The following is a 56,457-nucleotide window of genomic DNA, read 5'->3' as shown; positions in this document are numbered from 1 at the left end:
ACTTGATCCAACTTCAATAGTGGGAAACGGTCGATGTGTTTGGCGATCATGGCTTGGGCGGTTTGCTGAAAGAAGGTGCTCATGGAAAATCTCCTAAATGTCTTGGTGGGAATTTAGGGGATTTGGGGGGATTTTGCAAAGGTCTCAGGCCGTCTGAAAATTTCAGACGGTCTTTTTGCTTTCGAATTCTGTAAGTAATTGTACAATTGAGAGAAATAGAAACTAGAAGACTAAATTATTACTTTATAAATTTAACATAATATAAATTATGCGAATTTGTACTAGTATGATGCAAAAGTCTTTTCTACAAATTATGGCCACAACCAAGCCCATGTGCTTCGGCCTTCGCCTTGCAGTAAAACTAAAGTTCGGCAAGTGGAGGCTGTGTTCATGCATTCAAAGCCGATTCCGTAGGCTGATAAGGCTGCAGCAATTTTGGGATGCAGGAATTTTTGTTTTTCTCCTGTACCGATAATAATGACTTCTGGACGGTTTTCTGCTGTTTCAATTGCTGATATAAAAATTTGTTCGTTTAATTCTTCGATGGTTGTTTGAGGAATGATGCTCACTTTGCCATCTTGCCAGCAAATGGGTTTTGAGTATGTTTGTTCACCGATTTGCAATATGCCTTGTGAGGATGAAAAAAATGATGCGGTTTCATCGATATGGTTTTCTGTGATTTTCATGGCAATTCCTGTTTTTATGGTAGAACGATTTTTCAGACGGCCTTGGGAAACTTGCAAAAAAAGGTGCAAAATCAAGCAATATCAGGTAGGATTCAACGTTTAACCTTGTGCATTGATGCTTTGCTCTGAATTTACGATTGCAAGCGATTATAACAAGCCTTGGTTTTTCGTGATTATTTTAAAGTATCGGCTCAAAAGGAGACACAATGAAGCCAGTAAATATCGGTCTTTTAGGTTTGGGTACAGTCGGTGGCGGTACGGCCACTGTATTGCAGGACAACGCTGCGGAAATCAGCCGCCGCTTGGGACGTGAAGTCCGTATTTCTGCTGTTTGTGATTTGAGCGAAGAAAAAGCCAAACAAATTTGCCCGAATGCTGCTTTTATCAAAGATCCGTTTGAGCTGGTTCAACAGCAAGATGTTGATGTTGTTGTGGAATTGTTTGGCGGTACCGGTATTGCTAAAGATGCGGTATTGAAAGCGATTGAAAACGGCAAACACATTGTTACTGCCAATAAAAAACTGTTGGCTGAATACGGCAATGAAATTTTCCCTTTGGCGGAAGAAAAAAATGTCATGGTACAGTTTGAAGCTGCTGTTGCCGGCGGTATCCCTATTATCAAGGCTTTGCGTGAAGGTTTGGCTGCGAATCAAATCCGCAGTATTGCCGGTATTATTAATGGTACCAGCAACTTCATCCTTACTGAGATGCGTGAAAAAGGCAGCGCGTTTGCAGACGTCTTAAAAGAAGCTCAGGCTTTGGGCTATGCAGAAGCTGACCCTACTTTTGATATCGAAGGTCATGATGCCGGCCATAAAATTACGATTATGAGCGCATTGGCATTCGGTACGCCGATGAACTTTTCTGCCTGCTATTTGGAAGGCATCAGCAAACTTGACAGCCGCGATATCAAATACGCTGAAGAACTTGGCTATCGTATCAAGTTGTTGGGTATTACCCGTAAAACCGACAAAGGCATCGAGTTGCGCGTACACCCTACTCTGATTCCTGAAAGCCGTCTGCTGGCTAACGTTAACGGCGTGATGAATGCTGTCCGCGTCAATGCCGATATGGTTGGTGAAACCTTGTATTATGGTGCAGGCGCCGGTGCATTGCCAACGGCTTCTGCCGTGGTTGCCGATATCATTGATATTGCCCGCCTGATTGAAGCTGAGACTGACCATCGTGTCCCTCACTTGGCATTCCAACCTTCGCAAGTTCAAGCGCAAAATATTCTGCCTATGGATGAAATCACCAGCAGCTACTATTTGCGCGTTCAAGCAACTGACGAACCGGGCACTTTGGGTCAAATTGCCGCACTCTTGGCCAAAGAAAATGTTTCTATCGAGGCTCTGATTCAAAAAGGTGTGATTAATCAAAGTACTGCCGAAATTGTGATTCTGACCCATACCACAGTGGAACACAACGTCAAACGTGCTATCGCAGCGATTGAAGCACTGAGTTGCGTGGATGCTCCGATCACCATGATCCGCATGGAAAGCCTGCATGACTGAGCAACAAACGGAAAGGCCGTCTGAAGAGCAACTGGCAGCCAGAAAAAAAGCCAAGGCAAAAATCCGCACCATCCGCATTTGGGCATGGATTATTTTGTCTTTGCTGGCTCTGACCGCCCTGCTCTCACAATGCGCCATGAACAAGCCGCAGATGAAACAAAATGTGGTGGAGTCTTGCGTGAAAAACATTCCTTTTGCTGAAAAATGGCAAGCTGATTTGAAAGCAAAAGGTTTGGATGCGCAAAACGAGAAATTGGCTCAAGACTATTGTGTCTGCATGTGGGATCAGCCTTTAAGCAAACTCTCTGACGAGCAAATCCGAAACTTCGGTAAAATCAGCCCTATGGAGCAACTCAAGCTCTTGGGTGGCGCGGAAGCTTTTGAGGCACGCGATAAGCAGTGCGTGGCTGATTTAAAGGCTGAGTAAACCAAAATATCGGTTTAAGCCAAAGCTACAAGGCCGTCTGAACAACAGACGGCCTTTCTTATATTGATAAATAGTAATAAGAATTGATTTCATTATATTTTAAGTTTAAGATAGCTTGGTTAATTGCTTTTCTATGGTTGTTGCCATGCGTTACCACTTTCCTATTGCCATTGATATTTATGATTTTTTGTATACCGGCCGGTTTGACTATCTGGAAATCGGACAATCGGCAGAGTCTATTTTGCAGATGTTTCCTGCGCCTGATTGCGTCCCTAAAGGCTTGTTGGTACAAAAAGGCTGGAATATTTGGCTTTATGGCGATATTGAACTGCATTTCTCCGATAATCGGCTGACACAGATTCGTGCTGATTTTCAGCCTAATACTGCATTAAGCGGCGGCCGTTGGGTAAAGTTAAATCTGTGGTTTTTTGCAAATGGCTGCCTTGATGTATATGCCGTCATTCAACGCTTGGTACAACGCAATATCGATTTTATTAAAACGGAAACGCATACCAATTTGATTTTACAGCTGCAAAGCGGGGTTGAATTGATTTTTGAAAAATGTCGGGGTATGCAACTTGCCTCGTTCCGCAAACAAAAAGCCTCCCTGCCCCATTGGGCGCGTGAAACGGCTTCCTAAATAAAACAATGCCGTCTGAAAACATTATTTCAGACGGCATTATCAGTTACAAACCATTCAATAATTGTCGGATTTTCGTCATCGCAATAGAAGTCTGTTCATTACAGCCCTCAGTCCCTACTCCGCTATCAAAGCAATCAATGCTGCTGACGCTGCAAAAGTGGGTATAGGCCATTTTCAACTCCCTGGCCAAAACGGCTTCAGGCATACCGGTCATACCGAGTACATCTACCCCGTCACGGCGATAACGGGCGATTTCAGCGCGGGTTGGACGGCGCGGGCCTTGCAGGCAGCCATAAACAGCGGAATCGTAAATCGGCACATTGTGCGCTTTCGTGATATTCAATAATTCTTGTCGCAATTCATCGCAATAAGGGTTGAAAAAATCGGTATGGACGACAGGGCATTCTTGGCCTTCAAAAAAAGTATCTTTGCGGCCATAGGTATAGTCGATCAAATCGTCCGGCAACACTAAACTGCCATTTTCAAAATCGGGGTTGATACCGACGACTGAAGAAATGGCAATAATGTTTTCAACGCCTAAAGAATGTAACGCCCAAATATTGGCGCGGTAGTTGATTTCATGCGGCGCGATGGTATGGCTGAAGCCGTGTCGGGCAAGAAAAACAATATCCAAGCGCCCCAACCTGCCGAACAAAATAGGGCTGCTGGTTAAGCCGTATGGAGTGCGTATGATTTTTCGTTCGGTAATTTCGAGTTCTGGCAGTTTGGTCAAACCGCTGCCGCCGATAATGGCTAACATATAGACTTCCTTTGTTATCAATGGCCGTCTGAAACTTGGATTTCAGACGGCCTTAATATTATCGATTTATTTATGTTTGTAGAAATGGCTGCCGAAATAGACAGATGCACCTTCACGTAGTAAAACCAGCGTCACGGCGGCAAGCGGCAAGCCGGCAAGCATACCGACAAAACCCATCAGTTGTCCGAAAGCCATCAACGAGAAAATCACCCAGAAAGGCGACAAACCAATGCGGTCGCCGACGATTTTAGGCGTAATGAAAAAGCTTTCCAAGAATTGTCCGACACCGAATACAGCCCAGACCATCAATAAGCCCTGCCATGAGCCATATTGCAAAAGCGCGGCGATTGTCGCCAGCAAAAGGCCGGTAAATGCACCCAAATACGGAATAAATACCAAAATACCGGCAATCATACCGATGGCAAAGCCGGAATCCAAACCGACCAGCATCAAGCCCAATCCATAAACCAAGCCCATAATCATCATAACCATCAGCTGTCCGCGCAGAAATTCGCCCAAGATTTCGTCCATATTGCTGCTGATACGCGTGTAGGTCTCGATAAAACGGCGTGGAACCAATTTGCTGATTCCGGAAGACCAACGTTTCCAGTCCAACAAAAAGTAATACAACAGCAAAGGCAGCAACACCAAATTGCTGACGCCGCTGATTACGTTGCCGCTCTGGCGCATCAAGGTAGGAATCCATGCTTTGAGCGTATTGCTCAACTCATCCGTATGCGACTGCAACCATGCGATGATTGATTCTTGATCAATTTGAATATAATCCCCGCTGACGCTGTTGAGCCACGGCAGCAATTTGTTTTGAACAAAGCCTACGATTTGCGGCAGGCGTTCGGCCAGATTATTAAACTGATTTAACAGCATAGGTATAATAATCAGCATCAACGCCAGTAATATCAGCAAAGCAAGCGCCATAATAATCATAGAGGCCGGTGCACGGCGGATACGCTTCAATTGCAGCCATTCGACCAAGGGATTCAAAACATAGGCTAAAACGGCGGCCACAATAAACGGCGTCAAAACATTGCCTAAGGCATATAAAAGCCAAATAAAGGCCGCGATAACGCAAGCCATAATAATCCACGGTTTTACACTGCGCGCTTTCTTTTGATACATAAAAAGGTATTTCCCAATTGATGTTTAAGGTTTTCAAAATCAATAAGCAGTATAACAGATTCGCAAAGGCCGTCTGAAAGCGCGACGGCTATTAAGATAAAATAAAAATTGTTGACAATAATGCCAAAAAAATTCAGCCTGAACCCTCCAATTTAAGATAAAATACGCTCCGACAATCTACCCATACCCGAATAAGGAAATCCAATGAGCACTTCTTTGAGCTATCGTGACGCAGGCGTGGATATCGACGCAGGCGATCAACTGGTCGAAAACATCAAACCTTTTGCCAAGCGTACTATGCGCCCTGAAGTGTTGGGTGATTTGGGCGGTTTCGGCGCTTTGGTCGAAATCGGCAAAAAATATAAAAATCCGGTATTGGTTTCCGGTACGGACGGCGTCGGCACCAAGCTGAAACTGGCTTTCGACTGGGATAAACACGATACCGTCGGCATCGATTTGGTTGCCATGAGTGTCAACGATATTTTGGTTCAAGGTGCAGAACCTTTGTTCTTCTTGGACTATTTCGCTTGCGGCAAGCTGGATGTTGCCCGCGCGACTGATGTGATTAAAGGTATTGCCCAAGGTTGCGAAGAATCCGGTTGCGCTTTGATTGGCGGTGAAACTGCCGAAATGCCGGGCATGTATCCCGAAGGCGAATACGACTTGGCCGGTTTTGCCGTCGGCGTGGTTGAAAAAGAACGCGTCATCAACGGCCGCAGCATTCAGGCCGGAGACGTTGTTTTGGGTTTGGCTTCCAACGGCGCACACTCCAACGGCTACTCTTTGGTACGCAAAATCATCGAGCGCGACGATCCCGATTTGGATGCGGAATTCGACAACGGCAAAACCTTGCGCGAAGCCATCATCGCCCCTACCCGCCTGTATGTGAAACCTATCCTTGCCGCTTTGGAAAAATTCACCATTAAAGGCATGGCCCATATTACCGGCGGCGGCATTACCGAAAACGTACCTCGCGTTTTGCCTGAAAATACCGTTGCACAAATCGATGCCAAAGCGTGGGAATTGCCTAAACTGTTCCAATGGCTGCAAAAAGCAGGCAATGTGGAAACCCAAGAAATGTACCGTACCTTCAACTGCGGTATCGGTATGGTCGTTATCATTGCTAAAGAAGATGCCGACGCGGTACAAGCATTCTTGAGCAAACAAGGCGAAACCGTTTACCGCTTGGGCGCAGTTCGTGAGCGCAACGGCGATGAACATCAAACCCAAGTGGCTTGATTGAGATGTAATTAAAAAAGTGCGGATGATGAATCCGCACTTTTTATTGTTTATGGTCTAGGAAAATCTTCGCCCTAGCCTACTTCTTCCAAAAAGCCAGCCAACTGCGCCGTATCGTGGGCAATCATCAGCTCTTCATTGGTTGGAACAACCAAAACAGCCGGCATAGAACCTGTCGGGCTGATGATACCGGAGTTGCCGTAGCGTTTGTCCATATTGGCTTTGGTGTCGATGTGCAGACCTAAGAAATCCAAGTAGGAAACAGTTTTAGCGCGGATATTACGCGAGTTTTCGCCGATACCGCCGGTAAACACGAGTGCGTCAACGCCGCCACAAGCCACAGCCATCGAAGCAATGTATTTGGCAAGGCGGTAAGTCATGACTTCCAAAGCCAAGCGTGCGCCTTCATGGCCTTCATCCGCAGCAATTTCCAAAGAACGGCAGTCGTTGGAGAGTTCGGAAATACCGAGCAAACCTGATTTTTTGTTCAGCATTTCATCAACTTGGGCAACATCCAAACCGGCATGTGAAGTCAGATAGCTGTATACGCCCGGGTCGATGTCGCCGCAGCGTGTACCCATTACCAAACCTTCAATCGGCGTGAAGCCCATACTGGTATCAACGGATTTGCCGTTTTTGATGGCGGTAATGGATGCGCCGTTGCCTAAGTGGGCAATAATCATGCGGATGTCTTCCAACGGTTTACCCAAGATGCGTGCGGCTTCAGGGGCAACGTAACGCATACTGGTACCGTGGAAACCGTAGCGGCGGAAAGCGTATTTTTTACGCAATTCGCGCGGAACGGCATAAGTGTAGGCACGCTCTGGCATGGTTTGGTGGAACGAGGTATCCATCACGCCGACATTGGGCAGACCCGGGAAATGCTCTTGTGCGGCCAAAATGCCGTTGATATTGGCAGGATTGTGCAACGGAGCGAGCGGAATGCAGGCATTGAGTTCGTCCATTACTGCTTGGTCGATCAAAACAGACTCGCTGTATTTTTCGCCGCCGTGGGCGATGCGGTGGCCGATGGCTTTAATGCGGTCGTGTAGGCCGTGTTTTTCAAGCTCTTTCAACAGCATACCTACCGCACCGGCATGATCGTTACGGCCGGTCAAGGCTGTTTGGCATTTTTTGCCGTCTTTGCTGAACGTAATGACTGCTTCGGGCGTACCCAAACGTTCGCCGAGACAGCTTAAGAGAACTTTACCGTTTTTACGGTCGATAACGGCACCTTTGAGTGAAGAGCTGCCGCAGTTCAGAACAAGAATGAGTTGGTTGGACATGGTGTTTCTCCTTTGAATTTTTGATTGTTTTTTTGGCTTCAGGCCGTCTGAAAAGAGCAAAAACATTTGAGAGCTTTTCAGATTGCCTTTGGTTTGATGTTTAAGTCAGGCTTCATGCCCAACCCTAATCTCCATTGCAGGTATCGCTACCTGACTAAAATCTGCTTATTTGGTTTTCAGACGGCCTTGTTTAATGCTGCGGCCGTCTGAAAACTTAAAAGCAATCTTCCGGCACTCGGACTTGTCCTTCCATAATCACGCGTGCGCTACGGCTCATGACCGCTTTGGTGGCCGTCCATTGTCCGTCCTGACATTCGGCGGCGGCACCGACACGCAGTGTGCCTGACGGATGGCCGAAGCGGACTTCTTTACGCGCTCCGCCTCCGGCTGCAAGGTTGACCAGCGTACCGGGCACGGCGGCGGCGGTAGCGATGGCAACTGAAGCGGTGCCCATCATGGCGTGGTGCAATTTGCCCATGCTCAGTGCGCGTACCAATAAGTCGATGTCGGCTGCTTTGACGGTTTTGCCGCTTGAAGCGGTGTAATCGGCCGCCGGAGCAACAAAAGCGACTTTCGGAGTATGGGCTCGAGTGGCAGCTTCGGATACGTCGCTGATTAAACTCATTTTCAGCGCACCATACGCGCGGATGGTTTCAAATTTTTCCAGAGCCGCGGCATCGTTGTTGATGTCGTCTTGCAACTCTTTGCCTGTGTAGCCCAAATCTGTGGCATTCAAGAAAATGGTTGGAATACCTGCATTGATAAGCGTGGCTTTCAGACGGCCTATATTCGGTACATCAATTTCATCGACCAAATTGCCGGTTGGGAACATACTGCCTTCGCCGTCGGCTGGATCTAAAAATTCGATTTGTACTTCGGCTGCCGGAAAAGTTACACCGTCAAGCTCAAAATCGCCTGTTTCCAAAACTGCGCCGTTTTGCATCGGCACATGGGCAATAATGGTTTTGCCAATGTTTTTCTGCCAGATTTTGACGGTACACAGGCCGTCTGAAGGGATTTTGGGTTTATCGACCAAGCCTTGCTCGATGGCAAATGCGCCCACGGCGGCGGTCAAATTACCGCAGTTACCGCTCCAATCGACAAAAGGTTTGTCGATGGAAACTTGTCCGAACAAATAATCGACATCATGATCGTCTCGTTCGGATTTGTCCAAAATCACGGCTTTGCTGGTGGACGAACTGGCATTGCCCAAACCGTCAATCTGTTTGCCGTAAGGGTCGGGGCTGCCGAGTACGCGCAAGAGGATTTTGTCGCGTGCCTCGCCTGCTTCCTGCGCTGCGGCCGGCAGATCGGTACGTTTGAAGAAAATGCCTTTAGATGTACCGCCGCGGTAGTAAACGGCTGGAATTTTAATTTGCGGCATTTCGAGTTCTCCTTTGTATTTCTAGTATGGTTTTTTCAGACGGCCTCTTAAACATTCGAGGCCGTCTGAAAACCTTTTTGAGCGTAGCCCGGGCATTTTGACGATACCCGATTTACCTTACGCTGCATTTCCTTCTAAAAAGTCTTGTGCGAAACGTTGCAACACGCCACCGGCTTCATATACCAACACTTCTTCTGCGGTATCGAGGCGGCAGGTCACCGGAACTTCGACGGTTTCGCCGTTTTTACGGTGAATCACGAGGGTCAGGTCGCAACGCGGTGTGCGTTCGCCGACAACGTCGTAGGTTTCCGTACCGTCCAGTTGCAGGGTATGGCGGTTGGTACCCGGTTTGAACTGCAACGGCAACACGCCCATACCGATCAAGTTGGTGCGGTGGATACGCTCAAAGCCTTCGGCAACAATCGCTTCCACACCGGCGAGGCGTACGCCTTTTGCAGCCCAGTCGCGGCTTGAGCCTTGACCGTAGTCCGCGCCGGCAATGATGATGAGCGGCTGTTTGCGGTTCATATAGGTTTCGATGGCTTCCCACATACGCATGGTTTGGCCTTCGGGTTCAACGCGTGCCAGCGAACCTTGGCGTACGCTGCCATCTTCGTTTCTTACCATTTCGTTAAACAGTTTCGGATTGGCGAAGGTTGCGCGTTGGGCGGTCAAGTGGTCGCCGCGGTGGGTTGCGTAAGAGTTGAAGTCTTCTTCAGGCAAACCCATTTTCGCCAAATATTCGCCTGCGGCACTGCTGGCCAAAATCGCATTGGATGGCGAGAGGTGGTCGGTGGTGATGTTGTCGGGCAAAATCGCCAGCGGACGCATACCGCTCAATGTGCGTTCCCCTGCCAGTGCGCCTTCCCAGTAAGGTGGGCGGCGGATATAGGTGGACATTGGACGCCAGTCGTACAGCGGGCTTGGTGCTTTTTGTGCTGTGCCGGTGTCAAACATCGGGATATAAACGTCGCGGAATTGTTGAGGTTTCACATATTCGGCAACGATGGCATCGATTTCTTCATCGGTCGGCCAGATATCTTTCAGGCGGATTTCGCGGCCGTCTGCAACGCCGAGTACATCGTTTTCAATATCAAAACGGATGCTGCCTGCCAGCGCGTAGGCAACGACCAACGGAGGCGAAGCGAGGAAAGCCTGTTTCGCATACGGATGGATGCGGCCGTCGAAGTTGCGGTTGCCTGACAATACGGCGGTAGCGTACAAATCGCGGTCGATGATTTCTTTTTGGATTTTCGGATCCAGCGCGCCGCTCATGCCGTTACAGGTGGTACATGCGAAGGCAACGATACCGAAGCCGAGTTTTTCCATTTCAGGCAGTAGGCCTGCTTCTTTCAAATAGATTTCGGCTACTTTTGAACCCGGGGCAAACGAAGATTTCACCCAAGGTTTGCGTTGCAAGCCGAGGCGGTTTGCATTGCGTGCCAACAACGCGGCGGCAACAACGTTGCGCGGATTGGAAGTATTGGTACAGGAAGTAATCGCGGCAATAATCACTGCACCGTCAGGCATTTGGCCGTCTGAAGGCTCTTCGTAAGGTTTTGCCAAGCCTTTGCTGGCCAAATCAGCGGTCGCAAAACGGGCATGCGGGTTACTTGGGCCTGCCATGTTGCGTGTTACGCTACTCAAATCAAATTTCAATACGCGAGGATAAACGGCGGTTTTCAAGGCATCTGCCCACAAGCCTGCGGTTTTGGCGTAGGTTTCCACCAATTTCACTTGCGCGTCATTGCGGCCGGTCAGTTTCAAATAATCAATGGTTTGCTCATCAATAGCGAACATCGCAGCAGTCGCTCCGAACTCAGGGGTCATATTGGAAATGGTGGCACGGTCGCCGATAGACAGGCTTCTTGCGCCCTCACCGAAAAATTCGACAAATGCGCCAACCACGCGCTCTTTACGCAAAAATTCGGTCAGTGCCAACACGATGTCGGTGGCAGTAATGCCCGGCTGGCGTTTGCCGGTCAGCTCAACACCGACAATATCAGGCAGACGCATCATGGAGGCACGGCCCAACATCACGGTTTCGGCTTCCAAACCGCCCACGCCTACGGAAATCACGCCCAATGAATCGACGTGCGGCGTATGTGAGTCTGTACCGACACAGGTATCAGGGAATGCCACGCCGTTTTTGACTTGGACAACCGGCGACATTTTTTCCAAGTTGATTTGGTGCATAATGCCGTTGCCCGCCGGAATCACGTCCACATTTTCAAATGCGGTTTTTGTCCAGTTGATGAAGTGGAAACGGTCTTCGTTACGTCTGTCTTCGATTTCGCGGTTTTTGCGGAAGGCATCAGGATCGTAACCGCCGCATTCAACGGCCAGAGAGTGGTCGACGATGAGCTGGGTTTGCACCACAGGATTCACTTTGGAAGGATCGCCGCCTTTTTCGGCAATCGCATCGCGCAGGCCCGCCAAATCCACCAACGCTGTCTGACCCAGAATATCGTGACACACCACGCGCGCTGGATACCAAGGAAAGTCGATTTCCTGTTTTCCCTCAATCAGCTGGCCCAGCCAGCTTTGCAGCGTAGGCAGGTCGACTTTGTCTGCGCGGTTGACCAAGTTCTCAGCCAAGATACGGCTTGTATAAGGCAGCTTGTCGTAAGAGCCTGGTTTGATGTCTTCACACGCCTGACGCGCGTCGTAATATTCCAAATCCGTACCGGGTAAAGCTTTGCGGTAACGTTGGTTGGCAGTCATGTCGGTTCTCCTAAATCTATTATTTTTTTGGTTTTGGGTTTCAGACGGCCTGTTGATTCGGACCTTAAGACCGTCTGAAACCATAAATTCTGTTTTATTGCTTGTTGTCTGAAATCTATTCGCGGTATGAAAAAAAATTGCTGCTCCGCTACCATCATTCCCGTATAGACGGAAATCCAAACTTAAATCTTTCAGCACTCTTTACAGCAGAACATTTCAACTTTTGAATTTCTGCCTGTATGGGAATGACGACAGCAGAGCAGCATGTTTTCCAAACGGCCGGCTCTCTCTCTCGCATACTGCACTAGGCCGTCGAAAAACGAAAACATCATTTATTCATTGTTTTCAAACGGCATTTCGAGATAGGGCGGGCAGGCGGTCCACCCTGATGTTACGCGTATTAGCGGTTTTCAATCTCCACGAATGCCAAATCTTCGGGGCCTGTGTAGTTTGCGCTTGGACGGATGATTTTGCCGTCTTTGCGTTGCTCGAGAACGTGTGCCGCCCAGCCGGTTGTACGGGAAATTACGAACAGCGGTGTGAACATAGCGGTCGGTACGCCCAATTTTTGGTAGGAAACGGCAGAGAACCAGTCCAGATTCGGGAACATTTTTTTCTCTTCCCACATCACGCTCTCCAAGCGTTCGGCAATGTCAAAGAGGCGCATATCGCCGGTTTCTTTGCTCAAACCGCGTGCCACTTCTTTAATGACAACGTTGCGAGGGTCGGAAATGGTGTACACCGGATGGCCGAAACCGATCACGATTTCTTTGCGGCCGATGCGTTCGCGGATGTCTGCTTCGGCTTCGTCGGCATTGCGGTAGCGTTTTTGAATATCGTAAGCCACCTCGTTTGCACCGCCGTGTTTCGGACCTTTCAACGCGCCGATTGCACCGGTAATGCTGGAGTACATATCAGAGCCTGTACCGGCAATCACGCGGGCGGTAAAGGTAGAAGCATTGAACTCGTGTTCTGCATACAGAATCAGTGAAACGTGCATGGCTTTGATGTGTGATTCGCTTGGGCGTTTGCCGTGCAACAGGTGCAGGAAATGACCGCCGATGGTCTCTTCGTCGCTTTCAACTTCAATGCGTTTACCGTTGTGCGAATATTGATACCAGTACAGCAGGATGCTGCCGAGGCTGGCGATCAGTTTGTCGGCGATATCGCGCGCTTCACTTTCCGGATGGCTTTCACGTTCAGGATGAACGCAGCCCAGCATGGATACGCCGGTACGCATCACGTCCATCGGATGGGTATGTGCAGGCAGGCTTTCCAAAACTTTGATCACACGGATAGGCAGGCCGCGCATGGATTTGAGCTTGGCTTTATAAGCGGCCAGCTCGAATTTGTTGGGCAGATGACCGTGAATCAGCAGGTGGGCGACTTCTTCAAACTCGCATTTTTGTGCCAAATCCAAGATATCGTAACCGCGATAGCTCAAATCGTTGCCGGTACGGCCAACGGTACACAATTCGGTATTACCGGCCGCAACTCCAGAAAGCGCAACGGATTTTTTAGGTTTGAAAGTCGGGGTTTGAGTAGTTTCAGTCATGGTATTTCTCCTTTGTATTTTTATGGGTTTTATTTTTCAGACGGCCGATGCGGATTTGTTGAAAGGCCGTCTGAAAGCAGTTACTTATTTTTGAAACAATTTATCCAGTTTTTGCTCGAAGGCATGATAATTCAGATGCTCGTACAGCTCGGCACGGGTTTGCATAGTGTCAACCACTGCGGCCTGAGTGCCATCACGCATAATCGCTTCATAAACATTCAGAGCGGCTTTGCTTGCTGCGCGGAACGATGACAGCGGATACAGCACCAGTGACACGCCGTTTTCAGCCAGCTCGCTTTGGGTATAAAGCGGAGTGGAACCAAACTCAGTAATGTTGGCCAATACAGGTACTTTCACTGCATCTGCAAATTGGCGGTACATTTTCAAATCGGTCATGGCTTCAGGGAAAATCATGTCCGCACCGGCTTCGACACAAGCCTGAGCTCGTTCGATAGCGGCATCCAAACCTTCTACCGCCAGCGCATCGGTACGCGCCATAATCACAAAGTTCTCATCAACGCGGGCATCGACGGCAGCTTTGATACGGTCGACCATTTCATCTTTAGATACAATGGCTTTGTTCGGACGGTGGCCGCAGCGTTTCTGCGCTACCTGATCTTCGATGTGAACCGCTGCAACACCAGCGCGTTCAAAGTTGCGAATGGTACGGGCAATATTGAATGCACCACCCCAACCCACATCGATGTCCACCAGCAAAGGCGTATCCACGTTGTCCGTAATGCGTCGTGCGTCAATCAGCACATCTTCCATTGTGGTAATGCCCAAATCAGGGATACCGCAAGAGCAAGCTGCAACGCCGCCGCCAGACAGGTAGATGGCTTTGAAACCGCTTTGGGTGGCCAATCGTGCAAAGTAAGCATTGACGCAACCGACGACGGCTAGTGGATTCGATTCTTTCACGGCTTGACGGAAACGCGCTCCGGCAGAGTGTTGACTCATCATATTTCTCCTTTATAGACTTTTTTCAGTATTAATCGGACGGCTCGGTTTTTTCACAACTTGAAACAAACCGTTTAAAAAGAAACAATCGTTCTAAAAACTGTTTTCAGACGGCCTGTAAAATTTCAATCATCAACCATCTAAAAAATTTAAAATCAATAAATACAAATAGTTATCAAAACCAATAAATACAATAAGGCTGAAGCTAAGGTGTGCGTTTTTTAATTTTTATTAATCAAAATATGAATTCGATTGGAGATACAGATATTTTAAAACCCGAAGCGTTCGTAGGAATGCGGAAACTGGATTCGGGTTGAGAGCCTTCAGACCGTCGGGACTGCCAATAAGCTGGCGGCGACGGGAGCGGCAGAGACGGGAGAAAATCTATAACAAGAGAGAGTGGTTTGATACAGATTCATGATGATGTTCCTTTGTAGTGCGATGTAGTTTTTATTTATGGAAACAAATTTAAAAAATAAAACCGGTCTTGTCAAACACTTTTTTCAAAAAAATTATAAAAAATTCAGTTATTAATAAACGATTTTTTTGCAACAAATGTAAAAAACGGACAGGCTGTACCACATCAAATCCTTATGTGGCCTAGCTTCTGTCCGTTTTGTACTTTTGACTGATAGTCAGAATGATTGTAAACAATCTATCTAAAAATAATTTATAATTGATTCATTTATAAAGAACTTTTAAATATGCCGCCTGAAAAAATTAAAATTTTTGCCTTTAAATTTTCAGACGGCCTTTGCCTGATGACTACTCTGCACTAAATGCCGTCTGAAAAGTCTGTTTGCCAATGGTAATGTCGACAGTGTAATCATGGCGGCCTTCGACGCAAAACGGCAAGCGGACTTGCACAGCCTGCCAACTTTGCGGCGATTGTTGCGTCAGGTTGTAGCGATTGAAGCCCATGTCCATGTTTTTCATACTGAAACTGATACTGACAGCGCCCGTATTCTTCGGCACATTCTCAACCACAATATCGAATGGCTCGTGTATATTGATGGAGGTCGCACGCACTTTTGAACCGTCAGGCAGGACGCAGCCTTGTGTCAGACTACATTCGACTACATTCGCTTTTGACTGTTTCCGCTGCCACCAATCCAGGAGCAGCAGTTTGGCCGCCGCAAACACAATCAGTAAAACAGCGGCAATCAGTAGTTTTTGATTTTTACTCATTTCAGACGGCCTCAATGTCATTATCGGTCAAAACAGCATGCACACCCATGCTCTGCCACTGTTCGCGATAAATGGAAACCATACTTTCTGGAGTAGCCGCAATCAACGGCATAGCCACGCCTTGCGCCAAAATATCGACAACTTGCTTGGCTGCCGCTTCATTTGCTACTTTCCATACGACAGCATCGGCATTTTGCACCTGCTGCCATTGTTCGGCGTTTTCAATGACTGGCCACACGCTGGGCGCTTCTATCGGCTTGCCTTGTTGCCAATCGGCAAAATCCAGCAATACGGCAGAGGCGGTTTGATGCTGAGCCGATAGATATGGCACAACATGATATTCGCCCATGCTGTTTCGACCGCTCAAGTCGCTTTTCAGACGGCCTTGAAGCTGGCGCGGAATAGATAGGGAGCGTAATAATGCGCTATTGGCAGGCAACATCGGCGCAACGGTAAAATCCCCTGCCTTTTGCCATGCCCATTTCTGCCCTTCCCTCGATTGGATTTCACCTGCCCATTGGTCGGCTTCCACCCATAAAAAATGCAGGCGTACATGTGCGTGTTCGTAGGAATGGACTTTCGTCAGCCACGGCGTAGCGGCAAGGATACGGATGCCGAGTTCTTCTTCAAACTCGCGTTGCAAGGCTTGAAAATCGCTTTCGCCTGCCTCAACCTTGCCTCCGGCAAATTCCCAATAGCCGGCATACGGTTTGCCCTCTGGGCGGGAACTGAGCAGGTAGCAGCCGTTTTGGTCGAGCAAAATTCCGGCAACCACTTGTACCAATGGACGTGTGTCTTCAGTCATCATGAGATTATTCTTATATACGGCAGGCAGTGACACCTGCCGATTTATGCGTAAAAAAACGATGTCGGGCCTATACGCCCGACCTTCAACAAATACCTAACCCTTCAGGCCGTCTGAAAAGGATGCTCTATTTCAGAATACTTGAATCCTGCCTTATTTTTCCGCAATGACAAAAGCCATGACGGTATCTTCTTCATCGCTCATACTGAGATGGCAGCTTCGGATACCCTGTTCCTCCAGCCATTTAGTCAAAGCCGGTGCAAAAAACAATTCAGGTTTGCCCAATGCGTCATGTCCGACACCAATGTTGCGGAAAGACACCACGCCGCGTATGCCCGTACCGACGGCTTTGGCAAAAGCCTCTTTGGCAGCAAAGCGTTTGGCAAGATAGTTGACCGGTTTGCCTGCCTGCGGAAATTCCAACAGCTCTTCCGGGCTGAGAATGCGTTGCGCAAATGCCAGTCCGAATTTTTTGTTCAGGCGGATAATGCGTTTGAGGGAAACAATGTCTGTACCGATTCCGTAAATCATGGGTCTGCTCCTTGTTTAAATAGTCAGGCCGTCTGAAAGTGTGAATACCGGCCAAAGCAAATCGACTTAGCCGGTATAGCTGATACTGATGCCGTTAAGGCAGCATTCTGGCTCTGAACATGACTTCCTTCATTTGGCGGACTGCTTCTGGCAGGCCGAGGAAGAGTGCTTGGGAAATCAGCGAATGGCCGATGTTCAACTCGCGGATGGCGAGGATTTGAGCAATCGGCGTAACATTGTGAATGGTCAGGCCGTGTCCGGCATTGACGACCAAACCCAAATCGCTGGCGTAATGCGCGCCGTTTTGAATGCGCTCGAATTGTTTCATTTGCTCGGCATGGCTGTGCGCATCGGCATATGCGCCGGTGTGCAATTCAATAACGGGGGCACCGACATCATAAGCGGCTTGGATTTGCGCGTTGTCGGCATCGATAAACAAGGACACGCGGATGCCTGCGTCGGTCAGGATTTTGGTGAATTTGGCCACTTTATCCTGTTGCGCCAATACATCCAAACCGCCTTCAGTGGTCACTTCTTGACGTTTTTCAGGCACGAGGCACACATCTTCAGGCATGACGTTGAGCGCGTTTTCCAACATTTCTTCCGTCAGCGCCATTTCCAAATTCAGGCGCGTGCGGATGGCGTTTTTAACGGCGAACACGTCCGCATCTTTAATATGGCGGCGGTCTTCACGCAAGTGCATGGTAATTAAATCTGCGCCATGGGTTTCCGCAATCAGCGCCGCTTCGACAGGGCTGGGATAAATCGTACCGCGCGCATTGCGGACGGTGGCAATATGGTCGATGTTTACGCCTAACAACATAATAATGTCCTTTCATTAAGGTTTCAGACGGCCTGAGTCATTACCTATCAAAGGCCGTCTGAAAAAAATTCAACTGCCCAAGCCAAACTGCTGCAACTGCTGCAAAACCTGCCGAGACTTGATGCCCTCAGGCAGAAGGTTGTCAATCAAAAGCCGCGTTACTTTCAAAGCCTGCCCCAGACTTTCCTGATGAACGAAACTGCCTTCCCTCAAATCGATTAAAGTCGCGCCCAATACGGCAACGCCTTTATTGAGCGCATGGAAACGGTCGGCCTCTGCCAAGGGCACCACGGCCTCTTCCGGTGTAAGCCAATAAGTTTCTTCGCCGTTGATTTCATTGTCGTTGCCGTCATGGAACAAATCGGGGGCAAAGCCCAAACGTGTCAGCAGCGACCATTCAAAACGGCGCAAAGCGGCAATATGGTTGGCCTCGCAACAAATGGTTTTCATGGTTTCCGCCAAAACATCGTAAAGCTCGGGTAACGGATCTTCGCGGACGGTCAACTTCAGCATCAACTCGTTCACATACAATCCGCTGAACAAAGCCCTGCCCTGCGGCTGAGGCCACCCGCCTATCCATTCGGCGCGATGCAGGGTCTTCAACTCTTGCGAACCATACCAAGACGCGCTCACCGGCACAAACGGCACCAACACGCCGCGCAATTCGCTCTGACGTTTACGCGCACTTCTTGCCAACAAAGCCACCCGTCCATAACGGCGGCTGAAAGCCTCCACCCACAAGCTGCTCTCGCGCCACGGGGCGGAAGCAAGCAGAAAGATAGGTTCGTGGTTGATGCGGTTTGGTTGCGCCATAAAGGTTTGGAAAGATAAAGATTGTGTCGATTATAACGGAAAATCGATGCAAAAAGGCCGTCTGAAAGTCTACCTTCTATAAAGGCCGTCTGAAAACCTTTATAATCCGTTTTGAATGAATAACCGACCTTCCTGTGTTTATGCCGAAATTCCCTTTTAAATCCACCCTTTCCCTGCTCTCCGCAGCCCTATTATCCGCCTGCTCGCTGGTGAAATATCAGCCTCTTGCTGGCATTGATACGGTCGACCTGCAACGTGGCTACCGCTTTGAAACCAGCCAGCTTCAGCGCAACAACGAAGACGATACGCTTATTGTATTGATGTTCTCCGGCGGCGGTACGCGCGCGTCAGCCTTAGGTTATGGCGTGTTGGAGCAGCTTCATAAGCAACAGATTACCATCGGCGGCAAAAAACAATCTTTGATGTCGAATGTCGATGTGGTGGTCGGCGTATCCGGCGGCTCGGTTTTGGCAGCTTATTTTGCACTCAAGGGCGAAGAAACCATTCCTTTGTTTTATAAACGTTTCCTACACCAAAACTTCCAACGCCAAGTCGTCAAACAGGCATTCTCCATGTCCAATCTGCCCCGACTGGCCTCGCCTGAATATAGACGCGGCGATCTGTTGCAGGAGCAGTTTGAAAACTACCTTTTCGGCAAAACCACTTTCCGCGATTTGGAAAAAAATGCCAAGGGCCCGTTTGCAATCATTTCCGCCACCGATATGGGCATAGGCGAGCGTTTCAATTTCACGCAGGAATATTTCGACCCGATGTGTATCGACTTGGGCGACTTGCGACTTGCCCGCGCCGTTGCTGCGTCAAGCTCCGTGCCTATGGTGTTCGCACCGATTACGCTCAATAACAACGGCGGCCATTGCCAATACACGCCGCCGCTGCAACTTGTCTCCGACAGCGAAGCCGGTAAAAGACAGCTGCAAACCCGAAAAGAATTTTTTGAGCGTTTCCAAAAATACAGCAACAGCAAAAACCGCCCCTACATCCACCTGATAGACGGCGGCCTGACCGACAATCTGGGCATGCGCAGCCTTTTGGATATGACGGAAATGTATCCGGAAAAAATTCTGACGCATAAAATCAAACAAAACAAAATCCGCCATATTGTCGTCATCAACGTCAATGCCCAAAACGAAGTCAGCAGCAATTTGGATAAAAGCGCGGCCGTACCCGGCTTCCGCGATGTTGTTTCCGCCATCGTGAATATCCCGATCGACCAACATTCGCAAGAGTCTTTGCGCCGCTTCAGGGCCTTTGTCGATCAATGGAACAAAGACAAGCAGAATGAAAACATCTATTTCTCTTTCGTCAGCCTGAATCTCAAAGACCTTCCGCCATCCCGGCTGAGGGACAAGGTATTGAATATCCCGACCAGTTTCTATCTGCCGCCGGAAGACGTGGACAACCTGCGCACCGCCGCCGCCGAGCTGATGAAACAGTCGCTGGACTATCGCAACCTGCTGGCAGAATTCGGAGCGCACCCCAATCCAGACACCATCTTCGCAGCCCCGCCTCCGGATGCACAAGAGTTCAAACCATTGAACGAAAAGAAAAAGCAGTAGTAAACTGTTCCATTAAAGTGCGGCTCTGTTAAAATATATGCTTCATTTTATATTTCAGACGGCCTCAATACCCAAGGCCGTCTGAAACACTTAACAATAAATAGAATCCAACCATGACCAAATTAAACACTCCCATCGTTACCGACATTGACCGCCCCATCCTCGTTCCGCCCGGAGGCCATAAAAAAGTCCTGCTGCATTCCTGCTGCGCCCCATGTTCCGGCGAAGTGATGGAAGCCATGCTTGCCAGCGGCATCGACTACACCATTTATTTTTACAACCCCAATATCCATCCGCACAAAGAATATATGTTGCGCAAAGAAGAAAACATGCGCTTTGCAGACAAATTCGGCATCCCTTTTGTCGATAAAGACGACGACTACGAAAACGACCGCAAAGAATGGTTCGCCAAAGCCAAAGGCATGGAATTTGAACCCGAACGCGGTATCCGCTGCACCATGTGTTTCGACATGCGTTTTGAAAAAGCGGCGCAATACGCCCATGAAAACGGCTTTCATGTTTTCACCAGCTCACTGGGCATTTCACGCTGGAAAGATATGAAACAGATTAACGGCTGCGGCCATCGCGCTGCCGAGCCGTACGATGACTTGGTTTATTGGGATTTCAACTGGCGCAAAGGCGGAGGCAGCGCACGCATGATAGAAATCAGCAAGCGCGAGCATTTCTACCAACAAGAATACTGCGGTTGCGCCTACTCCCTGCGCGATTCCAATGCTCACCGCAAATCGCAAGGCCGCATCCCCATCAAGCTGGGCGTATTGTATTACGGTGATGAATCTACCCAATACGAGCCTCAAGCCGAAAACAAAATCATTGTTGAGAAATAAATATCAAAGGCCGTCTGAAACATTCAGACGGCCTTTGTTTAAATAAGATGATTAACGGCGGCTGAATTTGCCGTGATCAAAATCATCAAATGCCTGATAAGCAGCTTGGCATTGAATTTTTTGCTCAGCATAAGGCAAACCGCGGAACGCTTTTGCCGCTTTTCGGTTTTCCCTCAATTCAGCCTTGTTACCTTTGTAGCGATACCAAGCGGCACGGCGCTCAAGGTATCTCTTACAAGCAGGATGCAATTTGTTTTTCTTCGCTGGCTGGTGTTTGCTCACATGATGGCCATGCGGTTTGGCCACCACTTCGGCAGAATAAGTACCAAAGCTCAATACGGCAACCACTGCCATTGCAGAACCTAAAGTTTTCAGTGTCAACATGATTCGCTCCCAATTCAGGTTGGATAGTCATCCCATTATATGCCTCGCCTAATAAATCGACAAACTTCTCAATATGTTTCATGATAAATGAGTGTAAGCAATTACAGCACTATCCTTCTTGCTTTGCAAAATTTAACACACTTTCCATGCAGACAGAAGCCGAATATAAATTTCTTTATTTCATAAGCCTCTAGCCAATGTTTGAACAAATGTGATGCAAATGCAAAAAAATATCAAATCGCCACAAAGCCACATAAAATCTGGTTTAGGCCTCCTATCCCCTAATCCACACCCCGAAAAAAGCGCATTGTCAAGTCTAGTTAAACAAAGAAAAATACATTATATTGTGCCGTTCAAAGCAATCACATACCGTATCTTGTGTTTTTTAATGGGAAGACTGAACAATGAATGCAGCAACGAATATTAAAGTAACCAAACGCGACGGACGCTTGGAAAATATCGATTTAGACAAAATCCACCGTGTTGTTACTTGGGCGGCAGAAGGCTTACAAAACGTCTCCGTATCGCAAGTCGAGCTCAAATCTCATATTCAGTTTTACAACGGTATCCGTACCGACGACATCCATGAGACCATCATCAAGGCCGCGGCCGACCTGATCTCACAAGATACGCCCGATTATCAATATCTGGCTGCCCGTCTCGCCATTTTCCATCTGCGCAAAATCGCTTATGGCGAATTCGAACCACCTCACCTCTATGATCACGTTAAAAAACTGACCGAGGCAGGCAAATACGACCGCCACATCATCGCAGATTACAGTCGCGAAGAATTCGACGAGCTGAATGCCTATATCGACCACAGCCGCGATATGACTTTCTCTTATGCTGCCGTAAAACAGCTGGAAGGCAAATATCTGGTGCAGAACCGCGTTACCCGCCAGATTTATGAAACGCCGCAGTTCTTATACATTTTGGTAGCGATGTGCCTCTTCAGCAAATACCCGAAAGAGACCCGTTTGGACTACGTCAAACGTTTTTACGACGCCGTTTCTACGTTTAAAGTATCACTGCCAACCCCGATTATGAGCGGCGTGCGCACGCCTACGCGCCAATTCTCAAGCTGCGTATTGATTGAATGCGACGACAGTCTGGATTCCATCAACGCCACCACCAGCGCGATTGTGAAATACGTTTCCCAACGCGCGGGCATCGGCATCAACGCCGGACGTATCCGCGGCTTGGGCAGCGAAATCCGCGGCGGCGAAGCGCAACATACCGGCTGCATTCCGTTTTTCAAAATGTTCCAAGCGGCCGTTAAATCTTGCTCACAAGGCGGCGTACGCGGCGGCGCGGCAACCTTGTTCTACCCATTGTGGCACATCGAAGCCGAAAGCCTGTTGGTATTGAAAAACAACCGCGGCGTAGAAGACAACCGTATCCGCCAATTGGACTACGGCGTACAAATCAACCGCCTGCTGTACACCCGTTTGATTAAAGGCGGCAACATTACCCTGTTCTCGCCAAATGAAGTTCCGGGTTTGTATGATGCCTTCTTCGCCGATCAAGACGAATTCGAGCGCCTCTACACTCAATACGAGCAAGATCCAAACATCCGCAAACGTACTTTGCCGGCAACAGAATTGTTCTCAACCCTGATGCAAGAACGCGCCGGTACCGGTCGTATCTACATCCAAAACGTTGACCACTGCAACACGCACAGCCCGTTTGATCCGCGCGTTGCGCCTGTTCATCAGTCCAACTTGTGCATGGAAATCGCCCTGCCGACCAAACCGCTGGACAACATCAACGACGCAGAAGGCGAAATTGCCTTGTGTACCCTGTCCGCCTTCAACTTGGGTGCATTGAACAACTTGGACGAACTGGAAGAGCTTGCCGATTTGACCGTACGCGCACTTGATGCCCTGTTGGATTATCAAGACTATCCGGTTGCAGCCGCACGCACCGCAACCATGAACCGCCGCACACTCGGCATCGGCGTCATCAACTACGCCTACTATCTGGCGAAAAACGGCGTACGTTACAGCGACGACTCCGCCCTCGGCCTGACCCACCGCACCTTTGAAGCCATGCAGTATTACCTGCTCAAAGCATCGGTAAACCTTGCCAAAGAATACGGCGCATGCCCGCTGTTCAACCAAACCGTTTATTCGCAAGGCAAACTGCCTATCGACACCTACAAAAAAGACTTGGACGCCGTGTGCAACGAGCCTTTGCACTACGACTGGGAAAGCCTGCGCGCCGACATCGTCAAATACGGTCTGCGCAACTCTACCCTGACCGCACTCATGCCGTCTGAAACCAGCTCGCAAATTGCCAACGCCACCAACGGCATCGAGCCTCCACGCGGATTGGTAACGGTCAAAGCATCGAAAGACGGTATTTTGAAACAAGTCGTACCGGAATTTGAAACCCTGAAAGATGCCTACGAAACCCTGTGGCAGCTTCCCGGCAACGAAGGCTACCTGAAACTCGTCGGCGTAATGCAAAAATTCGTTGATCAATCGATTTCCGCCAATACCGCCTACGACCCGAACAAATTTGAAGGCAGCAAAGTTTCCATGAAACAAATGCTGAAAGACCTGCTGACCGCCTATAAATACGGCGTCAAAACCCTGTACTACCACAATACCCGCGACGGCGCAGATGATACGCAGACTGATATTCAGGATGACGGTTGTGCAGGTGGGGCTTGTAAGATTTAAAACAGGTTGATTTTTGAAATATATCCAAGGCTTCTAGATAGTAGAAGGCTTTAAGGATTTTCTTAAATTAGTACCTACTACTATATGAAGCTAAGTTGTTATTTTCCAGAAAAGGAAAAGTATGGATACCATTGGGTTATTCTTAGCTGAATATAAACTTTATATATTTATTAGTGTTCTTTCAGTCTTCGCTATTTTAGCATGGCGATTTATTGATAAAATTCAACATGTTTCATATGGTGAATTAAAAATTAATAGAAAAGTCGACTAATTTTTAAAAAGAGAGACGTTATGTCCTGCGAACACCTAACTATGTCATACAGCACCTTTTCCAAGACCAAAAACGACGCGTTGAAAGAGCCGATGTTTTTTGGTCAGCCGGTAAATGTCGCTCGTTATGACCAGCAGAAATACGAAGTATTTGAGAAACTGATTGAAAAGCAACTGTCGTTTTTCTGGCGGCCGGAAGAAATCGACGTGTCGCGCGACCGTATTGACTACGCCAATCTGCCTGAACACGAAAAACATATTTTCATCAGCAATCTGAAATACCAAACCCTGCTCGATTCGATCCAAGGCCGCAGCCCGAATGTTGCGTTCTTACCTTTAGTATCGATTCCCGAGCTGGAAACGTGGATTGAAACGTGGAGCTTCAGCGAAACCATCCACTCGCGCAGCTATACCCACATCATCCGCAATATCGTGAATGATCCGTCAGTCGTGTTTGATGATATTGTGCAAAACAAATACATCATCGCCCGTGCGGAAGACATTGCCTGCTATTACGATGATTTGATTGAATACACCCAATATTACAATCTGTTGGGCGAAGGTTCGCACAATATCGGCGGCAAACTTGTTACCGTATCTTTGCGTGAGTTGAAGAAAAAGCTCTATCTCTGCCTGATGTGCGTCAACGTGTTGGAAGCCATCCGCTTCTACGTTTCATTCGCCTGCTCATTTGCCTTTGCTGAGCGCGAATTGATGGAAGGCAACGCTAAAATCATCAAACTGATTGCCCGTGACGAAGCCCTGCACCTGACCAGCACCCAGCATATGCTCAACCTGATGCGCGCTGGTGCCGATGATCCTGAAATGGCTGAAATTGCGAATGAATTGCAGGACGAATGCTTCAACCTCTTCAAAAAAGCAGCCGAGCAGGAAAAAGAATGGGCGGCCTATCTGTTTAAAGACGGTTCGATGATTGGTCTGAACAAGGAAATTCTGGCTCAATACGTTGAATACATTACCAATCTGCGTATGCAGGCGGTTGGCCTTCCAGCCGGATTTGAGGGTGCGACCCAAAACCCGATTCCTTGGATTAACGCATGGCTGTCTTCTGACAATGTACAGGTTGCGCCGCAGGAAGTGGAAATTTCCTCTTACCTGATTGGTCAGATTGATTCGGAAGTCAATGCCGACGATTTAGGCGATTTCGAGCTGTAATCGAACATTCGGTTTTATGATCAAGGCCGTCTGAACGGTGTGGCAGAAATCTTTGATTTTGTCTTTACACCGTTTCAGACGGCCTTTCCAATCCAAACAAATCATATGGCACTCATCAGCACACACGACAAAACCTTCCAACTCCAACAAGGCGAAACCTTATTGGAGGGCTTGGAGCGCACCGGACACGAGGTTGAATACCAATGTCGCAGCGGCTATTGCGGTTCATGCCGGGTCAAAATCTTGGATGGGAAAGTCTCTTATGATAATTTTCCGCTCGCTTTTGTCGCGCCCGGAGAAATTTTGCCGTGCTGCTGTCGGGTTACCGAAGACATCAAGCTTGATTGTCGGGAGCGAATTAAAGAGCCGGATTTATTTGATGTCGATTTATTTGAAGACAAATAAAAAATGCCGTCTGAACATTGCGGTCGAAATCTTTGATTTCATTTCCACCATTCAGACGGCATTTTGTATGGTCAAGCTTATTTACGTTCGCCAATCGGCAAAACAGTACGGCCGAAAGATTCGTTGATGACCTCTGCCGCTGCCAAGTAGAACGCACCAAGTGCAGTTACCAAGCCTAAGCAACCGCCGATATGGACGATGCTATGATTTTCCATACCATCGCCAATACCCAGGGCAAAGAAAGTCAGTGTCAAGAAAAAGAAAATACCGCTCAATACTTTAGGCTTAGTCAAGGTGGCCACAAACATCATCAGCGAAAACATACCCCATGCGCAAAGATACCAGCCGATAAATGCCGGGGCTGTTTCACCTTTAAAAAAGATGGTAAACAAAGCCCATGTCCACCAGAAGGCGCCATAGCTGATAAAAGCGGTAAAGCCAAACGTATTGCCTTTCTTGAATTCAAACATACCGGCAATAACTTGGGCGATACCACCAAAGGCGAGAGCCATGCCCAAAACTAAGCCGACACCCTCTTGAGCAGTAAAAAAGCCGCCGTTAATCAGACTAAGCAGCCAAGTTGTCAATGCAAAGCCGCACAAGCCGACAGGACCGGGGTTCGCCAGATTTTCTTTAGTAGTAGTCATTTTATTTCTCCTCTAGTTATTAGAAATTGGAAACCTATTGTTACCTATTTTATTTAAAATTAAAAGAAATAAATTTAAAAAAATCAGGCCGTCTGAAAAATATTTTTCAGACGGCCTTGAATATTAATAATTAAACTATCCCAAAATTGCCAAGATTTTCCTCAATTCGTTGGCATCAATTTGGCCGGGAGCCGACGTTTTTTGTGCTGCACCAAAGGTAACGGCCGAGCCGAAAGCCGAACCGGCCAAGCGGCTGATGGCTCCGGTTTTACCCATGGACATAGTAATAATCGGGTGGTTGATAATTTGTGAAACATCATATGTTGCCTGCAATAAAGTCAATACATCTTGCGGCGATTGCGGAATGACGGCAATTTTGCAGATATCCGCGCCCCACTCGGCCATTGTTTTCAGACGGCCTGTAATGTCTGCTAAAGACGGCGTGGCTTGGAAATCGTGATTGCAAAGCAAGGCGGCAGCTTGATATTTATGCGCCAAAGCCATGGTTTGTTTTACGCCGCTTTCCTCGGCAAAAAGCTCAATGTCGATAATATCGGCTTGTTTGGAACGGATGATTTTTTCCAATAATTCAAAATAATAGTCGTCAGAACAAGGCGTATTGCCGCCCTCTTGCGCCCTTCTAAACGTAAACAGTAAAGGCTTGTCAAGAAAAGCCTGTCGGACAATGCCTAATTGTTCGGTAATAAAATCGGCATCAAGCGCTTTTTCGAAAAAATCCGCACGAAATTCAATGATGTCAAAAGCCGTCTCTTTCAATACGCGCAAAGCCTGCTCCAATTCCTGCGTATTGGCGGCCACCAGTGGCACGGCAATTTTAGGCAGACCTTTGCCGATCTCGATATTTTTAATGATGACAGGTTTCATATTGTTCCTTTTTGCTCTTCAAGCCAATCAGTGCAGATGCTCGTAAATGGTTTCCGCCAATGCTTTGCTGATGCCTTCAACTTTTTCCAAGTCCTCGCGGCTGGCCGCAATCACGCCGCGCAAACCGCCGAATCGGGTGAGCAATGCTTGGCGGCGTTTGCTGCCGATACCGGGGATTTCGCTGAGTGAGGAAGTAACGCGTGCTTTGTCGCGTTTTTTGCGGTGGCCTGTGATGGCAAAGCGGTGCGACTCATCGCGTACGGTTTGCAATAAATGCAAGGCCGGGCTGTTGGGCGGCAGGCGGAAGACTTCGCCGGTAAAAGGCAGTATGAGTTCTTCCATGCCGGCTTTGCGCTCGGGGCCTTTGGCGATACCGACCAAAGGTATATGCAGCCCAAGTTCTTCCCATACCGATACGGCTACGCCGATTTGCCCTTTGCCGCCGTCAATCAACACGACATCCGGCCATTTGACGACCTCGCCATTGGCTTCGGCTTCCTGCATTTTGCCGTAACGGCGCGTCAGGACTTCGCGCATGGCGGCGTAGTCGTCGCCAGGCTTGGCGGTCGTGATGTTGTAGCGGCGGTATTGCGAAGGCTGGATGTTTTGCTCATCGTACACAACACAAGACGCAATAGTAGCCTCGCCTTGTGTGTGGCTGATATCGAAACATTCAAGGCGGTTGAGGCCGTCTGAATCCATGCCGAGGATTTTGGTCAGTTCATCAATGCGGTGTTGCTGGCTGCTTTGTTGCAGGCGGCGTTGTGCAATCGCCATTTGTGCATTTTGTTCCGCCATTTTCAACCAGACTTTGCGTTCGCCTATGGTTTTGGTGACAAACTGCATCTGCTTGCCGTGTTCGCCCTCCAAAGCCTCTTTCAGCGCATCGGGAACGGGAAAGTTGCTGATAATGATGTCGGGTTTGCTTTTACCCAAATAATGTTGGGCGACAAAGGCTTCGGCGTAATCTTGTCCGTTTGGCTCGGGATCGTTTTTGGTGTCGGGGAAAAAGCTTTTGTCGCCTACATGCCGTCCGCCGCGGATGCTGACCCAGTGTACGCAAACCAGGCCGTCTGAAACCGCCAGCGCGAGCAAATCGATATCGTTGGGATTGTTCGGATTTTTGCTGTCGATAAACTGATTACTCTGCATGATGCCGAGTGCTTGAATTTGATCGCGGTAACGGGCGGCTTCTTCAAATTGCAGATTAGCGGCAGCGGTTTGCATTTTGTGTTGCAAGGTGCGCGTCAGTTCGTCGGTTTTACCATTGAGAAAAGTCGCGGCCTCGCGCACGCTGTCACGATAATCTTCTTCGCTGATGTGGCCGACACAGGGCGCGGTGCAGCGTTTGATTTGGTACAGCAGACAAGGACGGTCGCGATGCTCGAATACGCTGTCTTCACAGGTACGCAGCATAAAGACTTTTTGCAACACTTGAATGCTGTCGCGCACGGCATTGCTGTTGGGATACGGGCCGAAATATTGATTGGGCTTTTTCAGCGTGCCGCGGTAATACGCCATTTGCGGATATTGATGGCCGCTGAGCATCAAATAAGGATAGCTTTTGTCATCGCGGAAAAGGATATTGTATTTCGGCGACAAGGCTTTGATAAAGTTGTTTTCGAGAATCAGCGCTTCGGCTTCGGAACGCGTGATGGTGGTTTCGATATGGTGAACCTGTTTTACCATCAATGCGATGCGCGGCGAATGGTCGTTTTTTTGGAAATAGCTGGAAACGCGCCGCTTGAGATTGACCGCTTTGCCGACATACAAAACATTGTTGTCTTCGTCAAAAAAACGGTACACGCCCGGCAGATTGGGCAGATTTTTCAGAAAAAGAGGTAAATCGAACGGTTCGGTTGCGCTCACGGGGATTTTCTTTTGGAATAAGCAGGCCGTCTGAAAACTTTTCAGACGGCCTTTTTCATTGACGTTTAAGATTCTTGAGACGGAGTATCTTCAGCTTCTACCACTTGGTTTTCAACTGCATCGCTTTCTAAAGCGGCTTCATCTTCAGCCTCTTCGGCCACACGCTCCAAGCTGACTAGAGTTTCACCTTCGTCCAGATTAATCAGGCGGACACCTGCGGCAGCACGGCCGGTCTCGCGAATCTGCTCAACTTTGGTACGAATCAGGACGCCGCCACTGGTAATCAGCATCAGGTCGTCGGTTTCACTGACCAAAGTTGCGGCAACCAAATCGCCGTTGCGCTCGCCGGTATTGATAGCGATATTGCCTTGGCCGCCTTTGTTTTTACGGCTGTAATCGGCAATTGGGGTGCGTTTGCCATAGCCGTTGGCGGTAGCAGTCAATACTTGCAAATCGCTTTGCTCGGCTTCAGGGGCGAAGGTAATCAGGCTGACAATCTTGCCATCGGCCGGCAGGCGCATACCGCGCAAACCGCCGCTACCGCGACCGGACGGACGGACACCGTGTTTGCCGCTTGGCAATGCGTTTTCGGCATTTTCATCATCCAGGCCGTCTGAATCTTCGTTTTCGGTTTCGATATCGGCATCTTCTACTTCATCGTTACCGGATTTTTCCCAAAATTCGTTAAAGCGGATGGCCTTGCCCAAGTTGGAGAACAACATAATGTCGTCCGCACCACCAGTTTGCGCTGCACCGACCAAGTAATCGCCTTCTTTAAGCGCGATGGCTTTAATACCTTGGCTGCGGACGTTTTTAAACGCAGACAGCTGGACTTTTTTCACCATGCCTTGTGCGGTGGCGAAGAAGACGTATTGGTCTTCGGGGAATTCGCGGACGGCCAAGATGGCGCTGACTTTTTCGCCTTCTTCCAATTGGATAACGTTGTTAATCGGACGACCGCGGCTATTACGGCCACCTTCCGGCAGTTTGTACACTTTAATCCAATGGCACTTGCCCAAATTGGTAAAGCACATCAAATAATCATGCGTATTGGCAACAAACAGGGTTTCGATAAAGTCTTCGTCTTTGGTTGCCGCTGCCTGTTTGCCGCGGCCGCCGCGACGCTGCGCCTGATAATCGGTAGTCGGCTGGGTTTTGATGTAGCCGCCATGAGTCAGGGTAACGACCATTTCGCGTTGCGGAATCAGGTCTTCATCGGCGATATCGCCGCCAAACGGATTGATTTCGCTGCGACGCTCATCGCCAAAGTTGGCTTTGATGTCTGCCAATTCTTCGCGGATGATTTGGGTAACGCGCTCAGGTTTGGAAAGAATATCCACGAAATCAATGATTTTGCTCATCAGGTTTTTATATTCGCCGACAATTTCTTCCTGATCGAGACCGGTCAGGTTACGCAAGCTCATGCGCAAAATGGCATCGGCTTGCAATTCGCTCAGATAATAGCCTTGGCTGTGCAGACCCAAATTCTCTGGCAAGCCTTCAGGGCGCATCATATGCAGGTCTAAATCCGTGCGGCTGAGCATGTCTTCAACCAAGCTGCTGCGCCATGGGCGGGACAGCAGTTTTTCTTTGGCTTCCGGCGCATTGGCAGATTCTTTGATCAGACGGATGATTTCGTCGATATTGGACAAAGCAACTGCTTTACCTTCGGCAATATGGCCTTCATGACGCGCTTTTTTCAGGCGGAACAAAGTACGACGGGTAACGACTTCGCGACGGTGGCGCAGGAACTCGGACAGGATTTGTTTCAAGTTCAGCAAACGCGGCTGGCCGTCAACCAAGGCCACCATGTTGATACCGAAGCTGTCTTGCAGCTGGGTCAGTTTGTAGAGTTGGTTCAAAACGACTTCGGCATTTTCATTGCGTTTCAATTCAATCACGACACGCATACCGGATTTATCGGACTCGTCGCGCAAGTCGGATACGCCTTCCAACGTTTTTTCGCGTACCAACTCGCCGATTTTCTCAACCAGCTTGGCTTTGTTTACTTGATATGGGATTTCATCGATAACGATGGCTTCGCGTTCGCCGTTTTTACCGATAGGCTCGATATGGGTTTTACCGCGCATCACTACACGGCCGCGGCCGGTTTTATAGCCTTCGCGCACGCCACTCAAGCCGTAAATAGTTGCGCCAGTTGGGAAATCGGGCGCTTGGATAATGTTGATCAGCTCGTCGATTTCAGTTTCAGGCTCGTCCAACAAACGCAGGCAGGCATTGATGGTATCGCCCAAATTGTGCGGCGGGATATTGGTTGCCATACCGACGGCAATACCGGACGAACCATTGACTAACAGCGCTGGGAAACGGGTCGGCAACACCAGCGGCTCATGTTCGCTGCCGTCATAGTTGGGGCCGAAGTTGACGGTTTCTTCTTCAATATCCGCCAGCATTTCATGGGAAATTTTTTCCATGCGGATTTCGGTATAACGCATGGCTGCTGCAGCCAAGCCGTCGACAGAACCAAAGTTGCCCTGACCGTCAATCAGCACATAACGCATGGAGAAGTCTTGTGCCATGCGGACGATTGTGTCGTAAACGGCTGTATCGCCGTGAGGGTGGTATTTACCGATGACGTCGCCGACGATACGCGCCGATTTTTTATAGGCGGAATTCCAGTTATTTTTCAACTCGTGCATCGCGTACAACACGCGGCGGTGTACCGGCTTGAGACCGTCACGGACATCCGGCAGGGCTCGTCCCACAATCACGCTCATGGCGTAATCGAGGTAGCTCTTGCGCATTTCGTCTTCAAGGCTGACAGGCAGGGTTTCAAGTGCAAATTTATGGTCGTTGCGGATGGTTGCGTCGGTCATGATTATCTGTAATTTCGTATGGCAAAAATCTTGTTGATTCTACCACAAAACAAGCGGTTTATGGCTTTTGCGTGAAGGCCGTCTGAAACAGGATTTCAGACGGCCTTCGTTATTTAATAAATTCAATTTAGTTGCTGCAAGAATCTTCATCGGAAGCCTGCAAGCTCAATGCTTTGCGCTTTTTAGCCTTTTCATAACGGCAACGTTGGCGCGGTGTATTGATTTCCAAAGGTGGCACGGCAACCGGCTTGCCGTCTTCTACGGCAACCATGGTGAAGTAGCAGCTGTTGGTATGGCGCACTTCACCGGTGCGGATGTTTTGCGCTTCTACACGGATGCCAACTTCCATAGAAGTGCGGCCGGTGTAGTTAATGCTGGCGTAAAAGGTTACCAGTTCGCCGACATGGATAGGCTCTTTAAACAAAACTTTATCGACAGACAAGGTAACGCAGTAGTTGCCGCTGTATCGGCTGGCACAGGAATAAGCGACTTGGTCGAGCAAGCGCAATAATTCGCCACCGTGGACGTTGCCGCTGAAGTTTGCCGTATCCGGCATCATCAGCTCGGACATGATGAGTTCGTGAGAAGGAAGTTGGCGTGCTTGTTCCATGGTTTGACCTCTTGAAGTGGTTTGTTTTTAAGGCCGCCTGTTATTTCAGACGGCATGTTTTGTAGGAATTTTGATTCTACCGTTTTTGAGTGGAAAAATTCAATCTGCCACACCTGATCATAACCATTTTCTACGCGAAAAGAAAATCAGCAGTCCGATGATGATGCACAGCATCACACCCAAAACCATGAAATAGCCGTAATGCCAATGCAGCTCGGGCATATTGTCGAAGTTCATGCCGTAGATACCGGTGATGACGGTCAGCGGCATAAAGATGATGGTGATAACCGTCAACACGCGCATTTGCTGGTTCATGCGGTTGGATTGGAAGGAAAGGTAAATGTCCATCATGCTCAACACCATATCACGCGAGGCATCAAGCGATTCGATAAGCTGCATATTGTGGTCGTACACATCGCGCAGATAGACGGTCGATTCGCCTTTGAAAATGGCAAAATCGCCGCGTACGGCCAGTTGGTAGAACACGTCGCGCAATGGCAAAAGCGTGCGCCGCAGACGGACGGCATCGCGCTTGAGGCGGTGAATCTTACTGAGAATATCGCTGTTTTCATTTTTAAACAGGGACTTGTCTATCGCTTCGACACGGTTGTTGTACGACTCCAAAACGATGAAATAGTCGTCCACAATACGGTCAAGCAGACAATACGCCAGAAACGCCGTGTTTTTGTTCAAAATATTGTGCGGATTTTCGTGCATCTGCCGGCGCAGATGACTGAACAAGCCCAACGGTTTTTGTTGGAAAGACAACACAAAATCTTTGCCGATAATCACATACACTTGGTCGGAATGGAGCTTGCCTGTAGTTGTGTAATGGTAAACCTGTGCGGCAGTAAAAACATAGCTGCCGTAGTCTTCAATTTTCGGACGTTGCTTGCGGCTGAGAATATCTTCAATAACCAGCTCATGGATGCCGTAAGGCTCAAGCGCATGTTTGAGCAAGGCAACATCATTGATGCCGACAAAATGCAGCCAGTTGATTTGGCCTTCTTGCGGACGGGTAATATCAGGCAAGTTTTTCCCGGCAAGATAATCATACTGAACAAAGGTATCGGCGGAATACAGGGTTTGATGGATGGCAGAGCGCGGCGCATTGTCGGTATTGCTGCGCTGCATGGCTTGGTCTTGCAGAATGTCGGTTGTCTCAACTGGATTGGCTGGTTTGCTCATAAAAATAAATCATGTTTTTTAGTTAGAATGAATTGTACAGACAGAAAAGGCCGTCTGAAAACAAATTTTCAGACGGCCTGACAATATCGATCAACGCTTTATTAGGCTTGAGGCGCGGTTTTCTCCAACTCCAATGCGGCAGCAAGCAAGGACAGGCGCGCCATTACGCCGTAAACGTAGAGGCGGTTGTGTTCATTGTCCACGTCGCAGTCTTTTTCGGAGCGCGGCATACCGAGCGAATCCCATTGTTCAAATACGCGTTTGCAGGCTTCAGGCGCTTCTTGGGAGTTGTCGCCGTTACCGGTAGGGATGCTGTTGGACAGCGGAACAAACACCATACCGCCGGCATTGAGGTTTTCGTCTGCACCACGGCCTTCGTGTACACGGAAGAAGCCGCCGATAACGAAACGGTCCATCATATAAACGACGGGTTCGCACACGGCGCCGTTCATGGTTTCGTAGGTATAAATACCTTCTTGGACAATGACTTCACTGACTTCCAAACCTTCTTTGACTTTTGCCATTTTATTGCGGTTTTTACGGTTCAATCCGCGCACTTCATCGGCAGATTTAACGCTCATCACGCCCATGCCGTAAGTGCCTGCGTCGGCTTTCACAATAACGAAAGGCTGGTCAGTAATACCCAATTCATCGTATTTGGCTTGAATTTTCGCCAATACGCGTTCTACCGCGCCTGCCAACGCATCTTCGCCTTCACGCTCTTGGAAATCCAAACCGCTGATTTTTTCAAAATAAGGATTGATTTGCCATTCGTCGATGTCAATCAACTTGGCAAAGTCGGCAGCAACTTGGTTGTACGCGCCGAAATGTTCGGTTTTACGGCGAGTCGTCCAGCCGCCGTGCAATGGAGGCAAAACGGTTTGACTGATATCTTTAAGGATTTCAGGAACACCCCCTGACAAGTCATTGTTCAACAAAACAACGCAAGGCGAGAAACCGTCTGCGAGATGTACACGCTCACGGGTACGCAATAAAGGCTCAAGCAAAATTTTGTCGCCCAATGCGGTTTCAAACTCGGTTGGCTCAGTCACTTCTGGATTCAAGCTGCCCAAGCGCACTTCGTATCCTGCCGAACGCAAAATCTCGCTGAGGGCGTAAACATTTTGCAGATAGAATGTGTTACGCGTGTGGTTTTCAGGAATAATCAATACGGATTTGGCCGTTTCACAGGCGCGCTGTACCGCATCCTGCGCGGCAACCGCCGCCAGCGGGATAAAGTTGGGATTCAAATTATTGAAGCCGCCTGGAAACAGGTTCATATCGATAGATGAAATTTTGTAACCGGCATTACGGATGTCAACCGAACCATAAAATGGCGGACGGTGTTCGTTCCAATGCGAACGGAACCATGCTTCGATTTTGGCATGATTGGCAAGGACTTTTTTCTCAAATTCCCGTAATTGAGTCAGATGCTCAGGAGCCATTACCGGTAATTTCATTCTCTATACCTCTTGGTAAGTGTGGATGTTGAGTGAGAATGATAGAACTTTTTAGTGCATTTCGACAAGTATTCTTTCAGATAAGATGCATCTTTTTGTCAACAATTCTACAATTTGTCTAATTTTTGATAAGTTTTTTTGAAACTTTACAACAAATTTTAAAAATTGGACAAATTCCTATTGCGCAGCCCCTATAAAAAGCCTAAAATCCGCCCATAAACGCAAACCATCATTCATACCTACCAATAGCAAAGAATACTCATCATGAGCGCACAAACCCTTTACGATAAACTTTGGAACAGCCACGTCGTCCGCGAAGAAGAAGACGGCACTGTCCTGCTTTACATCGACCGCCACCTGGTTCACGAAGTAACCAGCCCGCAAGCATTTGAAGGCTTGAAAATGGCCGGCCGCAAACTCTGGCGTATCGACAGCGTAGTCTCCACAGCCGACCACAACACCCCGACCGGCGACTGGCACAAAGGTATTCAAGACCCGATTTCCAAACTGCAAGTCGATACTTTGGACAAAAACATTAAAGAGTTTGGCGCACTCGCCTACTTCCCGTTTATGGATAAAGGCCAAGGCATTGTGCACGTTATGGGCCCGGAACAAGGAGCCACCCTGCCCGGCATGACCGTCGTCTGCGGCGACTCACACACTTCTACCCACGGCGCATTCGGCGCATTGGCGCACGGTATCGGCACTTCCGAAGTCGAACACACCATGGCGACCCAGTGCATTACCGCAAAAAAATCCAAATCCATGCTGATTTCCGTTGAAGGCTGTCTGAAACCCGGTGTTACCGCCAAAGACGTAGCACTTTATATCATCGGTCAAATCGGTACGGCCGGCGGTACAGGCTACGCCATCGAATTTGGCGGCGAAGCCATCCGCAGCCTTTCCATGGAAGGCCGCATGACCTTGTGCAATATGGCGATTGAAGCCGGTGCGCGCTCAGGCATGGTTGCCGTTGACCAAACCACCATCGACTATGTAAAAGGCAAACCTTTCGCACCTAAAGGCGAAGCATGGGACAAAGCCGTTGAATACTGGCGTACGCTGGTGTCTGACGAAGGCGCAGTATTCGATAAAGAATACCACTTCAAAGCCGAAGACATCGAGCCTCAAGTGACTTGGGGCACATCGCCTGAAATGGTTTTAGACATCAGTGGCAAAGTGCCTAATCCTGCCGAAGAAGCCGATCCAGTCAAACGCAGCGGCATGGAACGCGCCCTTGAATACATGGGCTTGGAAGCCGGTACGCCATTAAACGAAATCCCTGTCGATATCGTCTTTATCGGTTCTTGCACCAACAGCCGTATCGAAGACTTGCGCGAAGCCGCCGCTATCGCCAAAGGCCGCAAAAAAGCGGACAATGTACAACGCGTATTGATTGTTCCCGGCTCCGGTTTGGTTAAAGAACAGGCAGAAAAAGAAGGCTTGCACGAAGTATTTATCGAAGCCGGTTTTGAATGGCGTGAACCGGGCTGCTCTATGTGCCTCGCCATGAATGCCGACCGCCTGACCCCGGGACAACGTTGCGCCTCCACCTCCAACCGTAACTTTGAAGGCCGTCAAGGCAACGGCGGACGCACTCACCTCGTCAGCCCTGCCATGGCAGCCGCAGCCGCAGTGACCGGCTACTTTACAGACATCCGCACTATGGCTTAAAGTATTTTCAGACGGCCTTTATTGATCAGGCCGTCTGAAACAATACCTTGCCCAAGTAAATTTTCCTATTGCGCAAAACGTCCGAAAACCTTCTCAATCATTGATAACTTGAAAGGAATCTAGTATGAAAAAACTGTTTGCATTGGCTGCCGCAGCCCTTATCCTGTCAGCTTGTTCCAGCACTTGGTCCGGCGCAAAAAACGATGCCAACCGCAATTGGGACAAAACCAAAGAGACTGCCGAGCGCGTAGCCGATAAAACCAAAGAAACCGCAGAACACGTTGCCGACAAAACCGGCGAAGCCGTTAAAAAAGGCGGCAATGCAGTAGGCCGTGGCATGAGCCATGTTGGTAACAAAATTGAAGCCGCTACCGAATAATTCGGTAAATCAGGCCGTCTGAAGCTCCTGACTCCGTTTCAGACGGCCTGATACATTATTAATTTTTCAGACATTTTCACGATTCCAAGCAAAGGAAGAAACAATGAGTAATCCGTCAAGCTGGTTTGGTATTCACGCTCATGATTTGGATCGCGCCAAAGCATTTTACGAATCCGTATTCGACAAGCCCCTGCAAGACGTTGGCGGCAACGGATTCCGTTTCATCATTTTCCCAGCCGATTACACCCAACACGGTACGGCCGGCATGATTTGGCACGACAGCAACGCCCAGCCCGGCCACGGCGGTACAACCATTTTCTTTAATTGCCCGGATTGTGCCGAAACAGCAGAAAAAGCCGTTGCAGCAGGCGGCAAACTATTACAAGAGAAATTCCGCATTGCCAACGGCTTTGCAGCCTTTATCGAAGATACAGAAGGCAACCGAATCGGTTTGCACAGCACATGCTAACCCGAATAGCCATAAAATAATTTCCCATTATTACTATAAGAATCTGACATGAAAGCCTTTACCAAAATTACCGCCATCGTTGCCCCGCTCGACCGCAGCAACGTCGACACCGATGCCATCATCCCCAAACAATTTCTGAAATCCATCAAACGCAGCGGCTTCGGCCCCAATGCCTTTGATGAATGGCGTTACCTCGACCACGGCGAACCTGGCATGGACAACAGCAAACGTCCGTTAAACCCGGATTTCTCCCTGAACCAGCCACGCTATCAAGGCGCACAAATCCTGTTGACGCGTAAAAACTTCGGTTGCGGCTCTTCACGCGAACACGCCCCTTGGGCATTGGACGACTACGGCTTCCGCGCCGTCATCGCCCCCAGCTTTGCCGACATCTTCTTCAACAACTGCTACAAAAACGGCCTTTTGCCTATCGTTTTGACAGAAGAACAGGTTGACCAGCTTTTCAAAGAAGTTGAAGCCAACGAAGGCTATCAGCTCTCCATCGACCTTGCCGAGCAAACCCTGACCACTCCTAGCGGCGAAACATTCACATTCGACATTACCGAACACCGCAAACACTGCCTCTTAAACGGCTTGGACGAAATCGGCCTGACCCTGCAACACGCTGACGAAATTCACGCCTTTGAAGAAAAACGCCGCCAAAGCCAGCCTTGGCTGTTTAACGGTTGATATACAAAAGGCCGTCTGAAAAATTTAAGTGTTTCAGACGGCCTTTAATCTACAAAAATATACCATGATTACCGACACCATAAGCAATGCCACCCGCTACGCCGCCTTGCATCCCGACTTTGCCGAAGCCTTCCATCTGTTGCAGACCTTGGATTTTACCAAGCTGCCGGACGGTCAAGTGCCATGCGAGAATCCCAATATCCGTATTTTTATCGGCAGCGAGCCGATGAGGACTAAAGGCAAAGCCCAGCCAGAAGCGCACTCAAAACATATTGATATTCAAACACCGATTGATGGCAGCGAAACGTATGGCTGGATAGACAGAGGCCGTCTGAAAAACGGTTTAGGCTACAACGAAAAGCGCGATATCGAATTTTTCGACTGTGAACCGGAAACATGGCTGACCTTGGAGCCCGGCGAATTTGCGCTATTTTTCCCGAATGATGCGCATGCCCCATTGATCGGCGACAGGGCGAACATACGCAAAGTTGTTTTTAAAATCCGTGTTTAAACCGAACGTCTATAATTTTTCAGACGGCCTTATCCCCTTATTCAGGACACAATATGTCTTTTTTCAGCAGGTTGTTCCGCTCCAAACCTAAATTAATGACTTGGCAGGAATTTGTCGAATACTTTGCCCGTCGCATCCAAGAAGAATTGGATCTTGAGGCGAAAATCGACTGGGGTGAAAATATTGCTTCTTCGCCCATCATTGTCCAGTTTTCCGAAGACGATGAAGCATCGTTCAGCACATATTTGAGCAACCATTACACAAGTTATCTGCAAAATCCCGAGGCCTTGGAAGCTATTGTTGCAGCTAATTTAGCAGTTATCGATAAGATTCAGGACGCTGATGCCAGTGTTTCAGCACAACAAATTCTTCCGACGATTAAAAATACGATTTATCTGGAAAATGCCAGACTGATTACAAATACGGACGAAGCCGAACCTGACGATTACCTGGTATACAAACCGATTGCCGGCGATATCATGTTGCTTTATATGGTGGATACGGAAGAATCCATGCATACGCTCAATCGTGAGCATATGAAAGAGGCCGGTATTGAAGATGAGGACGCCTTGTATCGTACCGCCATGGATAATCTGCGCCAACGAATGAATGGACGTGTTCAAATTCATCATGCCGAAGGTTGGTCATTGGCTCAAATCCATTTGGACAACGACTATGATGCTTCCCTGATTTTGCTTTTGGACGAAGTACTTAAAGACGATCCTATGCTGCCGGCCAACCCCGTTTTTGCAGTCCCGGCACGCAACGCCCTGCTCGTTTGCAGCCCGTCCGATGAAGAGGCTTTGCAGGCGATGGCAAATATTGCCCTGCAGGCATTTGAAGACTCTGCCTACGCGATTTCTACCCAGCTTTACCAGTACCATAATGGTACAATCAGCGTTTTCAGAGCAAATTGATTTAAGGCCGTCTGAAAAACAGACGACCTGCCCTTTACCTAAAACCTTCCCATAAGGAAACCCGAAATGACCAAACATATCGCTATCTTGCGCGGCGACGGCATCGGCCCTGAAATCGTTGCAGAAACCGTCCGCGTACTCGACAAACTTATCGAACAAGGTTTGGATGTCAGCTACGAATACGCGCCTTTGGGCGGCGAAGCCTATGACGAATACGGCCATCCTTATCCAGAATTCACGCAAAACCTTTGCCGTAAAGCCGATGCGGTACTGCTTGGTGCAGTCGGTTCTCCTCAATACGACAATCTCGACCGTCCATTGCGCCCTGAGCGCGGATTGTTGGCCATCCGTAAAGACTTGAATCTGTTTGCTAATTTGCGCCCTGCCATTTTGTATAAAGAGCTGGCCAATGCTTCCACTCTGAAACCGGAAATCGTAGCCGGCCTCGACATCCTTATCGTACGCGAACTGACCGGCGATATTTACTTTGGCGAGCCGCGCGGCATCCGTGTTTTGGAAAACGGCGAACGCGAAGGCTACAACACCATGAAATACAGCGAAAGCGAAATCCGCCGTATTGCCCACGTTGCCTTCCAATCCGCCCAAAAACGCAGCAAAAAAGTCTGCTCCGTAGGCAAAGCCAACGTTTTGGAAACCACCGAACTGTGGCGCGAAATCTTTGAAGAAATCGGCAAAGAATACCCTGATGTCGAGCTTTCCCATATGTACGTCGACAACGCCGCCATGCAGTTGGTACGCGCGCCCAAACAATTTGACGTGATTGCTACCGGCAACATCTTCGGCGATATCCTCTCTGACGAAGCCTCCATGCTGACCGGCTCCATCGGTATGCTGCCTTCCGCTTCTTTGGACGAAAACGGCAAAGGCCTGTACGAACCGTCTCACGGCTCTGCTCCTGACATTGCCGGTCAAAACAAAGCCAATCCGCTGGCAACCGTTTTGTCCCTCGCTATGTTGTTGCGCTACAGCCTGAACGACGAAGCACGCGCGCAACAAGTCGAAAACGCCGTACAAAAAGTACTGCAACAAGGCTTGCGTACCGGCGATATTTACGAAGAAGGTACCAAACTGGTTTCCTGCTCAGAAATGGGCGATGCCGTATTGGCTGCTTTGTAAGAGGCCGTCTGAAAAAGCGTGGGATCAATCCCGCGCTTTTTTATATGCGAAACTTGAAACCATAAAAAAGGGCGTGTTTTCACACGCCCTTATGTTTTTTCAGACGGCCTTAAGATTGAAAAAATTAACCTCTTTTATGTTTGCCGCCAAAGCTGTCGTTAGACTTGCGCTTGCCTTTAAAGCCTTCGCCGCCTTTTTTGAAACCGTCAGACTTCTTGAAACCGTCTTTCTTAAAGCCATCTTTCTTGAAACCGTCTTTTTTATGGCCTTCGCCGTGAGCTTTACCGCCGAAACCTTCTTTAGCCGGTTTCTTATCACCACGCCAGCCGCCGGATTTACGATCGCCCCAGCCGCCTTTACCTTTCGGTTTGCCACCGGCAGATTTGCGTTTACGTGTCGGCTCCATGCCTTCGATGGTCAGCTCAGGTAATTTGCGGCCGATGTATTTTTCAATTTTGTGTACTTTGACGTATTCGTTCACTTCGGCAAAAGTAATCGCAATACCGGTACGGCCAGCGCGGCCGGTACGGCCGATGCGGTGAACGTAGTCTTCAGCCTGTTTCGGCAAGTCGTAGTTGATAACGTGGGTAATGGTTGGTACGTCGATACCACGTGCGGCTACATCGGTGGCAACCAAAATTTTGCAGCGGCCTTTGCGCAAGTCCATCAGCGTACGGTTACGCCAGCCTTGCGGCATATCGCCGTGCAGGCAGTTGGCGGAAAAACCTTTTTCATACAATTCATCCGCGATGACTTCGGTCATGGCTTTGGTGGACGTGAAAATCACACATTGATCGATATTGGCATCGCGCAAGATGTGGTCGAGCAGGCGGTTTTTGTGGCGCATATCGTCGCAGTACAGCAGCTGCTCTTCGATTTTGCCTTGATCATCCACACGCTCAACTTCGATGGTTTCAGGGTCTTTGGTCAGTTTGCGCGCCAGTTTGCCCACTGCGCCGTCCCAAGTGGCAGAGAACAACAAAGTCTGACGGTCGCTCGGCGTTGCTTCAACGATGGTTTCGATGTCGTCGATAAAGCCCATGTCCAACATACGGTCGGCTTCGTCCAGAATCAGCACTTCCAAACGTTCAAAATCAACTTTGCCGCTCTGCATCAAGTCCATCAGACGACCCGGAGTAGCGACAATCAGGTCAACCGGTTTGCTCAAAGCACGGGTTTGGTAGCCGAAAGATGCGCCGCCTACAATGCTGACAGTACGGAACCAACGCATATTTTTAGCATACGCCAACGCGTTTTTTTCCACCTGAGCCGCTAGTTCGCGGGTCGGAGTCAACACCAAAGCGCGTGGGCCTTTGCCCGGTTTTTCGCTGCGCTTGGTCAGTTTTTGCAAAGTCGGCAGCAGGAAGGCTGCGGTTTTGCCTGAACCGGTTTGTGCCGAAGCCATAATGTCGCGGCCGTCCAAAGCAAACGGAATCGCTTGCGCCTGAATCGGGGTCGGGCTTTCATAACCCTCGCTGCTTACGGCAGACAAAATGTTTTTATCAAGGTTCAAATCGGCAAATTTAATAGACATATCTATCCTAAGAGACAACAACGCGCACGCCTGAACAATTTCAGACGACCTGAAGCAAAGGAAAGTAACGATACGGGAAATGTGAAGTTACAGGGTTGTCGCAAGCATCTTGCTTGTGGTTAACATCGACGACAACCTGCACAGAAAAGGCTTTGCAAATATGCAAGCAATAAAAGAAACGCGCCCGAAACGGCGGTTTAGGTTGGATGACGATGGCTTCGTATCAAAAGGCGAATGGCGGATAATATAGATTTTATGGATAACAGTCAAGCAAAAAGGCATCAAGTGCGTTAAAATCCAACCCCTTCCCAATACTTATTCAGGCCGTCTGAAACCATGACCGACATTACCCCCTTTGCCAACCGCTTAGGTAAAAACATCAAACATCTTATGAAATGGGCCAAACGCAACAATATCGAAGCCTGGCGCATTTACGACCGCGATATTCCCCAATTTCCCTTTGCCGTCGATGTTTACGGCGACCAAATCCATCTTCAGGAATACGATACCGGCTGGCTGATGCAGCCCGAAGAATACGAAGCATGGCTTGCCGATGTATTGGAAGCCATCGGTTTTGTGACCGGTTTTGCGCCCGAACAAATCCACCTCAAACGCCGAGAACGTCAAAAAGGTTTACAACAATACGAGAAAACCGGCAAAACCGGCGACGATTTCGTCATCACTGAAAACGGCCGCAAGTTTTGGGTCAACCTCGACAAATACCTCGATACCGGCCTTTTCCTCGACCACCGCAACACGCGCAAAAAAGTCGGCGAAACCGCAGCGGGTAAACGCTTCCTCAACCTGTTTTCCTACACAGGCAGCTTTACCGTCTATGCCGCAACCGGGGGCGCGGTATCCAGCGAAACCGTCGATTTATCCAACACTTATCTCGAGTGGGCAAAACGCAATTTCGAACTTAACGGCATCGACTCCGAACAACACAAAATCGTCCGCGCCGACGTGTTCCAATACCTGCAAAACGCCACCGCCGAAGGCAAACAGTTCGACCTTATCGTCATGGATCCGCCCAGCTTCTCCAACAGCAAAAAGATGCTCGACATCCTCGACATCCAGCGCGACCACAAAAAGTTGATTGACGGCGCGATGAACCTGCTCGCTTCAGACGGTCTTTTGTACTTCTCCAACAACTTGCGCAGCTTCGTCTTGGACGATTCGGTATCGGAACAATACGCCGTCAAAGACATTTCCAAACAATCCGTTCCCGACGATTTCCGCAACAAGAAAATCCATCAGTGTTGGGAAATCAAGCATAAATAAACATCAGGCCGTCTGAAAGCCAGTTTTCAGACGGCCTGATTGCCATATTGAATCTCTCAATCAATAAGCGCATAATTGAAGAAATTGTTGACAATATTAAAAGGAAAAGAACATGCAAAACTACCTGACGCCCAATTTCTCATTCGCCCCCATGATTCCGGAACGCGCGATCGGCAGCCGGGTTTGGGATACCGAAGGACGAGAGTACATTGACCTGTCAGGCGGTATTGCTGTGAACGCGCTGGGTCATTGCCATCCCGATTTGGTCGCAACCTTGGCCGAGCAGTCGCAAAAACTCTGGCACATTTCTAATATCTACACCACCCAACCGGCGCAAGAATTGGCCCAAAAACTGGTCGAAAACACCTTTGCCGACAAAGTATTTTTCTGTAACTCCGGTGCGGAAGCCAATGAAGCCGCGCTGAAACTGGCGCGCAAATACGGCCGCGATCATTTTGGCGAACACAAAACCGAAATCATCTCCTGCCTCAACAGCTTCCACGGTCGCACCCTGTTTACCGTATCCGTCGGCGGCCAGCCCAAATACAGCAAAGACTACGCGCCGCTGCCGGCCGGCATTACCCACGTTCCATTTAACGATATTGCCGCATTGGAAGCAGCCATCGGCGACAAAACCTGCGCCGTGATTATCGAGCCGATTCAGGGCGAAAGCGGCATCCTGCCTGCTACCCAAGAATATCTGCAAGCCGCACGCCGTTTATGCGACAAACAAGGCGCATTGCTGATTTTGGACGAAGTGCAAACCGGCATGGGTCATACGGGCAAACTGTTTGCCTACGAGCATTACGGCGTAACACCCGATATCCTCAGCTCCGCCAAAGCCTTGGGCGGCGGCTTCCCGATTGGCGCGATTCTGACAACCGATAAAATCGCCCCAACCTTCGGCCCCGGAACACATGGCTCGACCTTCGGCGGCAACCCAATGGCGTGTGCCGTCGGCAGTTGCGCATTCGACATCATCAATGCCCCCGAAACATTGGCACACGTTAAACAACAAGGCCAAAAACTTCAGACGGCATTGCGTGAATTGGGCGAAAAAACCGGCGTATTTAAAGAAGTCCGCGGCATGGGCTTGCTGCTCGGCTGCGTGTTGGCAGACAAATACGAAGGCAAGGCATCGGAAATCACTGCCGCCGCTTTAAAACACGGCCTGATGGTACTGGTTGCCGGTGCCAATGTGGTGCGCTTTGCTCCCAGCCTGCTGCTGAACGATGAAGACATGGCCGAAGGCTTGAAACGTTTTGAAGCGGCCTTAGCCGAATGGTTGGCCTGATTTTTAAAACCCAATATTCAAATCAGCCGACAGCTTTTGGTTCTATTAATTCCATATAGTAAAGACCGTCTGAAAGACTATTTGAGTTTTTCAGACGGCCTTTTTTCAATATTGAAAACAACATCCGCCTACATGCTTTGTCATTTGATGTTTGTTAAAAATCGTACCGCCTCTTCGTGTTACGCTTGGCAAACAATTTGATTTTGCGAAGAAAAGGAGCAGGAGATGGTATCGTTGAAAACCCAAATCGCCGGTTTTTCTTTTGACAACTGCCTGATGAACGCGGCCGGTGTGTCATGCATGACTGTTGAGGAATTAGAAGCAGTCAGACAGTCTTCGGCAGGCACTTTCATTACCAAGACCGCAACGCTTACCCCTCGTCAAGGCAACCCCGAGCCGCGTTATCGGGACGTCCCTCTCGGCAGCATCAATTCGATGGGCTTGCCGAATCAAGGCATCGATTACTATCTGGATTACCTGCTTACCCTTCAAGAGTCTCAGCCGGAACGGACATTTTTCCTATCACTGGTCGGCCTGTCGCCCGGCGAAACACATATCCTGTTGGAAAAGGTGCAAAATAGCGGGTTTAACGGTATTACCGAACTCAACCTATCCTGCCCAAACGTCGCCGGCAAACCGCAAATTGCCTACGACTTTGAAACCACCGAGATGATTTTGGATAATGCCTTTACCTACTTCGACAAGCCCTTGGGCATCAAATTGCCGCCGTATTTCGATATTGCCCATTTCGATCAAGCGGCGAAAGTGTTCAACCGCTATCCCCTAAAATTCGTCAACTGTGTCAACTCCATCGGCAACGGCATGTATATCGAAGACGAATCCGTCGTGATCCGCCCGAAAAACGGCTTCGGCGGCATAGGCGGCCAATACATTAAACCGACCGCGCTCGCCAATGTCCACGCGTTCTATCAAAGACTGGATCCATCTATCCAAATTATCGGCACAGGCGGCGTTTACAGCGGCCGGGATGCTTTTGAACACATCTTGTGCGGCGCAAGCATGGTGCAGATCGGCACGGCACTACACCAGCAAGGTGTGGACATTTTTGAACGGGTTTCCCTTGAATTAAAAGCCATCATGGCGCAAAAAGGCTACGAAAAACTGGAAGACTTCAAAGGCAAATTGAAATATTTTTCATAAGGTTTACTCTAAAAAACGCCCAAGGCCGTCTGAAAATTTCAGACGGCCTTGTTGTATAATTGCTCCCCACATTACCCGTCTTCCCCTTCAATGAAACTCAACCCCCAACAGCAAGCCGCAGTCAAATATCTAGGCGGCCCCCTACTCGTGCTTGCCGGCGCTGGCAGCGGTAAAACCGGCGTGATTACGCAAAAAATCAAACATTTGATTGTCAATGTCGGCTATCTGCCGCATACCGTTGCCGCGATTACCTTCACCAATAAAGCCGCCACGGAAATGCAGGAGCGCGTCGCCAAAATGCTGCCCAAATCGCAAACGCGCGGGCTGACGATTTGCACGTTCCACTCTTTGGGCATGAAGATTTTGCGTGAAGAGGCGAACCATATCGGTTACAAAAAAAACTTCTCCATCCTCGATTCCACCGACAGCGCAAAAATCATCGGCGAACTTTTGGGCGGTACGGGAAAAGAAGCCTTATTCAAAGCGCAGCATCAGATTTCCCTGTGGAAAAACGATTTGAAAACGCCCGAAGACGTGCTTCAGACGGCCTCTAATGTGTGGGAAGAGCAAACAGCACGCGTCTATGCGAGCTATCAGGAAACCCTGCAAAGCTATCAGGCGGTGGACTTCGACGACTTAATCCGTCTGCCCGCCGTGCTGTTGCAGCAAAACAGCGAAGTGCGCAACAAATGGCAGCGGCGGCTGCGTTATCTGTTGGTTGACGAATGTCAGGACACCAACACCTGCCAATTTACGCTGATGAAGCTGCTGACCGGCGCGGAAGGTATGTTTACTGCCGTCGGCGACGACGACCAGTCCATCTACGCATGGCGCGGCGCGAACATGGAAAACCTGCGCAAAATGCAGGAAGACTATCCACAGATGAAGGTTATCAAATTGGAGCAAAACTACCGCTCCACCACGCGGATTCTCAAAATCGCCAACAAAGTCATCGAAAACAACCCCAAGCTGTTCACGAAAAAACTTTGGTCGCAGTTCGGCGAAGGCGAAATCGTCAAAGTCGTTGCCTGCCAAAACGAGCAACACGAAGCCGACTGGGTCGTCAGCCAAATCGTCAAACAGAAGCTGGTCGGTGGCGACAAAACCCAATACGCCGATTTCGCCGTGTTATACCGCGGCAACCATCAGGCGCGGATTTTTGAAGAAGCCTTGCGCAGCGCGCGCGTTCCTTACCAACTCTCCGGCGGGCAGAGTTTTTTCGACAAAGCCGAAATCAAAGACGTGTTGTCCTATTTGCGCCTGCTTGCCAATCCCAACGACGATCCCGCCTTCCTTCGCGCTGTAACCACGCCCAAACGCGGCATCGGCGATGTAACGCTGGGCAAACTCAATACCTACGCGCACGAACACGAATGCAGCCTGTATGAAGCCGCGCAAACCGAAGAAGCGCTTGCCCTGTTGAACCATACCAACCGCCAACACCTGCAAGCCTTCATGGATATGATTGAAAGCTACCGCGCCAAAGCCGAAACCAGCGAAGCAGGCGAGCTTATTCATAACTTGCTGAAAGAAATCGACTACGAAAACCACCTGTTGGCCAACGAAGAAGGTAAAGCAGGCGAAATCAAATGGCGCAACGTTACCGACCTGACCGGCTGGCTGGAACGCAAAGGCGAGCAAGACGGTAAAAACATCATCGAGCTTGCCCAAACCATCGCCCTGATGACGCTTTTGGAAGGCAAAAGCGAAGAAGAAGTCGATGCCGTCAAACTCTCTACCCTGCACGCCTCCAAAGGCTTGGAATATCCCTACGTTTTCCTTGTCGGTTGCGAAGAAGGCATCTTGCCGCATAATGACAGTATAGAAGAAGACAATGTCGAAGAAGAACGCCGCCTGATGTACGTCGGCATTACCCGTGCCAAACGCCAACTTACGCTGACCCACTGCCTCAAACGTAAAAAGCAAGGCACATGGCAGTTCCCCGAGCCGAGCCGCTTTATAGACGAAATGCCGCAGGAAGACATCAAAATCCTAGGCCGCAAAGGCGGCGAGCCGATTGTGAGCAAGGAAGAAGGAAAAAGTAATCTGGCGTGTTTACTGGATATGCTGGGAAATAAAAGAAAAGGATAAAGCAAGGCCGTCTGAAAACAGGATTTCAGACGGCCTTATTGTCAGCAAAATGTCAAAGTCAACAATCAAATAATTTTTACTTTATACCTTTGTGCCCATCTATTCCCATTCCTCCCGATTCTTCAAAAATAAACAAAAATAATCGAATAATCAGGTACAAAATAAAAAATCAAGTGACACGATTGCTCCATTCCTCTTCAATTTACAAGCAAAAATTGTCAACACTTGAAGTATAAATTCACAAGCAAAATTGCATTTTTCAGGTATAATAATGGATTCCCCAACTGCATTTTGTGAGCTGAATCCATGTCTGTTGTTCTGCCCTTGCGCGGTGTAACCGCCCTTTCCGATTTCCGTGTTGAAAAACTCTTTCAAAAAGCAGCCGCACTCGGCCTGCCCGAAGTCAAATTAAGCAGCGAATTTTGGTATTTTGTCGGTAGCGAAAAAACACTTGATGCCGCGACAGTCGAAAAACTGCAAGCCTTACTGGCAGCGCAAAGCGTTGAACAAACGCCCAAAGCGCGCGAGGGCTTGCATTTATTTTTGGTAACGCCCCGTTTGGGCACCATTTCTCCTTGGGCTTCCAAAGCAACCAATATCGCGGAAAACTGCGGTTTGGAAGGCATTGAACGTATCGAACGCGGCATGGCCGTATGGTTGGAAGGTGCGCTTACCGACGGGCAAAAACAACAATGGGCAGCCCTGTTGCACGACCGCATGACCGAAAGCGTGTTGACCGACATCGATGCAGCGGCGCAACTGTTCCACCACATCCAATCGGAAACCTTCTCCAGCGTAGATGTATTGGGCGGCGGTAAAGAAGCATTGGTCAAAGCCAATACCGAAATGGGCTTGGCGCTTTCGGCCGATGAAATCGATTATCTGGTTGAAAACTATCAGGCTTTAAACCGCAATCCGTCCGATGTTGAATTAATGATGTTCGCTCAGGCAAACAGCGAACACTGCCGCCACAAAATCTTCAACGCCGACTTCATCCTTAACGGCGAAAAACAACCGAAATCCCTCTTCGGCATGATTCGCGATACGCACAATGCGCATCCTGAAGGCACAGTCGTTGCCTATAAAGACAACTCATCCGTGATCGAAGGCGCGAAAATCGAGCGTTTCTATCCGAATGCAGCGGAAAACCAAGGCTACCGTTTCCACGAGGAAGACACCCATATCATCATGAAAGTGGAAACACACAACCACCCGACCGCCATCGCGCCGTTTGCCGGTGCGGCAACGGGTGCGGGCGGTGAAATCCGCGATGAAGGCGCAACAGGTAAAGGCTCGCGTCCGAAAGCAGGCTTGACCGGCTTTACCGTCTCCAACCTGAATATTCCAGGCTTGGAGCAGCCTTGGGAACAAGCCTACGGCAAACCCGGCCATATTGCTTCTCCTCTAGACATCATGATTGAAGGCCCGATTGGCGGCGCAGCGTTCAACAACGAATTCGGCCGCCCGAACCTCTTGGGCTACTTCCGTACCTTTGAAGAAAAATTTGACGGTCAGGTCCGCGGCTATCACAAACCGATTATGATTGCCGGCGGCTTGGGCAGCATTCAGGCACAACAAACACACAAAGATGAAATCCCCGAAGGCGCATTGCTGATCCAACTGGGCGGCCCGGGTATGCTCATCGGCTTGGGCGGCGGCGCGGCCTCTTCCATGAACACCGGCACAAACGACGCGTCTTTGGACTTCAACTCCGTACAACGCGGCAACCCCGAAATCGAGCGCCGCGCGCAAGAAGTCATCGACCGTTGCTGGCAGCTTGGCGACAAAAACCCGATTATCTCCATCCACGACGTCGGCGCAGGCGGCCTGTCCAACGCCTTCCCCGAACTCGTCAACGATGCCGGACGTGGCGCGGTATTCAAACTGCGTGAAGTGCCGCTGGAAGAACATGGCCTCAATCCGTTGCAGATTTGGTGTAACGAATCGCAAGAGCGTTATGTATTGTCCATTTTGGAAAAAGATTTGGAGACCTTCCGCGCCATCTGCGAACGCGAACGCTGCCCGTTCGCCGTAGTCGGTACAGCGACCGACGATGGTCATTTGAAAGTACGCGACGATTTATTCTCCAACAATCCCGTCGATTTGCCGTTGAACGTCTTGCTCGGCAAACCGCCCAAAACCACGCGTACCGACAAAACGGTTACGCCGTCTGAAAAACCGTTTAACGTGGGCGATATCGACATTACTGAAGCCGCCTACCGCGTTTTGCGTCTGCCTACAGTAGCCGCCAAAAACTTCCTGATTACCATCGGCGACCGAAGTGTCGGCGGCATGACCCACCGCGACCAAATGGTCGGCAAATACCAAACCCCCGTAGCCGACTGCGCCGTTACCATGATGGGCTTCAATACCTATCGCGGCGAAGCGATGTCTATGGGCGAAAAACCGACTGTCGCCCTGTTTGACGCGCCTGCTTCGGGCAGAATGTGCGTCGGCGAAGCCATTACCAACATCGCTGCGGTCAATATCGGCGACATCGGCAACATCAAACTCTCCGCCAACTGGATGGCGGCATGCGGCAACGAGGGCGAAGATGAAAAACTCTACCGCACCGTTGAAGCAGTTTCTAAAGCCTGTCAGGCATTGGATTTGAGCATCCCCGTGGGCAAAGACAGTTTGTCGATGAAAACCGTGTGGCAGGATGGCGAAGAGAAAAAATCCGTGGTTTCGCCGTTGAGCCTGATTATTTCTGCGTTTGCTCCAGTAGAAGACGTACGCAAGACTGTTACGCCTGAGTTGAAAAACGTCGAAGACAGCGTATTGCTGCTGGTTGACTTGGGCAACGGCAAAGCGCGTATGGGCGGCTCTGCATTCGGTCAGGTTTACAACAACATGACCGGCGATGCACCTGATTTGGACGATACAGGCCGTCTGAAAGCGTTTTACAACGTGATTCAACAGCTTGTCGCCGAAGACAAACTCTTGGCGTATCACGACCGCAGCGACGGCGGCTTGTTTGCGACGCTGGCGGAAATGGCGTTTGCGGGGCGTTGCGGGTTAGATATCACATTGGGAAGCATACTTTTTGCAACCACGATAGCAACCTATACACCTGCCCAGGTTGACCACGACCTAGGCTTTGTTAATGCTGGTTCTATCATCTCTACCGAAGAAAACATAATCCGTTCGCTGTTTAATGAAGAGCTTGGTGCAGTTTTACAAGTTCGTGCAGAAGATGCTGATTATGTACTCAAGCAATTTGACAAGAAAGAATTTTTTGTAAACAAGGGAGGCTTCTCTCCGCGCAAGATAGGCAAATTTGCCAGCCATTATATTGGCACAATCAATCCGACATCCGACCGTCTTGTAATCACAGTTGACGATGAAACTCTGTTCGACCAACCACGCGCCGACCTGCAACGCGCATGGCAGGAAACCAGCCATGCCATCCAAAAACTGCGCGACAACCCTGCCTGCGCCGACAGCGAGTTTGCCCTGATTGGCGACAACGAACGCAGCGCATTGTTTGCCAACGTGAAATTTGACGTGAATGAAGACATCGCCGCTCCATTTATCAACAGCAGCGCGAAACCCAAAATCGCCATCCTGCGCGAACAGGGCGTAAACGGCCAAATCGAAATGGCCGCCGCCTTTACCCGCGCCGGATTCGATGCTTACGACGTGCATATGTCCGACCTGATGGCAGGCCGCGTCAACCTTGCCGACTTCAAAATGCTGGCGGCGTGCGGCGGCTTCAGCTACGGCGACGTACTCGGCGCAGGCGAAGGCTGGGCGAAATCGATTCTGTTCCACCCTGCTCTGCGCGACCAATTTGCCGCCTTCTTCGCCGACCCGAACACGCTGACATTGGGCGTGTGCAACGGCTGTCAAATGGTCAGCAACCTTGCCGAGATTATCCCGGGCGCAGACACATGGCCTAAATTCAAACGCAACCTGAGCGAACAGTTTGAAGCGCGCCTGAGCATGGTTCATGTTCCGAAATCCGCGTCGCTGATTCTGAACGAAATGCAAGGCTCCAGCCTGCCTGTTGTGGTCAGCCACGGCGAAGGCCGCGCCGACTTCGCGCTTCACGGCGGCAACATTTCTGCCGATTTGGGCATTGCGCTGCAATATGTGGACGGTCAAAACCAAGTGACCCAAACTTATCCGCTCAACCCTAACGGCTCACCGCAAGGCATCGCCGGTGTGACCAACGCCGACGGCCGCGTTACCATCATGATGCCGCATCCGGAACGCGTATACCGTGCCGCGCAAATGAGCTGGAAACCGGAAGACTGGACGGAATTGTCCGGTTGGTACCGCCTCTTCGCCGGAGCAAGAAAAGCTTTGGGCTAATGAAAAGCTTGATTTGATCAGGCTTTAAGAAAGGCCGTCTGAAACAGGAAAAGCAAAATTTTCCGCTCCCTGTTTTCTGACGGCCTTTATGCTTCCTTACTACTCTTTTCTGCATTGACTACCGCACAACATTTCATTTATGTATAAACATAAATAGGAAATTAAAATGGGCACCTTAGGCAAGATATTAATAAAATTTTCTGTTTCATTAGTTCTTATTTGTCAAATAGCTTATATTTTAAATATTTATTTAACAATTAAATATAAGATAGAAATGATGAATGTCACCGAAGACATACTAATCATAACCTATGATATAACTCAAATATTATCTATTTTTATTATTTTTGATATTCTAATTATATTAATTTTATTGACCTATATAAAATTTATTAAAAAACACAAGCTAGATAAACTATAAAAATACCTAAAATTAATAAAGAATAATTGAGACAATAACTTATATTTTAAAGCCATCTGAAGGCGATGTGTCTGAACTTGTTGAACGCCGCCAACAGACTAAGTGTGTCTGTTGTAGCCTAAAAGGTGGGGCGGATGCCCGATTATTAGGTATTCGGAGGGGTTTAAGGGGATATTTGGGTAGAATCAGGAGTGATTGGAGTGGAAACAGCCGAAAACTTGTGTTTGGGTTTCGGCTGCTGGTGAAAGGGCTTTTTGCAAAGGTCTCATTTGTTTTCAGATGACCTTTTTGCGTCCTTTTGCGTATAAAGACCAAACCCGTCGCCGTCATTCTGTATAATTGCCACTTTTAAACTATAATCGACATATTCAGACGGCCTTTCCCGACATTATGACTCGACAAGCCTTTATCCTCAGCGATTGTGAATTTTCCGAATGCGGAGAAAAGCCTTACGCCCTGTTGACCGCGAATCCGACGAAGGAACACCACTTCATCGCTCAAACCGAGCAGCGACAGCATGCGCATAATCCGCAGGTCAGCCCGCAAAACCAAAACGTTTACCGCCTGCCCTTGTCAATGTTCCATACTGGCGAAAAAGCCCGCGGCAAAGAACAAAACCGCAGCGAAGCGATAAGCGTCAACATCATCGGCAACTTGGCGGCGAAAAACCTCTATACGCTGACCTTTGTCGAAGATTCCGCCAACCAATACAATCTGGAAAGCTGGTTCAACCGTCATGAAAGCGGCTACGAAGAGGCCTGCAATCATCTGCGTACCTTACCTGCAGGCCGTCTGAAAACAACTACGGCAAATGCCGATACCGTCAAAGTACCGGATGCCTTGTGGCGGATATTGCGGCTGAAATTCCTCGGCATTCTGCGCAATCCGCACAACCACAAAAACCTGTTTGCCCACCGCCTGCACCAAACGCTTCGGGCGCGGCTGCCGGAAGTCGGTTTTGAATTTGTCCGCTTGATCAGCAAACGCGACCCCAAGCGCATCGAAGCCATTATGCAGGACTACCGTTTCACCTTTCTCGGCTATGTCGATTGGCTGGGCGGGCTTTACGGTATGTTGAGCGAAGGCGTGGCGCAGCCGTCGTTGTTTGAACGGCTGTTTTGCAACATCTTTGCCGAACCCGAAGCAGTGAAAATCGAATTGTTCCGCTATCCTGAAAACACGGGGCTGTGCCTGTTTGGCGACAGCAGTTTCTGCCTGCAAGCCTCGGCCAAGCTATTCAGTGTCGGCGTTAATATTTCGCACGATATGTTTGCCGTCGTCCATCTGCAAACCGACCGTTGGCACGCGTTTAAGAATACTTTTCATCACGACGCGCCCAAACTGCGAGGCCAAGTGCGGATTATCGACGGCGACCAAACCCAAAGATTGCTGTTCAACCGACTGTGCATCCATCAGGCTCATGAAGCCGTATTCGGCCAAAGCCCTAAAATCAAAGATTATTTAGAGGCCGTCTGAAACCCCCAACCAGAAGAAAGCATATGAAAATCACGCCAATCCAAGCCCTAAACGACAACTACATCTGGATGATTCAAGAAGGCAACCATGCCGCCTGCGTCGATCCGTCCGATGCCACACCCGTTTTGAAATTCCTCGTCCACAACCGCCTGATGCTGGCGCAAACATGGATTACCCATCCGCACCCCGACCATACCGGCGGCGCAAAAAGCCTGTTCCACGGATTTTTAGAATCCCCAATCTATGGCGAAAGCGACATCGACGTGGCAACCCATACCGTCACCGCAGGTACGCAGTTCCCATTTAGCGAAGGCTTGGTCACCGTTTGGGCAACCCCCGGCCATACCGACCGCCACATCAGCTATCTGTTGGAAAATTCAGACGGCCTGCACGTTTTCTGCGGCGATACCTTGTTCTCAGCCGGTTGCGGCCGCGTATTTACCGGCACAATCGAGCAGCTTTACGACAGCTTCCACCGATTCAACCAGCTGCCCGAAGAAACGCTGTTTTATCCGGCGCACGAATACACCGCCTCCAATCTGCGCTTTGCCCAGCATATCGAGCCGGACAATGCCGACATTCAGACGGCCTTGTCCGCAGCCGAACACACGCCGACACTGCCTGTCAGCCTGGCGCACGAGCGCAAAGTCAATCCGTTTTTCCGCGTACACCTGCCCCAAGTTCAGGCACGCGCCGAAGAATTGAGCGGACGAAAATTAAACAGCGAACTCGAAGTCTTCGCCGCTTTGCGTGAATTGAAAAATCAATTTTAATTGGGCTTAGTCCCTAAAGAATAAGGCCGTCTGAACAATATCTGTTCAGACGGCCTTATTCTTTAGGGATTATTCCCATTCAATCGTGGCAGGCGGTTTACCGCTGACATCATAAACCACGCGGTTGATGCCTTTGACTTCGTTGATGATGCGGTTGGACACGCGGCCGAGCAGCGAGTATGGGAGCTCTGCCCAGTGGGCAGTCATAAAGTCGCTGGTAATCACGGCACGCAAGGCAACGACGTAATCGTAAGTACGGCCGTCGCCCATTACGCCGACGGATTTCACAGGCAGGAATACGGCAAAGGCTTGGCTGGTCAGGTCATACCAAGATGTGCCGTTTTCATCGGTAGTATTGCGCAATTCTTGAATGAAAATATCGTCTGCTTGACGGAGCAAGTCGGCGTATTCTTTTTTCACTTCGCCCAAGATACGCACGCCCAAACCGGGGCCCGGGAACGGATGACGGTACACCATTTCGCGCGGCAGGCCCAAAGCGACGCCCAGTTCGCGCACTTCGTCTTTGAACAAGTCGCGCAACGGCTCAAGCAGCTTGAGTTTCATGTTTTCAGGCAGGCCGCCGACGTTGTGGTGAGATTTGATGGCATGGGCTTTTTTGGTTTTTGCGCCTGCGGATTCGATTACGTCAGGGTAAATCGTACCTTGCGCCAACCATTTGGCGTTAGTGAGTTTTTTCTCTTCAGCATCAAATACTTCGATAAATTCCGCACCAATGATTTTGCGTTTTTTCTCCGGATCGGTCACGCCGGCAAGTTTCGCTAAAAACTGCTCTTCGGCATCAACGTGAATCACGCGTACGCCCAAGTTACGGGCAAACATATCCATCACCATTTTGCCTTCGTTCAAACGCAACAGACCATGGTCAACAAACACGCAGGTCAGTTGGTCGCCGATGGCGCGGTGAATCAGCGCGGCCGCTACGGAAGAGTCCACGCCGCCGGACAAACCCAAAATCACTTCGTCGCTGCCGACTTGTTCGCGGATTTTGGCAACGGC

47 protein-coding genes (1 of these 47 cut by a window edge) are annotated in these 56,457 nt (G+C 49.3%); 24 read left to right on the top strand and 23 right to left on the bottom strand.

The genetic code is table 11. From position 1 onward, the window contains the following. Window positions 1-311 precede the first annotated feature (311 nt). Entirely contained in the window at window positions 312-686 is a 375-nt protein-coding gene (locus tag ACTHSW_RS06340; protein ID WP_070461951.1) for an Mth938-like domain-containing protein, read from the bottom strand. A gap of 206 nt (window positions 687-892) precedes the next feature. On the opposite strand from ACTHSW_RS06340, the gene ACTHSW_RS06335 reads away from it, so the two are divergent. From ACTHSW_RS06335 to ACTHSW_RS06325, 3 genes are all read left to right on the top strand, one after another. Beyond that, entirely contained in the window at window positions 893-2,200 is a 1,308-nt protein-coding gene (locus ACTHSW_RS06335) for a homoserine dehydrogenase (protein WP_070461931.1), read from the top strand. Next, window positions 2,193-2,627, top strand: a complete 435-nt coding sequence (locus ACTHSW_RS06330; protein ID WP_070461930.1) for a hypothetical protein — start codon at window positions 2,193-2,195, stop codon at window positions 2,625-2,627. Before ACTHSW_RS06335 ends, ACTHSW_RS06330 begins: the two co-directional genes overlap by 8 nt. Window positions 2,628-2,772: 145 nt before the next feature. Further along, window positions 2,773-3,267, top strand: coding sequence for a hypothetical protein (locus ACTHSW_RS06325; RefSeq protein WP_070461949.1), 495 nt, complete (start codon window positions 2,773-2,775; stop codon window positions 3,265-3,267). 46 nt (window positions 3,268-3,313) lie between these two features. Here ACTHSW_RS06325 and ACTHSW_RS06320 read toward each other — a convergent pair whose 3' ends face one another. Both ACTHSW_RS06320 and ACTHSW_RS06315 read right to left on the bottom strand, forming a co-directional pair. Next, window positions 3,314-4,030 (bottom strand): S-methyl-5'-thioinosine phosphorylase, encoded by a 717-nt coding sequence (locus ACTHSW_RS06320; RefSeq protein WP_070461927.1) that lies wholly within the window; start codon window positions 4,028-4,030, stop codon window positions 3,314-3,316. A gap of 66 nt (window positions 4,031-4,096) precedes the next feature. Then, window positions 4,097-5,167: an AI-2E family transporter gene (locus ACTHSW_RS06315; protein WP_070461926.1), complete on the bottom strand. Its 1,071-nt coding sequence runs from the start codon at window positions 5,165-5,167 to the stop codon at window positions 4,097-4,099. Between the two features lie 204 nt (window positions 5,168-5,371). On the opposite strand from ACTHSW_RS06315, the gene purM reads away from it, so the two are divergent. Then, window positions 5,372-6,406 carry a phosphoribosylformylglycinamidine cyclo-ligase gene (gene purM / locus ACTHSW_RS06310; RefSeq protein ID WP_070461924.1) on the top strand — a complete coding sequence of 345 codons (1,035 nt, stop codon included), beginning with the start codon at window positions 5,372-5,374 and terminating at the stop codon, window positions 6,404-6,406. Window positions 6,407-6,480: 74 nt separating this feature from the next. Here the strand turns inward: purM and ACTHSW_RS06305 are convergent, their stop codons facing one another. From ACTHSW_RS06305 to recO, 10 genes are all read right to left on the bottom strand, one after another. Then, entirely contained in the window at window positions 6,481-7,692 is a 1,212-nt protein-coding gene (locus ACTHSW_RS06305) for an acetate kinase (protein WP_070461921.1), read from the bottom strand. Between the two features lie 214 nt (window positions 7,693-7,906). Next, window positions 7,907-9,076, bottom strand: a complete 1,170-nt coding sequence (prpF, locus tag ACTHSW_RS06300; protein WP_070461918.1) for a 2-methylaconitate cis-trans isomerase PrpF — start codon at window positions 9,074-9,076, stop codon at window positions 7,907-7,909. 117 nt (window positions 9,077-9,193) lie between these two features. Next, window positions 9,194-11,800, bottom strand: a complete 2,607-nt coding sequence (acnD, locus tag ACTHSW_RS06295) for a Fe/S-dependent 2-methylisocitrate dehydratase AcnD (protein ID WP_063067867.1) — start codon at window positions 11,798-11,800, stop codon at window positions 9,194-9,196. Between the two features lie 400 nt (window positions 11,801-12,200). Continuing rightward, entirely contained in the window at window positions 12,201-13,355 is a 1,155-nt protein-coding gene (gene prpC, locus ACTHSW_RS06290; protein ID WP_070461916.1) for a bifunctional 2-methylcitrate synthase/citrate synthase, read from the bottom strand. Window positions 13,356-13,439: 84 nt separating this feature from the next. After that, complete coding sequence (prpB, locus tag ACTHSW_RS06285; protein WP_002233567.1) at window positions 13,440-14,315, bottom strand: methylisocitrate lyase; 876 nt, start codon at window positions 14,313-14,315, stop codon at window positions 13,440-13,442. Between the two features lie 765 nt (window positions 14,316-15,080). Next, the gene (locus tag ACTHSW_RS06280) at window positions 15,081-15,503 is read right to left on the bottom strand and encodes a hypothetical protein (RefSeq protein WP_070461914.1); all 423 of its coding nucleotides are present in this window, start codon (window positions 15,501-15,503) and stop codon (window positions 15,081-15,083) included. A 1-nt stretch (window position 15,504) separates the two neighbouring features. After that, window positions 15,505-16,308, bottom strand: coding sequence for an NUDIX domain-containing protein (locus ACTHSW_RS06275; RefSeq protein WP_234396203.1), 804 nt, complete (start codon window positions 16,306-16,308; stop codon window positions 15,505-15,507). Between the two features lie 153 nt (window positions 16,309-16,461). Next, entirely contained in the window at window positions 16,462-16,839 is a 378-nt protein-coding gene (acpS, locus tag ACTHSW_RS06270) for a holo-ACP synthase (RefSeq protein ID WP_003686416.1), read from the bottom strand. Window positions 16,840-16,933: 94 nt separating this feature from the next. Continuing rightward, window positions 16,934-17,662, bottom strand: coding sequence for a pyridoxine 5'-phosphate synthase (pdxJ, locus tag ACTHSW_RS06265; protein ID WP_070461911.1), 729 nt, complete (start codon window positions 17,660-17,662; stop codon window positions 16,934-16,936). Window positions 17,663-17,731: 69 nt separating this feature from the next. Next, a complete protein-coding gene (gene recO / locus ACTHSW_RS06260) occupies window positions 17,732-18,475 on the bottom strand; it encodes a DNA repair protein RecO (RefSeq protein ID WP_070461909.1) in 744 nt (247 codons plus the stop codon). A gap of 140 nt (window positions 18,476-18,615) precedes the next feature. Here recO and ACTHSW_RS06255 point away from each other — a divergent pair, with 140 nt between their 5' ends. Both ACTHSW_RS06255 and ACTHSW_RS06250 read left to right on the top strand, forming a co-directional pair. Beyond that, window positions 18,616-20,052, top strand: a complete 1,437-nt coding sequence (locus ACTHSW_RS06255) for a patatin-like phospholipase family protein (RefSeq protein WP_070461906.1) — start codon at window positions 18,616-18,618, stop codon at window positions 20,050-20,052. Window positions 20,053-20,165: 113 nt separating this feature from the next. Next, window positions 20,166-20,900: an epoxyqueuosine reductase QueH gene (locus ACTHSW_RS06250; RefSeq protein WP_070461905.1), complete on the top strand. Its 735-nt coding sequence runs from the start codon at window positions 20,166-20,168 to the stop codon at window positions 20,898-20,900. Between the two features lie 51 nt (window positions 20,901-20,951). On the opposite strand, the gene ACTHSW_RS06245 is transcribed toward ACTHSW_RS06250, so the two are convergent. Further along, window positions 20,952-21,284, bottom strand: coding sequence for a stress response protein (locus ACTHSW_RS06245; RefSeq protein WP_070461903.1), 333 nt, complete (start codon window positions 21,282-21,284; stop codon window positions 20,952-20,954). A 404-nt stretch (window positions 21,285-21,688) separates the two neighbouring features. On the opposite strand from ACTHSW_RS06245, the gene nrdA reads away from it, so the two are divergent. The 4 genes from nrdA (at window position 21,689) to yfaE (ending at window position 25,819) form a co-directional block, all read left to right on the top strand. After that, entirely contained in the window at window positions 21,689-23,968 is a 2,280-nt protein-coding gene (gene nrdA / locus ACTHSW_RS06240) for a class 1a ribonucleoside-diphosphate reductase subunit alpha (RefSeq protein ID WP_070461901.1), read from the top strand. 121 nt (window positions 23,969-24,089) lie between these two features. Further along, entirely contained in the window at window positions 24,090-24,239 is a 150-nt protein-coding gene (locus ACTHSW_RS06235) for a hypothetical protein (RefSeq protein ID WP_199901828.1), read from the top strand. 41 nt (window positions 24,240-24,280) lie between these two features. Further along, entirely contained in the window at window positions 24,281-25,414 is a 1,134-nt protein-coding gene (nrdB, locus tag ACTHSW_RS06230) for a class Ia ribonucleoside-diphosphate reductase subunit beta (RefSeq protein WP_039863698.1), read from the top strand. Between the two features lie 105 nt (window positions 25,415-25,519). Continuing rightward, a complete protein-coding gene (yfaE, locus tag ACTHSW_RS06225; protein ID WP_003686421.1) occupies window positions 25,520-25,819 on the top strand; it encodes a class I ribonucleotide reductase maintenance protein YfaE in 300 nt (99 codons plus the stop codon). 77 nt (window positions 25,820-25,896) lie between these two features. Here the strand turns inward: yfaE and ACTHSW_RS06220 are convergent, their stop codons facing one another. The 7 genes from ACTHSW_RS06220 to gshA all read right to left on the bottom strand — a co-directional run bounded on the left by ACTHSW_RS06220 (window position 25,897) and on the right by gshA (window position 35,315). Beyond that, window positions 25,897-26,466: an acetate uptake transporter gene (locus ACTHSW_RS06220; protein ID WP_070461898.1), complete on the bottom strand. Its 570-nt coding sequence runs from the start codon at window positions 26,464-26,466 to the stop codon at window positions 25,897-25,899. A 135-nt stretch (window positions 26,467-26,601) separates the two neighbouring features. After that, window positions 26,602-27,351 (bottom strand): type I 3-dehydroquinate dehydratase, encoded by a 750-nt coding sequence (gene aroD, locus ACTHSW_RS06215; protein WP_070461895.1) that lies wholly within the window; start codon window positions 27,349-27,351, stop codon window positions 26,602-26,604. Between the two features lie 27 nt (window positions 27,352-27,378). Further along, on the bottom strand, window positions 27,379-29,220 hold the full coding sequence (gene uvrC / locus ACTHSW_RS06210; RefSeq protein ID WP_107810882.1) for an excinuclease ABC subunit UvrC: 1,842 nt from the start codon (window positions 29,218-29,220) through the stop codon (window positions 27,379-27,381). A 65-nt stretch (window positions 29,221-29,285) separates the two neighbouring features. Next, window positions 29,286-32,057 (bottom strand): DNA gyrase subunit A, encoded by a 2,772-nt coding sequence (gyrA, locus tag ACTHSW_RS06205; RefSeq protein WP_440373794.1) that lies wholly within the window; start codon window positions 32,055-32,057, stop codon window positions 29,286-29,288. A gap of 127 nt (window positions 32,058-32,184) precedes the next feature. After that, window positions 32,185-32,667 (bottom strand): acyl-CoA thioesterase, encoded by a 483-nt coding sequence (locus ACTHSW_RS06200; RefSeq protein WP_070461892.1) that lies wholly within the window; start codon window positions 32,665-32,667, stop codon window positions 32,185-32,187. 117 nt (window positions 32,668-32,784) lie between these two features. Next, window positions 32,785-33,855: a magnesium/cobalt transporter CorA gene (gene corA, locus ACTHSW_RS06195; protein ID WP_070461889.1), complete on the bottom strand. Its 1,071-nt coding sequence runs from the start codon at window positions 33,853-33,855 to the stop codon at window positions 32,785-32,787. 101 nt (window positions 33,856-33,956) lie between these two features. Next, a complete protein-coding gene (gene gshA, locus ACTHSW_RS06190) occupies window positions 33,957-35,315 on the bottom strand; it encodes a glutamate--cysteine ligase (protein ID WP_070461887.1) in 1,359 nt (452 codons plus the stop codon). A gap of 264 nt (window positions 35,316-35,579) precedes the next feature. Here gshA and leuC point away from each other — a divergent pair, with 264 nt between their 5' ends. From leuC to leuB, 7 genes are all read left to right on the top strand, one after another. Beyond that, on the top strand, window positions 35,580-36,989 hold the full coding sequence (gene leuC, locus ACTHSW_RS06185; RefSeq protein ID WP_070461883.1) for a 3-isopropylmalate dehydratase large subunit: 1,410 nt from the start codon (window positions 35,580-35,582) through the stop codon (window positions 36,987-36,989). 124 nt (window positions 36,990-37,113) lie between these two features. After that, the gene (locus ACTHSW_RS06180; RefSeq protein WP_070461881.1) at window positions 37,114-37,368 is read left to right on the top strand and encodes a hypothetical protein; all 255 of its coding nucleotides are present in this window, start codon (window positions 37,114-37,116) and stop codon (window positions 37,366-37,368) included. A gap of 103 nt (window positions 37,369-37,471) precedes the next feature. Then, complete coding sequence (locus ACTHSW_RS06175; protein WP_070461879.1) at window positions 37,472-37,837, top strand: VOC family protein; 366 nt, start codon at window positions 37,472-37,474, stop codon at window positions 37,835-37,837. Between the two features lie 48 nt (window positions 37,838-37,885). Further along, window positions 37,886-38,527 carry a 3-isopropylmalate dehydratase small subunit gene (gene leuD / locus ACTHSW_RS06170; RefSeq protein ID WP_003677355.1) on the top strand — a complete coding sequence of 214 codons (642 nt, stop codon included), beginning with the start codon at window positions 37,886-37,888 and terminating at the stop codon, window positions 38,525-38,527. A 64-nt stretch (window positions 38,528-38,591) separates the two neighbouring features. Then, window positions 38,592-39,038 carry a YhcH/YjgK/YiaL family protein gene (locus ACTHSW_RS06165; protein ID WP_070461877.1) on the top strand — a complete coding sequence of 149 codons (447 nt, stop codon included), beginning with the start codon at window positions 38,592-38,594 and terminating at the stop codon, window positions 39,036-39,038. 53 nt (window positions 39,039-39,091) lie between these two features. Next, window positions 39,092-39,955: a DUF1444 family protein gene (locus tag ACTHSW_RS06160; protein ID WP_070461875.1), complete on the top strand. Its 864-nt coding sequence runs from the start codon at window positions 39,092-39,094 to the stop codon at window positions 39,953-39,955. A 66-nt stretch (window positions 39,956-40,021) separates the two neighbouring features. After that, window positions 40,022-41,092, top strand: coding sequence for a 3-isopropylmalate dehydrogenase (leuB, locus tag ACTHSW_RS06155; protein ID WP_004520344.1), 1,071 nt, complete (start codon window positions 40,022-40,024; stop codon window positions 41,090-41,092). Between the two features lie 124 nt (window positions 41,093-41,216). On the opposite strand, the gene ACTHSW_RS06150 is transcribed toward leuB, so the two are convergent. Beyond that, the gene (locus ACTHSW_RS06150) at window positions 41,217-42,626 is read right to left on the bottom strand and encodes a DEAD/DEAH box helicase (protein WP_070461873.1); all 1,410 of its coding nucleotides are present in this window, start codon (window positions 42,624-42,626) and stop codon (window positions 41,217-41,219) included. A 336-nt stretch (window positions 42,627-42,962) separates the two neighbouring features. Here ACTHSW_RS06150 and ACTHSW_RS06145 point away from each other — a divergent pair, with 336 nt between their 5' ends. From ACTHSW_RS06145 to gloB, 7 genes are all read left to right on the top strand, one after another. After that, a complete protein-coding gene (locus tag ACTHSW_RS06145) occupies window positions 42,963-43,907 on the top strand; it encodes a class I SAM-dependent methyltransferase (protein ID WP_070461871.1) in 945 nt (314 codons plus the stop codon). Window positions 43,908-44,019: 112 nt separating this feature from the next. Then, window positions 44,020-45,201 carry an aspartate aminotransferase family protein gene (locus ACTHSW_RS06140; protein WP_070461869.1) on the top strand — a complete coding sequence of 394 codons (1,182 nt, stop codon included), beginning with the start codon at window positions 44,020-44,022 and terminating at the stop codon, window positions 45,199-45,201. 225 nt (window positions 45,202-45,426) lie between these two features. Further along, window positions 45,427-46,362 carry a dihydroorotate oxidase gene (locus tag ACTHSW_RS06135; RefSeq protein WP_004520335.1) on the top strand — a complete coding sequence of 312 codons (936 nt, stop codon included), beginning with the start codon at window positions 45,427-45,429 and terminating at the stop codon, window positions 46,360-46,362. Window positions 46,363-46,452: 90 nt separating this feature from the next. Continuing rightward, a complete protein-coding gene (gene rep / locus ACTHSW_RS06130) occupies window positions 46,453-48,453 on the top strand; it encodes a DNA helicase Rep (protein ID WP_070461867.1) in 2,001 nt (666 codons plus the stop codon). 306 nt (window positions 48,454-48,759) lie between these two features. Further along, complete coding sequence (gene purL / locus ACTHSW_RS06125; RefSeq protein ID WP_070461865.1) at window positions 48,760-52,770, top strand: phosphoribosylformylglycinamidine synthase; 4,011 nt, start codon at window positions 48,760-48,762, stop codon at window positions 52,768-52,770. 811 nt (window positions 52,771-53,581) lie between these two features. Continuing rightward, window positions 53,582-54,667: a hypothetical protein gene (locus ACTHSW_RS06120; RefSeq protein WP_070461860.1), complete on the top strand. Its 1,086-nt coding sequence runs from the start codon at window positions 53,582-53,584 to the stop codon at window positions 54,665-54,667. A gap of 23 nt (window positions 54,668-54,690) precedes the next feature. Beyond that, window positions 54,691-55,440 carry a hydroxyacylglutathione hydrolase gene (gene gloB, locus ACTHSW_RS06115; RefSeq protein ID WP_070461858.1) on the top strand — a complete coding sequence of 250 codons (750 nt, stop codon included), beginning with the start codon at window positions 54,691-54,693 and terminating at the stop codon, window positions 55,438-55,440. A 69-nt stretch (window positions 55,441-55,509) separates the two neighbouring features. Here gloB and guaA read toward each other — a convergent pair whose 3' ends face one another. Next, on the bottom strand, window positions 55,510-56,457 hold the 3' portion of the coding sequence (gene guaA, locus ACTHSW_RS06110; RefSeq protein WP_070461856.1) for a glutamine-hydrolyzing GMP synthase. It continues 618 nt past the right edge of the window; the window shows 948 of its 1,566 coding nt (coding positions 619-1,566); the start codon falls outside the window, past its right edge — the gene reads right to left on this strand; its stop codon occupies window positions 55,510-55,512.

It is taken from the genome of Neisseria sp. P0008.S004 (assembly GCF_051962755.1).
Lineage (GTDB): Bacteria > Pseudomonadota > Gammaproteobacteria > Burkholderiales > Neisseriaceae > Neisseria > Neisseria subflava_A.
Note: the sequence above shows the minus strand (reverse complement) of the source record. Positions and strands in the feature narration are given on the sequence as shown.

Excerpts from the sequence above, each read along its gene's own strand:
- ACTHSW_RS06160 (WP_070461875.1), top strand. The coding sequence starts at position 39,092 with ATGTCTTTTTTCAGCAGGTTGTTCCGCTCCAAACCTAAATTAATGACT.
- rep (WP_070461867.1), top strand. The coding sequence starts at position 46,453 with ATGAAACTCAACCCCCAACAGCAAGCCGCAGTCAAATATCTAGGCGGC.
- recO (WP_070461909.1), bottom strand. The coding sequence starts at position 18,475 with ATGGCGCAACCAAACCGCATCAACCACGAACCTATCTTTCTGCTTGCT.
- prpB (WP_002233567.1), bottom strand. The coding sequence starts at position 14,315 with ATGAGTCAACACTCTGCCGGAGCGCGTTTCCGTCAAGCCGTGAAAGAA.
- ACTHSW_RS06250 (WP_070461905.1), top strand. The coding sequence starts at position 20,166 with ATGACCAAATTAAACACTCCCATCGTTACCGACATTGACCGCCCCATC.
- purM (WP_070461924.1), top strand. The coding sequence starts at position 5,372 with ATGAGCACTTCTTTGAGCTATCGTGACGCAGGCGTGGATATCGACGCA.
- ACTHSW_RS06340 (WP_070461951.1), bottom strand. The coding sequence starts at position 686 with ATGAAAATCACAGAAAACCATATCGATGAAACCGCATCATTTTTTTCA.
- ACTHSW_RS06325 (WP_070461949.1), top strand. The coding sequence starts at position 2,773 with ATGCGTTACCACTTTCCTATTGCCATTGATATTTATGATTTTTTGTAT.
- pdxJ (WP_070461911.1), bottom strand. The coding sequence starts at position 17,662 with ATGTTGTTAGGCGTAAACATCGACCATATTGCCACCGTCCGCAATGCG.
- gyrA (WP_440373794.1), bottom strand. The coding sequence starts at position 32,057 with ATGACCGACGCAACCATCCGCAACGACCATAAATTTGCACTTGAAACC.
- acpS (WP_003686416.1), bottom strand. The coding sequence starts at position 16,839 with ATGATTTACGGAATCGGTACAGACATTGTTTCCCTCAAACGCATTATC.
- gloB (WP_070461858.1), top strand. The coding sequence starts at position 54,691 with ATGAAAATCACGCCAATCCAAGCCCTAAACGACAACTACATCTGGATG.
- ACTHSW_RS06320 (WP_070461927.1), bottom strand. The coding sequence starts at position 4,030 with ATGTTAGCCATTATCGGCGGCAGCGGTTTGACCAAACTGCCAGAACTC.
- ACTHSW_RS06145 (WP_070461871.1), top strand. The coding sequence starts at position 42,963 with ATGACCGACATTACCCCCTTTGCCAACCGCTTAGGTAAAAACATCAAA.
- yfaE (WP_003686421.1), top strand. The coding sequence starts at position 25,520 with ATGGCACTCATCAGCACACACGACAAAACCTTCCAACTCCAACAAGGC.
- ACTHSW_RS06165 (WP_070461877.1), top strand. The coding sequence starts at position 38,592 with ATGATTACCGACACCATAAGCAATGCCACCCGCTACGCCGCCTTGCAT.
- ACTHSW_RS06200 (WP_070461892.1), bottom strand. The coding sequence starts at position 32,667 with ATGGAACAAGCACGCCAACTTCCTTCTCACGAACTCATCATGTCCGAG.
- ACTHSW_RS06180 (WP_070461881.1), top strand. The coding sequence starts at position 37,114 with ATGAAAAAACTGTTTGCATTGGCTGCCGCAGCCCTTATCCTGTCAGCT.
- nrdA (WP_070461901.1), top strand. The coding sequence starts at position 21,689 with ATGAATGCAGCAACGAATATTAAAGTAACCAAACGCGACGGACGCTTG.
- corA (WP_070461889.1), bottom strand. The coding sequence starts at position 33,855 with ATGAGCAAACCAGCCAATCCAGTTGAGACAACCGACATTCTGCAAGAC.
- leuD (WP_003677355.1), top strand. The coding sequence starts at position 37,886 with ATGAAAGCCTTTACCAAAATTACCGCCATCGTTGCCCCGCTCGACCGC.
- gshA (WP_070461887.1), bottom strand. The coding sequence starts at position 35,315 with ATGAAATTACCGGTAATGGCTCCTGAGCATCTGACTCAATTACGGGAA.
- ACTHSW_RS06280 (WP_070461914.1), bottom strand. The coding sequence starts at position 15,503 with ATGAGTAAAAATCAAAAACTACTGATTGCCGCTGTTTTACTGATTGTG.
- ACTHSW_RS06235 (WP_199901828.1), top strand. The coding sequence starts at position 24,090 with ATGGATACCATTGGGTTATTCTTAGCTGAATATAAACTTTATATATTT.
- ACTHSW_RS06245 (WP_070461903.1), bottom strand. The coding sequence starts at position 21,284 with ATGTTGACACTGAAAACTTTAGGTTCTGCAATGGCAGTGGTTGCCGTA.
- leuB (WP_004520344.1), top strand. The coding sequence starts at position 40,022 with ATGACCAAACATATCGCTATCTTGCGCGGCGACGGCATCGGCCCTGAA.
- ACTHSW_RS06120 (WP_070461860.1), top strand. The coding sequence starts at position 53,582 with ATGACTCGACAAGCCTTTATCCTCAGCGATTGTGAATTTTCCGAATGC.
- ACTHSW_RS06150 (WP_070461873.1), bottom strand. The coding sequence starts at position 42,626 with ATGTCTATTAAATTTGCCGATTTGAACCTTGATAAAAACATTTTGTCT.
- ACTHSW_RS06305 (WP_070461921.1), bottom strand. The coding sequence starts at position 7,692 with ATGTCCAACCAACTCATTCTTGTTCTGAACTGCGGCAGCTCTTCACTC.
- ACTHSW_RS06255 (WP_070461906.1), top strand. The coding sequence starts at position 18,616 with ATGCCGAAATTCCCTTTTAAATCCACCCTTTCCCTGCTCTCCGCAGCC.
- purL (WP_070461865.1), top strand. The coding sequence starts at position 48,760 with ATGTCTGTTGTTCTGCCCTTGCGCGGTGTAACCGCCCTTTCCGATTTC.
- ACTHSW_RS06330 (WP_070461930.1), top strand. The coding sequence starts at position 2,193 with ATGACTGAGCAACAAACGGAAAGGCCGTCTGAAGAGCAACTGGCAGCC.
- ACTHSW_RS06275 (WP_234396203.1), bottom strand. The coding sequence starts at position 16,308 with ATGACTGAAGACACACGTCCATTGGTACAAGTGGTTGCCGGAATTTTG.
- ACTHSW_RS06315 (WP_070461926.1), bottom strand. The coding sequence starts at position 5,167 with ATGTATCAAAAGAAAGCGCGCAGTGTAAAACCGTGGATTATTATGGCT.
- ACTHSW_RS06335 (WP_070461931.1), top strand. The coding sequence starts at position 893 with ATGAAGCCAGTAAATATCGGTCTTTTAGGTTTGGGTACAGTCGGTGGC.
- nrdB (WP_039863698.1), top strand. The coding sequence starts at position 24,281 with ATGTCATACAGCACCTTTTCCAAGACCAAAAACGACGCGTTGAAAGAG.
- aroD (WP_070461895.1), bottom strand. The coding sequence starts at position 27,351 with ATGAAACCTGTCATCATTAAAAATATCGAGATCGGCAAAGGTCTGCCT.
- ACTHSW_RS06175 (WP_070461879.1), top strand. The coding sequence starts at position 37,472 with ATGAGTAATCCGTCAAGCTGGTTTGGTATTCACGCTCATGATTTGGAT.
- acnD (WP_063067867.1), bottom strand. The coding sequence starts at position 11,800 with ATGACTGCCAACCAACGTTACCGCAAAGCTTTACCCGGTACGGATTTG.
- leuC (WP_070461883.1), top strand. The coding sequence starts at position 35,580 with ATGAGCGCACAAACCCTTTACGATAAACTTTGGAACAGCCACGTCGTC.
- prpF (WP_070461918.1), bottom strand. The coding sequence starts at position 9,076 with ATGCCGCAAATTAAAATTCCAGCCGTTTACTACCGCGGCGGTACATCT.
- ACTHSW_RS06135 (WP_004520335.1), top strand. The coding sequence starts at position 45,427 with ATGGTATCGTTGAAAACCCAAATCGCCGGTTTTTCTTTTGACAACTGC.
- ACTHSW_RS06220 (WP_070461898.1), bottom strand. The coding sequence starts at position 26,466 with ATGACTACTACTAAAGAAAATCTGGCGAACCCCGGTCCTGTCGGCTTG.
- prpC (WP_070461916.1), bottom strand. The coding sequence starts at position 13,355 with ATGACTGAAACTACTCAAACCCCGACTTTCAAACCTAAAAAATCCGTT.
- ACTHSW_RS06140 (WP_070461869.1), top strand. The coding sequence starts at position 44,020 with ATGCAAAACTACCTGACGCCCAATTTCTCATTCGCCCCCATGATTCCG.